At 38.4% G+C, this 51,320-nt stretch carries 44 protein-coding genes, 2 tRNA genes and 1 rRNA gene (1 of these 47 only partly in view); 14 read left to right on the plus strand and 33 right to left on the minus strand.

The window, feature by feature from the left end; all coding sequences use genetic code 11:
- Positions 1-752: the 3' portion of an SDR family oxidoreductase gene (locus BMW39_RS13625; RefSeq protein WP_034972791.1), read on the plus strand. It extends 316 nt beyond the left edge of the window; the window shows 752 of its 1,068 coding nt (coding positions 317-1,068); its start codon lies off the left edge, out of view; it ends in the stop codon at positions 750-752.
- A gap of 120 nt (positions 753-872) precedes the next feature.
- Here the strand turns inward: BMW39_RS13625 and BMW39_RS13630 are convergent, their stop codons facing one another.
- From BMW39_RS13630 to msrB, 4 genes are all read right to left on the minus strand, one after another.
- Positions 873-1,685, minus strand: coding sequence for a ferritin-like domain-containing protein (locus tag BMW39_RS13630; protein WP_034972793.1), 813 nt, complete (start codon positions 1,683-1,685; stop codon positions 873-875).
- A gap of 29 nt (positions 1,686-1,714) precedes the next feature.
- On the minus strand, positions 1,715-2,425 hold the full coding sequence (locus tag BMW39_RS13635; protein ID WP_034972795.1) for a ferritin-like domain-containing protein: 711 nt from the start codon (positions 2,423-2,425) through the stop codon (positions 1,715-1,717).
- A 73-nt stretch (positions 2,426-2,498) separates the two neighbouring features.
- Positions 2,499-3,071, minus strand: coding sequence for a fasciclin domain-containing protein (locus tag BMW39_RS13640; RefSeq protein ID WP_034972797.1), 573 nt, complete (start codon positions 3,069-3,071; stop codon positions 2,499-2,501).
- Between the two features lie 111 nt (positions 3,072-3,182).
- Positions 3,183-3,698, minus strand: coding sequence for a peptide-methionine (R)-S-oxide reductase MsrB (msrB, locus tag BMW39_RS13645; RefSeq protein WP_034972799.1), 516 nt, complete (start codon positions 3,696-3,698; stop codon positions 3,183-3,185).
- A gap of 304 nt (positions 3,699-4,002) precedes the next feature.
- Between msrB and BMW39_RS13655 the strand changes: the two genes are divergently transcribed.
- The 8 genes from BMW39_RS13655 (at position 4,003) to aroQ (ending at position 8,022) form a co-directional block, all read left to right on the plus strand.
- Positions 4,003-4,572, plus strand: coding sequence for an RNA polymerase sigma factor (locus BMW39_RS13655; RefSeq protein WP_245750489.1), 570 nt, complete (start codon positions 4,003-4,005; stop codon positions 4,570-4,572).
- A 1-nt stretch (position 4,573) separates the two neighbouring features.
- Positions 4,574-5,389, plus strand: coding sequence for an anti-sigma factor (locus BMW39_RS13660; protein WP_034972801.1), 816 nt, complete (start codon positions 4,574-4,576; stop codon positions 5,387-5,389).
- 234 nt (positions 5,390-5,623) lie between these two features.
- Positions 5,624-5,878, plus strand: a complete 255-nt coding sequence (gene rpsT, locus BMW39_RS13665) for a 30S ribosomal protein S20 (protein ID WP_034972803.1) — start codon at positions 5,624-5,626, stop codon at positions 5,876-5,878.
- 11 nt (positions 5,879-5,889) lie between these two features.
- Positions 5,890-5,961 (plus strand) — tRNA-Glu (locus BMW39_RS13670).
- Between the two features lie 107 nt (positions 5,962-6,068).
- A tRNA-Glu gene (locus BMW39_RS13675) sits at positions 6,069-6,140 on the plus strand.
- Positions 6,141-6,309: 169 nt separating this feature from the next.
- A complete protein-coding gene (locus tag BMW39_RS13680) occupies positions 6,310-6,930 on the plus strand; it encodes a hypothetical protein (protein WP_034972805.1) in 621 nt (206 codons plus the stop codon).
- Between the two features lie 4 nt (positions 6,931-6,934).
- Positions 6,935-7,534 (plus strand): hypothetical protein, encoded by a 600-nt coding sequence (locus BMW39_RS13685; protein WP_034972807.1) that lies wholly within the window; start codon positions 6,935-6,937, stop codon positions 7,532-7,534.
- An 80-nt stretch (positions 7,535-7,614) separates the two neighbouring features.
- Positions 7,615-8,022, plus strand: a complete 408-nt coding sequence (aroQ, locus tag BMW39_RS13690; RefSeq protein WP_034972809.1) for a type II 3-dehydroquinate dehydratase — start codon at positions 7,615-7,617, stop codon at positions 8,020-8,022.
- Between the two features lie 78 nt (positions 8,023-8,100).
- Here aroQ and BMW39_RS13695 read toward each other — a convergent pair whose 3' ends face one another.
- From BMW39_RS13695 to BMW39_RS13760, 14 genes are all read right to left on the minus strand, one after another.
- Positions 8,101-8,598 (minus strand): hypothetical protein, encoded by a 498-nt coding sequence (locus BMW39_RS13695; RefSeq protein ID WP_051880057.1) that lies wholly within the window; start codon positions 8,596-8,598, stop codon positions 8,101-8,103.
- Positions 8,561-9,955, minus strand: coding sequence for a DUF4153 domain-containing protein (locus BMW39_RS13700; protein ID WP_034972811.1), 1,395 nt, complete (start codon positions 9,953-9,955; stop codon positions 8,561-8,563). The genes BMW39_RS13695 and BMW39_RS13700 overlap by 38 nt, the downstream gene beginning before the upstream one ends.
- A 33-nt stretch (positions 9,956-9,988) precedes the next feature.
- Complete coding sequence (locus BMW39_RS13705; protein WP_034972812.1) at positions 9,989-10,474, minus strand: Coq4 family protein; 486 nt, start codon at positions 10,472-10,474, stop codon at positions 9,989-9,991.
- Positions 10,475-10,485: 11 nt separating this feature from the next.
- Positions 10,486-10,776, minus strand: coding sequence for a hypothetical protein (locus BMW39_RS13710; protein WP_034972814.1), 291 nt, complete (start codon positions 10,774-10,776; stop codon positions 10,486-10,488).
- A gap of 17 nt (positions 10,777-10,793) precedes the next feature.
- Positions 10,794-11,633, minus strand: a complete 840-nt coding sequence (locus tag BMW39_RS13715; RefSeq protein WP_034972815.1) for a metallophosphoesterase — start codon at positions 11,631-11,633, stop codon at positions 10,794-10,796.
- Between the two features lie 112 nt (positions 11,634-11,745).
- The gene (locus BMW39_RS13720; protein ID WP_034966172.1) at positions 11,746-12,036 is read right to left on the minus strand and encodes a winged helix-turn-helix domain-containing protein; all 291 of its coding nucleotides are present in this window, start codon (positions 12,034-12,036) and stop codon (positions 11,746-11,748) included.
- Positions 12,037-12,038: 2 nt separating this feature from the next.
- Positions 12,039-12,653, minus strand: coding sequence for a hypothetical protein (locus BMW39_RS13725; RefSeq protein ID WP_034972816.1), 615 nt, complete (start codon positions 12,651-12,653; stop codon positions 12,039-12,041).
- Between the two features lies 1 nt (position 12,654).
- Positions 12,655-13,272, minus strand: coding sequence for a membrane protein (locus BMW39_RS13730; protein WP_034972817.1), 618 nt, complete (start codon positions 13,270-13,272; stop codon positions 12,655-12,657).
- Positions 13,273-13,379: 107 nt separating this feature from the next.
- Positions 13,380-19,532 (minus strand): fibronectin type III domain-containing protein, encoded by a 6,153-nt coding sequence (locus BMW39_RS13735; RefSeq protein WP_051879776.1) that lies wholly within the window; start codon positions 19,530-19,532, stop codon positions 13,380-13,382.
- A 134-nt stretch (positions 19,533-19,666) separates the two neighbouring features.
- Positions 19,667-20,080 (minus strand): PaaI family thioesterase, encoded by a 414-nt coding sequence (locus BMW39_RS13740; RefSeq protein ID WP_034972818.1) that lies wholly within the window; start codon positions 20,078-20,080, stop codon positions 19,667-19,669.
- Positions 20,081-20,193: 113 nt separating this feature from the next.
- Positions 20,194-20,994 (minus strand): enoyl-CoA hydratase/isomerase family protein, encoded by an 801-nt coding sequence (locus BMW39_RS13745; protein ID WP_034972819.1) that lies wholly within the window; start codon positions 20,992-20,994, stop codon positions 20,194-20,196.
- Between the two features lie 126 nt (positions 20,995-21,120).
- Positions 21,121-23,790 (minus strand): reprolysin-like metallopeptidase, encoded by a 2,670-nt coding sequence (locus BMW39_RS13750; protein WP_083391924.1) that lies wholly within the window; start codon positions 23,788-23,790, stop codon positions 21,121-21,123.
- Between the two features lie 235 nt (positions 23,791-24,025).
- Entirely contained in the window at positions 24,026-24,967 is a 942-nt protein-coding gene (locus BMW39_RS13755) for a T9SS type A sorting domain-containing protein (RefSeq protein ID WP_034972820.1), read from the minus strand.
- A 178-nt stretch (positions 24,968-25,145) separates the two neighbouring features.
- A complete protein-coding gene (locus tag BMW39_RS13760) occupies positions 25,146-26,687 on the minus strand; it encodes a helix-turn-helix domain-containing protein (protein WP_083391925.1) in 1,542 nt (513 codons plus the stop codon).
- Positions 26,688-27,095: 408 nt separating this feature from the next.
- On the opposite strand from BMW39_RS13760, the gene clpB reads away from it, so the two are divergent.
- Positions 27,096-29,687: an ATP-dependent chaperone ClpB gene (gene clpB, locus BMW39_RS13765; protein WP_034972823.1), complete on the plus strand. Its 2,592-nt coding sequence runs from the start codon at positions 27,096-27,098 to the stop codon at positions 29,685-29,687.
- Positions 29,688-29,785: 98 nt separating this feature from the next.
- Here the strand turns inward: clpB and BMW39_RS13770 are convergent, their stop codons facing one another.
- From BMW39_RS13770 to BMW39_RS13780, 3 genes are all read right to left on the minus strand, one after another.
- On the minus strand, positions 29,786-30,493 hold the full coding sequence (locus BMW39_RS13770) for an FKBP-type peptidyl-prolyl cis-trans isomerase (protein WP_034972825.1): 708 nt from the start codon (positions 30,491-30,493) through the stop codon (positions 29,786-29,788).
- A 105-nt stretch (positions 30,494-30,598) separates the two neighbouring features.
- Positions 30,599-31,552, minus strand: coding sequence for a hypothetical protein (locus tag BMW39_RS13775; RefSeq protein WP_034972827.1), 954 nt, complete (start codon positions 31,550-31,552; stop codon positions 30,599-30,601).
- Positions 31,553-31,565: 13 nt separating this feature from the next.
- Entirely contained in the window at positions 31,566-33,428 is a 1,863-nt protein-coding gene (locus BMW39_RS13780) for a M1 family metallopeptidase (RefSeq protein WP_034972829.1), read from the minus strand.
- A 420-nt stretch (positions 33,429-33,848) separates the two neighbouring features.
- On the opposite strand from BMW39_RS13780, the gene bglX reads away from it, so the two are divergent.
- Positions 33,849-36,071: a beta-glucosidase BglX gene (gene bglX, locus BMW39_RS13785; protein ID WP_034972830.1), complete on the plus strand. Its 2,223-nt coding sequence runs from the start codon at positions 33,849-33,851 to the stop codon at positions 36,069-36,071.
- A 24-nt stretch (positions 36,072-36,095) separates the two neighbouring features.
- The gene (locus tag BMW39_RS13790; protein WP_034972832.1) at positions 36,096-36,560 is read left to right on the plus strand and encodes a DUF4265 domain-containing protein; all 465 of its coding nucleotides are present in this window, start codon (positions 36,096-36,098) and stop codon (positions 36,558-36,560) included.
- A 38-nt stretch (positions 36,561-36,598) separates the two neighbouring features.
- On the opposite strand, the gene BMW39_RS13795 is transcribed toward BMW39_RS13790, so the two are convergent.
- The 7 genes from BMW39_RS13795 to folK all read right to left on the minus strand — a co-directional run bounded on the left by BMW39_RS13795 (position 36,599) and on the right by folK (position 44,486).
- Complete coding sequence (locus BMW39_RS13795; RefSeq protein WP_034972834.1) at positions 36,599-37,429, minus strand: endonuclease/exonuclease/phosphatase family protein; 831 nt, start codon at positions 37,427-37,429, stop codon at positions 36,599-36,601.
- Between the two features lie 40 nt (positions 37,430-37,469).
- Positions 37,470-38,051, minus strand: coding sequence for a GDP-mannose pyrophosphatase NudK (gene nudK / locus BMW39_RS13800; RefSeq protein WP_034974138.1), 582 nt, complete (start codon positions 38,049-38,051; stop codon positions 37,470-37,472).
- Between the two features lie 10 nt (positions 38,052-38,061).
- On the minus strand, positions 38,062-39,009 hold the full coding sequence (gene fmt, locus BMW39_RS13805) for a methionyl-tRNA formyltransferase (RefSeq protein ID WP_034972836.1): 948 nt from the start codon (positions 39,007-39,009) through the stop codon (positions 38,062-38,064).
- 171 nt (positions 39,010-39,180) lie between these two features.
- Complete coding sequence (locus BMW39_RS13810; protein ID WP_034972838.1) at positions 39,181-41,082, minus strand: RecQ family ATP-dependent DNA helicase; 1,902 nt, start codon at positions 41,080-41,082, stop codon at positions 39,181-39,183.
- 82 nt (positions 41,083-41,164) lie between these two features.
- Positions 41,165-42,604: an OmpA family protein gene (locus BMW39_RS13815; RefSeq protein WP_034972839.1), complete on the minus strand. Its 1,440-nt coding sequence runs from the start codon at positions 42,602-42,604 to the stop codon at positions 41,165-41,167.
- Positions 42,605-42,628: 24 nt separating this feature from the next.
- Complete coding sequence (locus BMW39_RS13820) at positions 42,629-44,050, minus strand: OmpA family protein (protein ID WP_034972840.1); 1,422 nt, start codon at positions 44,048-44,050, stop codon at positions 42,629-42,631.
- Positions 44,051-44,069: 19 nt separating this feature from the next.
- Positions 44,070-44,486 (minus strand): 2-amino-4-hydroxy-6-hydroxymethyldihydropteridine diphosphokinase, encoded by a 417-nt coding sequence (gene folK / locus BMW39_RS13825; RefSeq protein WP_034972841.1) that lies wholly within the window; start codon positions 44,484-44,486, stop codon positions 44,070-44,072.
- A gap of 21 nt (positions 44,487-44,507) precedes the next feature.
- Between folK and sppA the strand changes: the two genes are divergently transcribed.
- Together sppA and BMW39_RS19335 are read left to right on the plus strand one after the other, a co-directional pair.
- On the plus strand, positions 44,508-46,253 hold the full coding sequence (gene sppA, locus BMW39_RS13830; RefSeq protein ID WP_034972842.1) for a signal peptide peptidase SppA: 1,746 nt from the start codon (positions 44,508-44,510) through the stop codon (positions 46,251-46,253).
- A 255-nt stretch (positions 46,254-46,508) separates the two neighbouring features.
- Positions 46,509-46,685: a hypothetical protein gene (locus BMW39_RS19335; RefSeq protein WP_165569329.1), complete on the plus strand. Its 177-nt coding sequence runs from the start codon at positions 46,509-46,511 to the stop codon at positions 46,683-46,685.
- On the opposite strand, the gene BMW39_RS13840 is transcribed toward BMW39_RS19335, so the two are convergent.
- From BMW39_RS13840 to rrf, 5 genes are all read right to left on the minus strand, one after another.
- Positions 46,682-47,350, minus strand: coding sequence for a DUF6048 family protein (locus BMW39_RS13840; protein WP_034972843.1), 669 nt, complete (start codon positions 47,348-47,350; stop codon positions 46,682-46,684). The genes BMW39_RS19335 and BMW39_RS13840 overlap by 4 nt on opposite strands.
- Positions 47,316-47,789, minus strand: coding sequence for a DUF6452 family protein (locus tag BMW39_RS13845; protein WP_034972846.1), 474 nt, complete (start codon positions 47,787-47,789; stop codon positions 47,316-47,318). The genes BMW39_RS13840 and BMW39_RS13845 overlap by 35 nt, the downstream gene beginning before the upstream one ends.
- 40 nt (positions 47,790-47,829) lie before the next feature.
- Positions 47,830-49,236 carry a 23S rRNA (uracil(1939)-C(5))-methyltransferase RlmD gene (gene rlmD, locus BMW39_RS13850; RefSeq protein WP_034972849.1) on the minus strand — a complete coding sequence of 469 codons (1,407 nt, stop codon included), beginning with the start codon at positions 49,234-49,236 and terminating at the stop codon, positions 47,830-47,832.
- 3 nt (positions 49,237-49,239) lie between these two features.
- Positions 49,240-50,733, minus strand: coding sequence for a TlpA family protein disulfide reductase (locus BMW39_RS13855; protein WP_034972851.1), 1,494 nt, complete (start codon positions 50,731-50,733; stop codon positions 49,240-49,242).
- 307 nt (positions 50,734-51,040) lie between these two features.
- Positions 51,041-51,148: ribosomal RNA gene (gene rrf, locus BMW39_RS13860) — 5S ribosomal RNA — on the minus strand.
- Positions 51,149-51,320: the final 172 nt, after the last annotated feature.

The following is a 51,320-nucleotide window of genomic DNA, read 5'->3' on the forward strand; positions in this document are numbered from 1 at the left end:
TCGCGCTGGTGACTGGATTGAAACATTACCTAGGACCTTTTGAAGCTTATGCAAAATCAGGAGCTTTGCCAGAAACACCTTTGCGTGAAGAGCAACCACGTTTGGAATATCCTAACTTCTATTACGCACAGGAAGACGCGGTCTATGAAGCTGCGGAGCGGGATGGTTTCAGTTGGAGCATTCACAGGCCTCATACTGTTATTGGATACGCAGTTGGTAATCTGATGAATATGGGAACTACTCTGGCAATCTATGCAAGCATTTGCAAAGAAACTGGTAGAAAATTCATTTTCCCCGGCTCATTTGCACAATGGAATGGTTTGTCTGATGTGACCGACGCCAGAATCTTAGCCAAACAATTACTTTGGGCATCGACCACAGAAGCTGCAAAGGATCAAGCTTTCAATATTACAAACGGCGATGTGTTCCGATGGAAATGGCTTTGGGAAAAAATTGCAAATCACTTCCAAATCGATTTTGAAGGTTTTGAAAATGAGATGCGACCACTTGAAAAAGAACTTCAAAATGATGAGGAACTTTGGAAGAATATTGCCGAAAAGTATAATCTTAAAGAAAATAAGCTATCTCGAATTGCTTCCGCTTGGCATACAGACCTGGACCTTGGAAGACCAATCGAGGTCATGACAGATATGGCCAAAAGTAGAAAGCTGGGCTTCACCAATTTCCAAAGTACATTGGATTCCTTCACTGATCTTTTTGAGAAATTAAAAGAAGAAAAAATAATCCCTTAAAAATTTGATCAAATAAAAAACCGAGTTCTATTGAATTGAGCTCGGTTTTTATGTAAATAAGAAATCCTTTCCCCACGCAAGGAAAAGGATCAATCAATTTCTCATCATTTTGTTTGATAATTATGGTTTAATAAAAAGTCCTGCAATTGCAGCGGCATCGCTACCACTAAGAACTTCATCATAAGCAGCCGAGCCAGCTTCAGCACCAAATGCCGTCGCTGTATTAAAACCAGCTTGTACAGTGACACCTTCCCCAGCATACACAGGATTGGTTGCGCTAGGCATGTTACCACCGTTTGCCAATTCTATCCAGCCTTTCTGAGCTCTCATTCTTCTTACCTGAGAAGCGTGTCTTGCTTCCACAGAATGAATCTGAAGTGCAGCTGTCAAAACATCTTTGTTGGACATCACGTTTCCAGCTTGTCCTTTGTAGGCTCTTACGCCGGTATCTTCAAAAGCCTGAGCCAAGATCATAAATGTTTGATAATCATCCATTGGCGCAAAACTTCCGCCTGCTGTAAAATCAAAATTTGGTTTCGCTCCAGGCGTTTCGCCCAAAGAGGTCAAGGCGGTTTTTAGGAATGCAACGTGTGCTGTCTCATGTTTCGAGATGGTCTGGAAAACCACTCTATCTGCAGCAGGGATCAACCCAGCTTTTGCCAGACCTTGTGCGTAGTAGTCGTCTTCTAAATATTCTAATGTCAAAGCCAATTGCAAAGCATCCGTCAAAGGACTTTTGAACATGGTGGCAGATGTACTTGTAGTTTCTGCTTTTGCAGTTGTTGACATCAAACCTGCTAATCCAAGTGGAACAGAGGCAACAGCCGCTTTTTTACCAAAATCAGCAATGCTGGATAAAGTTTGTAATCTTGTAGCTTCTCCTGTGAAGAATTTGTCGTTGGAGAGCTTATCTAATATTCTAAGAATGTTCATAATAGTAAATTTTTGAAATTAATAATGAATTAAATACCTCTCTCTTTCCAGGTAAATGGTGTTTTGAAGAAGCTGCCTGCTGCTGCCACGATGTCTTTCGGTTCTTTTGCCGCATCCAATCCCATGGCATTGATCACATCATCGCCTGAGAAATCCGCAGATTTTGGATTGATAAGGTCTCTGATGGCTGAGGCATGTCTTGCTTCTACGGAAACAATTTTTCCGGCAAGTACTAGATAGTCAGGGTTGGTGATATATTTACCTGCGCCGTTGTAAGCTGCTACACCAGTATCTTCCAAGGCTTTTGCTGTTGCAAGCACAGAAGCTCTATTTTTGAAGTCGACACCGTTATATTGAAATTCCAAAGTTGGCAATAGGCTATTAGGAGCGGCGCCGCCAATGGCTGCTTTGAAGAAATCCCTGTGGATCACTTCATGATGGTAAAGATCTGTGAAGACCTGTCTTTCAGCATCTGAGATCCCTGTATAGAAACTGTTGACTACTTTGCTGTAGAAATCTGCTTCCAATTGTTCCAAAGCGTAGGCGTAATTCAAAACACCTACATCGCCTGTTCCAAGGTCAAATACATTGTTGCCTGGATCGATGATCAGATCATCGTCATTACAACCTACGAGTGCAAGGCCTGCGATCGCTAGACCAACACCGCTTAGTTTCAAAAAGTTTCTTCTGTTGGTATCCAAGGTGGCTGCACCATTGGAGACGCTAATTGTTTTTTTCATAATATTATTTTTAAAGTTTGGTTTTAAAAAATTGAAAAACCAGCATAAGAGCTATGCTGGTTTCAGATAATTATTACGGCATCAGAACAGTATCGATCACGTGGATCACGCCATTGGACTGATTCACATCAGCGATGGTCACTTTCGCGCTTGTTCCTTTTGCATCTTTTACGTACAAGTCATTTCCTTTGGTCCAGAATGTCAATTCTTCACCTTCTACAGTTTTCATCGGTGCTTTTCCGTTGCCTGCTTTCACTGCTGCCCAGATCTGTTTTGCATTGTATTTCCCTGCTAAAACGTGATAGGTCAATATTTTGGTCAAAGTTTCTTTATTCTCTGGTTTCACAAGGCTTTCTACAGTTCCCGCAGGAAGTTTTGCAAAAGCTGCGTCTGTTGGTGCCAAAACAGTGAATGGCCCTTTTCCCTGTAAAGTTTCCACCAATCCTGCTGCTTTCACTGCGGCAACAAGTGTTGTGTGGTCTTTGGAGTTCATTGCGTTTTCAACAATATTTTTTGAAGGATACATAGCGGCACCGCCCACCATTACTGTTTTTTCTTTCATTGCCTGTGCAGCTACATTTCCACTGAATGCAAAAAATGATAATGCGATCATTCCGAAGGCTGCGATTTTAGTTCTTGAGTTCATTTTGTTTATTTTATATTAATATTTTGTGAGTGTTAATTGCAGTTACGAGGTTGGTTTGTCTTTGGATTGAAAAAATTAAAAATAAATCACAAACAACTGTAAATCAATCGATTATTTTTTAACAATCGGAACAAAGTCCAAACAGACCGAGTTCATACAGAATCGTTTTCCCGTTGGTGCAGGTCCATCATCGAAGATATGTCCCAAGTGAGAATCACATCTTCCGCAGAGCACTTCTGTTCTTACCATATTATGAGAATCATCTTTTTTGTAGATGACACTATTTTTGCGAATCGGTTCGTAGAATGATGGCCAGCCGCAAGTTGTCGCGAACTTGGAAGTCGAAAGGAACAAGGCATTTCCACAAACGGCGCAGTAATAAGTACCTTTTTCATCAAACTCATAGAACTTTCCGGTGAAGGCTGTTTCGGTTGCGGCCTCTCTTGCGACCTGATACAGTTCTGGTTTCAGGATCTTCTTCCATTCTGCATTGGAAACTTTCAGTTTTGCAGTTTCAGTCTTTGAGTAGTATGGATTTTTGGTCTTGAAGTTGGCTGACTGTGCCGCGATGTTCCCGTGCATCAAAGCGACGGAACTGACGAGGAATATTTTTTTAAGCTTTTTCATTGTCGTACTATTTTATAGTTACTTACGACAGATGTAGAAATTTGGTTTTAGTTTGAATGGACGAGTGTATCAATAAGAAGGGAAAAGCCTCTACTTTGCGAAGCGCGCCCCGGCTTGAGTGGAGCTCTTTTTGTCATTGCGATGGTACAAAATTTCTTTGAACGACCTTCCGTGGTTCGCAATGGCAAAAAAGCGGGAACGGAAGACGGATAAAGGCGCCCAAATCATCACATTAAATAAAATAAAATGCTGAAAATTCAACAAATTCAAAAAATAAATCATTATTGGTATAATTTTTCTATATTTGATCAGTAAATCACTAATTATTAAAACAACCTATTCCGAGGAAGAACTTTTGGAACTGCTCAGAAAGAAGAGCGAATCAGGTTTCAAATACTTATACAACCACTATTCCGGTGCGCTGTATGGTGTTATTTTTCGGATAGTGCAATCCAAAGAGTATACTGAGGAAATAATCCAAGATGTCTTTGTCAAGATATGGAACTCCATCCATCAATATGACGTTGTCAAAGGCCGATTCTACACCTGGATGATCAACATTGCGCGGAATACCGCCATTGATTATCTGAAATCCAAATCTTTCCAGAACGAACTTAAAAACCAATCCCTTCCAGATTTCGTATATAACAGTACGGAACTCTCAACGACGAATAAGTCGTCGGATTTCATTGGTTTTACAGATGTTTTGTGTAATTTGGAATCCGATAAGCGGGAAATGATAGATCTGGCCTATTATCAGGGTTATACCCAAAGTGAAATATCTGAAAAACTTAAAATCCCGTTGGGTACCATTAAGACCAAGATGCGAACTGCACTTGTGAAACTGAAAGATCTCTTAAAAGATTATAAATAAAGTGAACATAGAAGAATACATATCATCCGGAATCTTAGAATCTTATATTCTAGGTCTTGCTTCTCCCGAGGAGGCAGGCATTTTGGAGTGTGTCATGAAGAACAGTGCTGAGGTGAGATCAGCATATGAGGAAGCACAAAAAACTTTGGAAGATCTGGCCACAGCACAAGCTGTAACACCGCCTGAAGATCTGGAAACCAAAATTTGGGCCAAACTGAAACAGGAAGAAACTGTTGAAGAAGTAAAGCCCGTTGTTCTAGAAAAACCAGATCCTAAACTAGGAGAAATTACTCAGGAGATTTATCCGAACAAAGCAGTCAATTGGCAGAAATATGCGATTGCGGCTTCTGTTCTTTTCCTTGTGAGTATCATTGGAAATTTCTTTTGGATCAATGACATTTCTAAAAGCAAGAAGGAAATAGCACAGTTGCAAACCGAGAAGAAGTCACAAGATATGGCTTTGAAGAACTCTCAGGAGAAACTCGCGATCCTATCCAACCCAAATATTTTGACGGTTCCATTGAAAGGTGTTGAGAAATATCCAGATTCCAAAGCGATAGTCTATTGGGATAAGGACTCTAAAAACGTCTATTTGAATGCGGAAGACCTGCCAAAAGCACCGGAAGGAATGCAATATCAGCTTTGGGCACTTGTCGATGGCAAGCCTGTGAGTGCTGGAATGTACTCATCTGAGAAAAATACGAAAGCAATCCTGGCCAACATCCCGAAAGCACAAGCCTTCGCCATAACCCTTGAAAAACAAGGCGGTAGCATTGCTCCAACTATGGAAAATATGTTCGTGATTGGAAACATCTAAATTTGGATATCAAAAAAGTTGAAAAAAAATTTCAAAATATTTTGAAATTTAAAAAATATCCATACTTTTGCACCACTCTAAAGGAGAACAAGAAGATACTAATTCTTCATAATTAAAAATGATTTCAAATCATTCAATTAGCTCCGAATAGGGAAAATAAAAAATTTTAATTTTTAAAAAAAAGGTTTGCAAATTAAAAAATAGTTTTTATCTTTGCACCCACATTTGAAAGATATGGCAAATCATAAATCAGCACTTAAAAGAATCAGACAAAACGAAGTTAGAAGACTTCGTAATAAATACAACCACAAAACTGCTAGAACAGCTTTGAAGTCACTAAGAACTGAAGAGAACAAAGCAGTAGCAGTAGAGCAATTGCCAAGAGTAATCTCCTTACTTGACAAACTAGCTAAGAGAAACATTATTCACAAGAATAAAGCAGCTAACTTAAAAAGCAAATTAACTAAGCACGTAAACAGCTTAGCTTAATATAAGTCCTTGGCCCGTTCGTCTATCGGTTAGGACCTCAGGTTTTCATCCTGGTAAGAGGGGTTCGACTCCCCTACGGGCTACTTAAAATACCTTCACTAATTTTTCTGAAGGTATTTTTTATGAAACATTTAAAATCTGTCTATTTCAATAAGATTTTGCAGATAATAAATAAAAGAAAAATTAACTAGGCCCGTTCGTCTATCGGTTAGGACCTCAGGTTTTCATCCTGGTAAGAGGGGTTCGACTCCCCTACGGGCTACTTAAAAATCCTTAGAATTTTCTAAGGATTTTTTTTTGGTTTCATATGTAATATCTCTTGGATTCCTTCGTTGATATTGCTGGACGATTCGTCTACAAAAACTGCTCGTTCATCTATATTTTTTTCGAAGAATAGCAGACTTTAATATCTTTAATAAAAAAACACAATTATGTACATTATCATTGCAGTCATTCTGGTATTAGTTGTCATCTTCCTTATCAACTCTTCTAAACTGGAAGGTTTCCGAAGCAAGCGTGGCAGAACTTTGGAATTTTTCATCTCTCTCATCTCAACTTTCATCGGTTTCTTTTTTGCCTTGAGTCTAAACACTATGTTGGCAGACATCAATCAAAAAGAAAATCTGGTAAAACTCTTGGACGCTACCAACCTTTCTCTCGAAAACAGCGAAATGAAAACCAAAGGAATGTATCTGAATCCAGCAAAAAGCGGCGTGGATGTTTCAGAAATCATTCAGTATTCACCGTTGGAAATTCCTAAGCTTTACACGAATCTTGAAACCAATTCTTTGGTGAGCGATTATTTCTTATCAAATGCTTTTCAGGCATATATTTTGTGTAACGACAATCTGCAGACTTTCGTAAAAGGAGCCAATGCGGCCAACGCAAGTTCTGAGAAGAAAACTTTGATTTTAGAAAAATATTTAGCCTACCTCAGTTTGGCGAAACAAGTCAACACTTTGGAAATTAAAAGGCTGAATGGCGAAATCTCTGAGTCTGACGAGAACGCCGAATTACAAAAATTAACAAAACGGATTATTAACAATCAATAATAAAATGAAAAAAACACTTATGTCATTGGCTTTAGCAGGATTATTACTGACGGCCGCAAGTTGCAAAAAGAACGAAACCTCTGATGTGAAGATAGATTTCACACAGTCTTATGAAGATGCTGCATTGGCATTGGCCACAGCACAACAAAATTATCAGGAAGCGGTTGCCAGCAAAGACCCGGCAAGAATAGAAGCAGCCAAAATAGAATTGCAGAAAGCGCAGGACAAATATGTGGAGTCCAAAAAAGTGTATGTAGCGGAAGGCGGAACTGTGAAGACCGAATATGAAAACAATCTCGCGACTTCTACGCAAATCCTTGGAAACTCTTCAACCGGAATTGTAAGCAATGCAATCAAGAGAACCGACAGCCTAATCACAGGGAAAACCAATGCAGAAATAGACAATGCTGCGAAAGAAATCAAGGACAAGGTGAATACAGAGAAGGCAAAACTGGTGGAAGATGCCAATAAAAAAGTATCTGATGCTAAAGTAGAAGCTGAAAAAGTAAAAGCTGATTTCAAAAAATCGACTGAAGAAACGAAGAAAACAGCTAATGAAAAGATTGACAAGGCTCAAAAAGACCTAAATGACCTTTTTAAATAACGAATCCAAAATTCTTATTATAAATAAATCCTTAGAATTCTCTGGGGATTTTTTATTTTTACATTAATAATTTGAATCCTATGAAAATCCTCATCATCAACGGCCCAAATCTCAACTTGCTCGGAACGCGTGAACCAGAAATCTACGGTTCGGTCTCTATGGAAGATTATCTTTCCGATTTGAAGAATGAGTTCGAGTCTGATGATTTATTTTATTTCCAATCCAATATTGAAGGCGAACTCATCAACCGTTTGCAGGAAGACAACTTCGACGCTGTGGTCATCAATCCTGGCGCATTTACACATTATTCTTACGCGATTTCGGATTGTCTTAAGAATATCAACAAACCTAAAATTGAAGTTCATATCAGCAACATCTACAAGCGTGAGGAATTTCGCAAGAAATCTGTGACGGCGGAAAGTTGCGATGCTGTGATTTCTGGTTTTGGGATGAAAGGTTATCGATTGGCGATTCAAAGTCTTAGATAGAATTTAGATGTTAGAATCTAGAAATTAGATTTAGACCAATACTTGATAAAAAAAGAATCTCGATTGAGATTCTTTTTTTTATTCTATTTTGACAAAGAATTTTCCGACTGGTTCGCCGTCTGCCATATTATTCTTGGCAAATATCAGCCAATACTCACCTTTTTGTTTGGTGTCATATTCAATCGTTGGCCCGAAAGGTCCGTCAAAAGTATTGTCCGGCATTCTGATTTGGTTGATTCTGACATTCATCGGCGTTTCGGTTTTCACGTAGCCTTTGATTTTTGGTTGGTCCAGGTTTTCCAGTTTCAGAATAATCTGGTCGTTCGGATTTGTAATTTCGAGGTTCAGTCGGATTGGCATTTTGGATGCATCGACTGTAATGATTTTTTGGTTGGATTCTCTTTCCGTCTTCACAATGGTTGACAAAGAATCTACTGGTTTTTCGATGGTTGTGACAGTATCCACTTTTGTATCTTTCACTTCCGGTTCTTTTTTACAAGCGACCAGAAACAAGGGAACTAGAGCTAAATATTTTAAACTATTGACGGTTTGGTTTTTCGATGTTAATCGTTTCATAATATAAAATTTTTGAGAGGAAAGTTTCTTTTTGATAAGATTCGATTCTTTCTTTCAGTTGATTTTTCATTTCGGAGTTTCCGGTTTTCTCGGCGTAATCCAGCAATATTTTTTCATTATAACTGATGGAAACTAAGTGGTAATTGTCCGCAAAATCCTTTCTTTTAATGTTGTTGGACGTGATAATTCCGCCCCAATTGACGTAACTGCAAACCAAAATCAAGCCATACGACGCCCAGAACATCCTGTTGAAAAGGAAAGCATTGGTCTTTCTGTTTTGAATTTTGATGAAGGTAAAAATCAATCCAATCAAAGCCATTGTGAGGAAAGCATAAACACCCAAACGTTTGTAGGTCAATCCAAAATTGATGATGTATTCTGAGTTTTTAAGGGAAGCTGAGATTACCAGAACAGCATTCAGAACAATCCAAATCTTGGCAGAAATCTTCAAAGACTTGGCATTTTCATCAAAATTAAAACCTCTTTTAAAATAGAAAAGAATGACTAGAATTGCCATTACGATGGACATTATCACAGCGTTTACACGTTCGTGAGTTTCTGCACTTAATCCGTCAGCAGACTTCGTAACTTCGAAAAACTGTTCGTAGTTGTAAGTGGCGATGAAAACCAAAAGCAGAATATTAAGCGCAGAAAATGAAATCAATCCGCTGGTTCTTTCGGAATCGATATCAAGGAAAGAGAAAGTTGGTCTTTGAATTTTTATTAATCCAGAAAAATCGTCATTCAAAAATCTGTTTTGTTTGAAGATGAATCTTTCCACACCGAAATTCCAAAATATAAATCCAACATAAAATCCAATGACAGCCAAAATAATGATATCAAAAAAACTAAAATCCAATTTCATTTCACTGAAAAATTGGTCGAAATGTGAACTTCCTGCCGAATAGATGCAAAGGAAAATGGTAATCAAGATGCCGGGAATTAAGATAAACGTAATCAGTTTTTTGCCGAAACCGCCGCCTTCCTTTGGTTTTTCGAACCATTGTTCTGTGTAGAAAACCCTTCCCAGAAATGAGAAAAGATTGAATAATAAAACCTCGATGTAAAGAAATGGTTTGAGTTTCGGATAAGTCCCTTTGAACCTTAATAAAAATACAGAAACGAAAACGGAGACAAAAGAAATAGCATCACCAAACCAGGCAAACGCAAATGAGGAGAAAATCGAAGTGACAAAAAGTGTGAGAAATGATTTGGTCCGAAACTCAGATTTGGTTTGGGCAAAAGTCAGAATGCTCAGAAAAATCCCGAAAATTCCAAGATTGAGGGCGACATATTCTTTGTAGAAAAGGACGATAATCGCCAGAACTGTGATGAAAATCAAATGGTGCTTTTTCATAATATAAGGTTTTATTAATTTTAATAATGAAGTCTAATAGAAAACCGGCGTTTGCTTTTGATAGACAAAATCTCTGATGTTCTCAAAATTGTGAGTGAGTAACTTTTCGAAATCCCAATAGTGGAAAGGCCTCATACGCTTTCCCTTCTTGTAAGCCTGAATATAAATCTTGAAATACTCCGGCAGAATGAGACTTCCCAAAAAGATAGCAGCAAGAAGATGCGCATTCATCTTTCCGTTTCCCAGGAGCAAAAACTGCATTGCAACTTCCTCCTCGAACTTGGTTCCGCAATCCGTCAGCAGATGATGAACGTCGTGATTTTCCATTTTTGGAATCATTGTAAAACCGTGCTTTTTGTAGAATTCGCCGAGTTTTCTTCCCAAAGTATCTTCTTCAAAAGCCAGTAATTGCTGTTGGGAAAATGCCCATTGTGTTTTCTTTTTCTTAAAATATTTTCGATAAAGCTTTTGTGTATTGTCATAAACGAAAAGCAGAAATTGAATACGGATTTTTTTCATAACTTTTATTTTTAAATTGAGATTCCGATGTAGAAATAGAGAATGGCGATGGGAATATTGATGAGTAGAATCAATGCGGATTTGATGGCATCAGTCGTATATTTTGGAGCGAAAATTCCAAATAAAAGCAATCCGGCAAATGTGATTAGATTGATAACTGTTCCATAGGTCAGAAGCATAAATCCTATGATTTGAAACACGCCATTGCCCGAAATAATGTAACCGAAGAGCGCAATATTTCCCAAGATAAATGAAAGCCAGAAAAGGGATTTTCCGATGTTTAGAACTTTAAAATTTTCCATAAATATTGATTTAAGTATTAAATAGATTTCAATTTGAAAAGTGTAATCTCCGGCCTGCAATTGAACCTGACCTGGTAAGAATGTCCCAATGCACGGTTGATGTAGAGCATTCGTCCAGCTTCCAAATCGATGATTCCGGAAGTGTATTTTCTGTTTTTCACGGGTAAAATCAGAGGTGGAAGAAAAGGAGGTACTGCTTGTCCGCCGTGCGTGTGTCCAGAAAGAATCCAGCCTTGATAACAGTTCCAGACATCCAAATCGCAAACATCGGGATTATGGCAAAGGACGAGATTGGCTTCATCTGGATTGATGGTTTTCGTCAGATTTTCTGGGTGGAAATTCGTTCCCCATAATTCTTCAAAACCAAAAATATTCAGGCCGGAAACTTCAGTTTTCTCATCGCGGAGAACTTGTATTTTGGAATCGGTGAGGATTTTTGAAACCTCATCAGCGATGTATTCTTCTTTCCATTCTGCGCCGTAATCGTGGTTGCCGAGAATTGCGGCTGTTCCGAGAGTTCCGAGAACGGCTTCTTTCATTACGATTTTCAGTTGTTCGAATTGTTCCGGATTATTTTCCCAGCAAACAAAATCGCCGGTGTAAACCACGATGTCTGGCTTGTAAGCTTTTGCTTTCTTAAAAGAATCAATTAAGAAATTATAGTCGAAGCGATTGCCGACGTGTAAATCTGAGATTTGCATCAGGACTTTGTTATGAAGCTTTGAAGGCAGATTTTTGATTGGTAAATCTAGATGAACAAACTCCAGCCAAAATGGTTCTATTTGCCAGGAATAGAAACCCAGCGAAAGTCCAGCTGTCGCGAGTAATGATTTGGTAATAAATTTTCTTCGATTCATTTTTTCAATTGTAAAGTTCTTTGAATTACAAAGTTAACTTTCAAAAAAAATCGGGAGTTATCGTCCCAACAATTTTGTTTCCCCAACCCTAAAGGGAGCAAAATTCATTATGCTATCTTCCCAACAATTTTTCCAGGTTATTGATATGCTCTGTGAACGCATCTCTACCCTTTTGCGTCACGCGGTAAGAGGTTCTTGGTTTTTTGCCTACAAATTCTTTTTTCACCTCGATGTATTCTGCTTTTTCCAGCGCTGTGCTGTGGCTGGCTAGATTCCCATCGGTGGCGCTCAGAAGGTTTTTCATTTCGGTAAAATCAACCCAATCGTTGACCATAAGAACGGACATAATGCCCAATCTTACACGACTTTCGAATTCTTTGTTGAGTTGATTGATGTTTAACATTTTTATTTAAAGTTTTGAAAACACTGAGGTCCGACTGCTCCACCTCCATATTCTAATGCAAATTTGTTATCGACTAAAATATATTGACAATTATTATTAAAATTATTTCTATCCGTTAGCTTATTTTGAAAAACATCAAATGAATACATTCCCATTCCGCTCCTTTTAAAACCAATTTTAATAGGTTCTCCATCTTCTATTGAAATACAATCTGCATTATCTAATTTCTCTTTTAGAATTTCAATGGTTTCTAAATCCCAACCTAACATATTTTTTATATCTGGCGTGATTAATACATCTTTATTAAAATTCCAACTCTGAAAAAACTTTTTTCCTGCACCATTATTCTGAATTGCAAGTCCTCCAATAATTTCATCATTTTTAAACTCAATTGACACAATTTTATCTTTTGGTTTAATTGTGTTGAAATACAAAATCAATTCATCAATTTCTTTTTCATTCGAGTAATATTCTTCTTTCAACTCTGAAACTGAATAATTCTTATCAAAAGCTCCAAAAGCAGAAGCAATCATAATATTTAGAATGATAAATCCAAGAATGAAAATTCCTAATATACTGCCTAACCCGATTAAAATATATTTTAATGTTTTCGACATTCTAATCGTATTTCCTATACATCAAAATTCCATAAAAAATATGCAGAAACCCAAATCCAATCGCCCAAAATATCAATCCCCAACCAAGCCAGAATAAGGCAATCATTCCAAGGACGACTTCACAAATTCCAAGATATTTAACATCACTTAGTGTGTATCGTTCTGCATTAATCAAAGCCAATCCATAGAAAATAAGCATTGACGGCGCAATTAAAGGAAAAAAGTTATGATTCCAAAGCGCAATGCAAAAAATCCCGCCTGCTGCCAATGGAATTGCAAAATTGAACAGCAATTTCTTCGTAATTGAATCCCAAATCTTCAGATTCTTCTTTTTGCTTTTTCTGGCTGTGAAAATATAACCGCTGGAAATCGCTAAGACCAGAACGACCAACGCGACAAAGAATAATTCCTTCGCCAAAGCTGGTCCGTAGATATTACGTTCGCCATCAAAATAATCGATGCCTTCTCTCTGGAAAACGAAATATACGTAAACGGAACCCAGCAATGCCACGATTCCCGCAATGACGCCGGACAAACCACTCAATGAAATAAATCTCGAACTGCGTTCCATCATCTGACGGATGTGCGCCAACTCTTCCTGATAATTTTTCGATTCCATAAAAAGAACTTTGAATTACAAAGCTACAATTTATTTTAAAACTTCAAAACAAATTTTGAAGTTTTTTGAAATAAAAAAAGGGAACAGCGACGTTCCCTTTTTTTACTTTATTTTTTGATGATTTTGAAAGTATGAATTTTAGCATCTCGGTCTGTGATCCTCACGACATAACTGCCCGATACCAAATGACCAATATCTAATTTCAGGTCTTTCTCAGAAACACTTTTTTGTAATATCAATTTTGAACTCACATCAAAGATCTCATATTTCCGGATCTCTATTGGAGAAGAAATATTCAAGATTCCCATTGTCACAGGATTCGGGAATATCTTTATATTTTCCAACTCGTTGTAAGCTACGGAAAGATTTTCTTCACAATTGATAAGTGCATCCCAACCAGGATAAGTTGCACTAGAATCGGAAGTGAACTTAAACGTCAATGCTCCTGTAGGATTATTTGATTTGAAGGTCTGAGGCAAATTGTTCATAGTCCCTGACGAGAATAGTATTGGCGAAAGTATGTCCGGACCGTTGTAGATGGTCAATCTGTCACAACAACTTTCCAGGTTGAACATCGTGAACTTGGCACTCACTAATTTTCCGGCTGACATGGGATAGATCGTTTTCACCCAATTTTCGTTATCCGAATAATAGCCATTCTGTCCTCCTGAATCGTAGAAATGTGCATCGCCACAATAGTTTGGAAGGGTGCAGAATGGAACAGAAGATCTTGTCCATTCAGAATTTCCATTAGAACAAATAGACCTTACGTAGACATCATAACATGTATTTTCCAAAAGATCAGAAACCGTATATGACTTACTAGTGACTATAACACCATGACCAGTAGGTGAACTTCCTGTCGCTACCAGTTCAACTTCCCACTGTGTTGCACTTGAGTTTTCGGTCCAATTGAATTTCAATGTATTAAAGCTTGAACTTTCTAGAACTATCTGTGTTGGTTTGTTGGCGCAAGGCGGCATTGGTTCGCAAATGATCTGCGCATCCCAGCCAGCTTTAGGATTGTTGTTACTAGAATATGGATAGAAAACAAAAGTCAAAGCTCCTGTTGCCACATCTGTAGATGCCAATGTTCCCGGAGGTGTGGTATTGTTATAGCTGTTATACAAAATGGAATTGCTTGTGGCGTACGGTCCATTATAGACGATGAATTGGTCGTATTGGTACACATCAAACATTTCGAAAATAGCTTTTACTCTATTTCCTGACGCACCTGGATAGATCGTCTTTGTTATAGATTCATTGTTTGGATAGTTGCTCAATGCGCCGCCTAGATCATAGAAATGATCTCCAGCACAATAGTTGGCCTGCGTACAGAATAGTTTGGAAACACCCCACTCGGACTTGCCTCCTACGCATACAGACCTTACATAAATTTTGTAACAAGTGTTTCTTTGCAAACCTGCGATTGTGTATGGACGTGTGGATACTAGAGTTCCAACGCCAGTTGGTGAACTTCCATCTGGAACCGCCTCAATTTCCCATTGTGTTGCATTGGAATTATCTGTCCAGTTCAGGGTCAAGGAATTTAGTCCTGCGTTTTGGAGGTTTATTGAAGTTGGCGGATTAGGGCAAGCAGGCATAGGTTCGCAGATGATTTGTGCATCCCAGCCAGCACGGTTGTTGTTATTTCCTGATGAGTAGAATGAGAATGTCAAAGCTCCCGTCGCAACATCGGTTGATTGTAACGTTCCTGGAGGCGTAGAATTCCCTGAGCTATTATATAAAACAGAACCGCTGTAAGTATTAGGTCCATTGTAAACTGTAAACTGGTCATATTGATTGATATCGAACATTTCGAAAATAGCTTTTACCCTATTTCCATTTCCTGAAGGATAGATTGTCTTAACAAAATTTTCATAGTTGTTAGGATAACCACTTAATGCACCTCCAGAATCATAGAAATGATCACCTCCACAATAATCACCTTGAGTACAGAATAATTTGGAAACTGTCCAGCTGGAATTACCTCCTGAACAAACCGATCTGATATATATTCTATAACAAGTATTGCTTTGAAGACCAGTGATTGTGTAAGGACGTGTGGATATCAGCGTTCCACTTCCTGTAGGCGAGTTTCCGTCTTTTACAACCTCAATTTCCCATTGTGTCGCGTTGGAATTCTCAGGCCAAGTTACTGTCAAGGCATTTAGATTAGAACTTTGAAGCGTGATCTCTCCCGGCGCATTAGGACAAGGCGGCATTGGTTCGCATATTATTCTTGCATCCCATCCTGCTTTGTTATTTATATTTCCAGATGTATTGAAAGAAAATGTTAACGCTCCGGTCGCAATATCAGTTGACATCAACGTACTTGGTGGTACCGAATTTCCGTAGCTGCTATATAAAACTGAATTGTAGGAAGTATTTGTACCGTTATAAACCGTGAATTGATCATACTGATAGACATCGAACATATCGAAAATCGCTTTCACGCGATCTCCAGTATTAGATGGATATATAGTCTTTGTATATGATTCATAATTATTGGAATAGCCACCCGAAACACCGCCAGTGTCATAAAAATGATCGCCACTACAGTAATCTGCCAATGTTCCAAACGCTTTGGAAACACTCCATTCTGATGTCCCTGCAGAGCATAGTGATCTAATGTAAACCTTATAAAGTGCATTGGACTGCAATCCTGTGATCGTATAAGGTTTTGAACTGATGACAGTTCCGACACCAGTTGGCGAATTACCATCTTTGACAACTTCTAATTCCCACTGTGTTGCGTTGGAAGCGTCTGTCCAGTTGATTGTAAGGCTATTAAGTGCGGCACTTTGAAGCGTGATTGATTTTGGATATTCTGAACAAGCAGGAATTGTCTCACAGAAAATCTCAGCATCCCAGCCTGACCTCACAGAGCTACCGTCTGATCTGAAGGCAAAGGTCAATGCTCCAGAAGAATGAGTCGATCTAAAAGAAGAAGGCAATTCTGACATATATCCACTGCTGAATAAAACTGGAGAATTACTATCTGGTCCGTTATAGATTGTCAACTGATCACAGCAAGACTCCAAGGAAAACTCATTGAAAACAGCTCTCACTCTATTGCCAGAAACAGCTGGGTAAATGGTCTTGGTCCAATTTTCATAATCCTTATAATTTCCATTAGGACCTCCTGAGTCGTAGAAATGGTCACCGGCGCAATAGTCTGGCGAAGTACATAATCTTGCAGGAGCCGACCAATCTGAGTAGCCACCTGTACAAAGAGATCTTACATAAACATCATAACAAGTGTTCTTTGTAAGTCCAGACCTTGTGTAAGGTTTTTGTGACGTAACAATTCCTGTCCCCGTTGGCGTGGTTCCAGCAGGTACAATTTCAATCTCCCACTGTGAAGCATTGGACGTATCTTCCCAATTAAATGTCATAGAACTTGGTGTAGAAGCAGTCAATGCTATATTTTTCGGCATTGTAGGACAAGCTGGTTTTGGTTCACAAAGAATCGTCGCATCCCAACCTTCATCTCCCACTCCGTAAGAATAGAATCTAAAAGTCAAAGCACCTGTAGGATGAGTTGACCTGTAAGTGTAAGGCAATTGATTCATTGCTGAGCCACTAAACAATAAAGGTGAGCTTTCATTCGGTCCGTCATATATATAAAAATAAGAGCAGCAGCTTTCGACTTTGAATTTGTTGAACGCAGCCGTTATCCTGTCACCAGAGTTTTCTGGATAGATCGTTTTGATAAAATTTTCTGATGGTGCATAATTTCCGTTGGCTCCACCTGAATCATAGAAATGGTCACCATCACAATAGTCTGCATTGGTACAGAAATTATTACCTTTCACCCAAGAAGAATAACTGCCTTCCTCTGCACAAACAACTCTCACGTAGATATCATAGCAAGTATTCTTAGTAAGTCCTGTGATCGTGTAAGGATTGGTCATAGCAATGATTCCACTTCCAGTAGGCGTTTGTCCCGCAGGTACTGCTTCCACTTCCCATTTACCTGATAAATTACTTGTGTTCCAGCTAACCGTAAGATTGTTACTACCAGCTCTTATTAGTTGTACATAAGTTGGACCTGTACAAAAGGTATTGAAAGTGTTGGTTTCAGAAAAATCACTTTCTCCACATGTATTGATACCTTTCACTCTCCAGTAGTATTTTGTACCATTATCAAGCGTTTTACTAAACTTATTGATCTGTGTTGTGTAAGTTTCTTTGACTGAGAAGTCGGACAGATTCGAAATTTCAAAAATATAAGATTCTGTATTGGAGTCTGCTGTCCAGGTGAATTCTGTATTGATATAATTTACAGAAAGGTCGTTGTTCGCAGGCGTCATCAAAGTTGGAATAGCGATGACATTATCGTAAACAGTGATAGCAATTGGATATTCGAAAGAATCCGCACCATTTTCACCTTTGATGATAAAATTATATTTACCCTTTTGAATGGTTGAAATCCCTGTTAAATTAAGAATAAAATTACCCTCACTAGATAGCTCTGAAGGTGAAAAAGTAGCAGACAATCCGGCAGGCAAGTTCAAAACGGAAAGGTGAACTTGGTTTGAGAATCCATTTTTTACATGGAAATCAAAGTTCACTGCCAGATCATTACTAGTACTTTTACAAACCTTAAAATTATTGTCAGCCGTATTGAACCAAAAATCTGTTGTAACAATCCCAGAAGCGATCAAAGAATAATTCTGAGATTGATTGACAAGATTTCCTTTATGATTGATCTTCAAAAGATATGCTCCTGCCAATGGTGTATTAATCTCTATCTTCTCAACATTGTCAAGATTATTCACACCTTTGGTAGCGGCTGCATTGACGTTAGCAGGATTTAGTTTCCAAGGATAATAGTCAACGCCATCTCTCGAAACAAGGATATCCAGATCATTCACCAAATTTGGCGTTGGGTCATCTGTTGCATTAGAAGGTAAATTCCCAACAGGATCTGTCCAAGCAACCGTCACAACCAATGGGTCAACACCGTTGCTACTTAGTACAATCTCTTTTGTTTCACCATTGTTGATCGTATTTTCTTCAACTTTGGAGAACAGATTTTTATCTTTAATAATATTCGCTGCCTTCTCTGCGTTGATCAATCCCCAACCGAATTTGTAGTCAGGACCCGGCGCTGCTCCAGCTTCGTCTGCAGAATGAATCATCAATCCCTTAAGTGTAGAAGCCTTCATGTAGGAATTATTCAGCTGGTTGTAATATTGCTGTAATAGAAGCAATGTTCCGCCCACACTTGGTGATGCCATAGATGTCCCGTCGTAGTAGTCGTAAGATGAGTTAGAATTATTGACAGCCGAAAATGTATGAACACCTTTCGCGGAAATGTCTGGTTTTATTCTACCATCATCGGACGGTCCCCAACTGCTAAACTCCGACATCACTACTGATGAGGCGCCAGAATAGTTCAAGACTTCCTCTACAGCTGCAACCGTGATCACATTCTTTCCAAGCGCATGTCCGGTAATAAGGTCAAAACCATTTTTACCTGTGTTGACGCCATAGATCCTGGAATTACCTGCAGCACAGACCATCTGGAAATAAGGCGCATTGAAAAGTATCTCATCATAATCTTTCGACACCTGATCGTACTTTCCGAATTTATCAACTGATATATAATAAGGATTGTATCCATATGAGTGATTTGAGATCAAAAGTCCCGCAGCTGCAGCATTGGCCACCTCAGCAATATCATTATCCCAATCGTAGGCCTTCGCACTTCCTTTGAAAGCCATTCCTCTAGCATTTCCGTTTTGCACGGCGTCTGTCCCAATAATAGTTCCTGCTACGTGCGATGCATGTGGATGTTGATATGGAGAATTGTCCATCAAAGATATCCTGTTGGAGAAAAGCTCGTGGGTCAAGAGTGGACGTCCAGCATCCCAAACTCCTGCAAGCATTCCCTGTCCTTCTATCGAAAGTCCCAGGCTACCACCGCTGTACAGTCTGTCTGCACGGGAAGTGATTCCCGCATTCCTATTTTCTGTAATGTAATAGATGGGTTTTAGATCTTTGGTAACACCTACCAATCGAGAGTAAGTCGAATCTGTGACTATGATTTTCTGCCAATGGTTCTTTTCTGCCAGAGAATTGGCGAGATTGAAACTTAAGTCAAATTGTTTTCTTTGATTGTCTGAGAAGGTCCGTAAATAATCAACCTTTGTTGACTGTTGAATTCTCGTAAGACTCTTTTGATCTTGGGAATAGATGTTTAAATTTGAAAATATTAATATTAACAAACAACAACGGTAAAAATTTTTCATGGTAAAAGTTTCTCAAAAATATAAAAAAAATCGACATTCTTAAAAAAATGTTAAAATACTTTATAACAAAAATGATATCAATCATTTAGATCAACATCATTTTACTTTTGAATTATTTTTTCAGAAAATATCTTCTACAATTCCGTCACTTTCTTACCAATTTTGTAAACCGTTCCTCGGAAACCTGCAACAACCTCATCATTCTGATTCTTAATCGTAATGTCATAGACTGCAGTTTTTCTCGTGTCTGTGAGCAGAATACTTTCGGCAGTCAAAACGTCGCCATCCCGTACGGCTTTTGTAAAATTAATATAACAATTGAGCGCAACTGCCGCTTCGCCTGTATTATTGGAAGAAAAAGCCAACGCCGAATCTGCAAAAGCAAAGGTCACACCGCCGTGAACGGTTCCTAAACCATTGATCATTTCTGGTTTTACTGGCATTCTTATAAGACAATAGTTTTCTTTGATAGTAGTGAGTTCAATTCCCAACCATTGAGAAAACAAATCTTTTCCGAACAAATATTCGGCCGTCTCTTTTGGAGTCATAAGTGATAAATGATGATTGATAAATGATGATTGATAAATGATAAATTATGGATGATGGATGATGGAAGTTAGAAGAAAAACGCTCCAATTCTCCCACTCTCAAACGCTCCAACTTACTTTCCTTTGTAATTCGGTAAGCGTTTTTCGATAAAAGCAGTTACACCTTCTCGGAAATCCTCAGTTTCGGCCGCATCTTGCTGGATGATGGATTCGTAATCCAACTGTTCTTTCAATGTGAAATCATAGGATTTGTTAAAGGCTTTTTTGGTCAGATAAAGTGCTGTGGTTGCTGAATGCGCGAGTTGAGTCAGCACTTCCATCGATTTCTCCACAAATTCTGGATCTGGGAAAAAATCGGCTATCAGACCAATTTTCTTAGCTTCTGGTGCAGGCACTTTCTTTCCTGTGAATGAAAGATAACTTGCTAATTGTTTTCCGACCAATTTCGGTAAGAAATAAGTTCCAGCAGTATCTGGAATCAAACCAATATTAGCAAAAGCGAAAGAAAAATAGGAACTTTCCACTGCCAAAGTAAAATCACAGATTGAAGCTAACATCGCACCAGCGCCGACTGCAGGACCATTGACCAAAGCAATCACAGGTTTTCTGCATTTTACGATTTCCAAAACCAAAGGATTGTAATATTCGATGACAAAACGCTGGATCTCTCGGTCGTCGTCATCCTTACCAAAACTCAAAGCTTCTTTCAGGTTTTGACCAGCACAGAACGCTTTTCCTTTTCCTGCAATCGCAACGCAACGCACGTTTTCGTCTTCACTGAATTTGTGAACAGCATTTCGCAATTCGGAAAGCATTACTTTGGTCAAGCTGTTGTAACTTTCCGGTTGGTTGAGGTAGATCAATTGTAATTTTCCGTCGAATTGGGCGTCTATTTCTATTTGTGTGTAATTCATTTTGACATAATTATTGTTAACTGCAATTTAATATATTTTATTGAAAGCCCTGAAGAAAGTTCTATTCTGAAAATAACAAAAGCCGACCATTGCTGGTCGGCTTTGAAATTTATAAATAATTCGAAATTATTTGATCATCAATTTCTGAGTATAGTTAGCTTTTGGAGAAGTTACTTTTAGCAAGTAAACACCTTTTGTCAAGTTAACATTGAACTCATTGGTAGATTCTCCTGTCAAAACGTTGAAGCCAGAAGTGTGAACCAATCTTCCGTTCATATCGTAGATCGCTACTTTGGCATTTCCGCCAAGATCTTTTGATTTGATGAAGAAATTACCGTTTGATGGATTTGGATACACTTTGATATTGTTAGAATTGAAAGCACTTTCGTTCACCGCAAGTACTTGTGCATCTCTTGTACACAATTCCAGTGACCAGGTGGTTACTTTACCCGTTAGATTTCTAATGTTGTCCGAAACAAATAGATTCCAAACACCTTTCGTATCGTTTCCTTTGAAAATGGTCAGAGACTCATCAGGTTTTACTGTTCCAGCAATTGGCGAAGCACAAACATAAGTTGAACCTTCGTCACTGAATGTTGCAGTAATTCCTGAACTTGTACATTTTCTGTTCCACAACCAAGCACTTTGACCTAATGGACCTTGGATCCCTACAACCAATTGGCTGGTTCTTGGATGCTCAACTGTTGGTTTCACTCTTATTTTTGTGATCACACCAGAATCCTGAACATCAATCGGCACCATGATCTGAGGAGATGAGATTGGTCCATTTGTACTTCCAGTTCCATCATTGATATCCACCGCAGCACCTGTATAATTGTAAGTATTACAAACCTCACCATTTGCTGTGTAATCTATCACAAAACTAGGACTCACTGCAAAGTAAACGTTGTTGACCGCCTCAATCATAAAGTAAGCATTAGCAGCTTGTGAACCCGCAGGAATAGAGATAGATTCTTCTCCGTCGTTAGCTGTATTAGCCGCTACTGTTGTGAAAGTTTTACCACCATCCAATGATAATTTGATATTGACATTAGCTGTGTTCACCGGAGCAACATTTGTATTGGCAACATTCCATTTCACATTGTACGTTGCATTGGAAACCAAGCTTTCTCCAAAAGTTGGCGCTGTCACTACAAAAGGTCCAGCCGCTGCACTCACAGTCACTATCACTTCATCCGTATTGGTTTGAGCACCATTGGCAGAATTGTCTCTCGCTGTCAAAGTAAAATTCAAATTTCTTCCAACGCTTGAAAGTGCTTCCCAACGTGTTGCATTAACGCCTGCTAATACCTTTCCGAATTCTGGAAAATATCTTACAGGCTCAGATTTTGGAGGGAACATTTTGAAGTTTGGACCACCTGCCTTCGTAGGAGATGCGTAAGAACCTGTTGTAAATTGTGCCGATAAGGTTGCAGGATTATTCTGCTCCCAAACGTAAGATAACGTATCATTTTCAGCATCAGTCGCAGTTCCTCTCAATACAAATGGTGTACTGATCGGGATTGTAACGTCTGCCCCAGCATTTACAACCGGTGCCGTATTTGTAGTTGGTGTATTAACTGCGCAAGCTTTATTAGCTAAATTATTCTGAATTTGCAGAATATTTCTGTAAGTAAAGAAGTCATTTGAGTTAAACTGTGTATCGTAAGCACCTGTGATTCCCGTATAAGCCATGATCGTGTTACCACTACCCACTTCTACCTGAACACCTGAACCTTCGGATCCGCTGTAAGTATGTGTGTGATTTCCTCCTACTTGGTGGCCAATCTCGTGAGCCACATAATCGATATCAAAAATATCACTTACAGGAATGTAATGTGAGGTGAAGCCAGAACCTTTTGTAGCGTTTGTACAAATACAACCAATACAACCTGCATTACCATTTGGACTTGCATAGACCACCACGTGTCCGATATCGTAATTTGCAGCGCCAATGACAGAGTTCAACGTAGACTGCACCTGTGAGTTGTATGATCCAGTATAAGGGTCTGATGCTGCATCTAAGTAAATAATCGGTAGAATATCAATCAAGTTGAAGTGCACTGCCAGATCTTTCTCGTACAAAGCATTCACTCTTGTCACTGTGTTGTTGATCGCAGCTAGAACGACCGCTTTTTTCTCGTCATCAGTGGCATCCGTTGCACCAGCTCTTTGGATATGATATTGAGAGTATTCCGCTTGTGCAGACATTGCCAGCCTGAATGTTTTATAAACCTGATTATTAGACCTATTGGCGGAAGTTACATCCTGATTTCCTTCTATGATCTCATCCATAGTGGAACAGATGAATTCATCCTTCTGATCCAAAATTCTGGATGCTGATGAATACGCAGCATAGACGTCATTACCAGCAGTATAAGCTTCAACAAAACTAGATTCTCCTGTTCTAAATGTGGAAGACGAAAGTCCAAGATCAGAAATTGAAAATCTCAAATAAGCCGACTTATCCGTAATTCCAACGCCCATATAAGATCTGATGCCAGGAAACATAGCCTGTACCTCTGGCGTGAAGTTGGAATATTCCCAAACCTGGAATTTCTCCAAAACACCTTTTGCATTAGGCATCAAAATCTCCACGCCTTTTCGTCCGGAGAATTTTTGAGGTGCGCTTTGCAATTTTGATTGCATGAGACTCTTATCCAAAGAAAAAAGTTGCTTTTCCTTGAGGCTTGCAAATTCAGCTTTCACCTGCTTGCTCGTATTGCCCACTTTTGACCATTGGGCAAAACTCAACATTGGCAGAACCAATGCAGACATTAGTAAATACTTCTTCATATTAAAATTTTTGTGCAAATTAAGAATTTTTAACAGAATTTTCACAATATAAATTCAACAAAAATTATCAAATGCAATTTTTGTCATTATAATCCCATACTATAATTATGAATATAAAAATAAAAAACCACATATTTTAAAATATCAATAATTAATTAATCAGCCGAATAACCACATAAGAGAACCCGCTAGAATTAATTTTCAAGCGGGTTTTATTTTAATTTGGAGTATATGTTTACTTTCTGATGAGTTTATTCGTCAAAGTAATATTGGAAGATGTTTTTGTTTTAATGATATAAACGCCTTTAGCCAAATCCTGAACTTCCACTTTTGACCGATCACCGTTTAAAGTTTTTACTAGTTTACCACTCACATCGAAGATATTGACAGAGACAATTTTCATCGATCCCATATTCTGATATTCGAAATGATCTTGCGCTGGGTTTGGATAGATGTCAACTTTCGATTTTGGGTTGGCATCAGCAACATTCAGGAAGTCACATTCTGCCTCCAACTCGTACAAACACTCCTGATTGATCAGCTGAAACCAGTCAAAAGTATCACTTCCCATAGCCAGACTTTCTCCTACGACACCTTCGCCGGTATCATAATGCGCCGTTGAGGACCACGCGTTGGCATCAGATTTTGTGCTCATCCAGATTCTTCCGTCCGACATCGTTCCGTTCAAAACAATTGGTGTGTTTAGCTTAATTTTGATTTTCCTGATGACAAACTCGTGCAAAGGCTCGTAACCTACTTCCTCAAAGGATTCAATACTGCTGTCGGTCACAGATAGGATTTGTTGACCAGGAACATTTCTTCTTGGGTCTTCGGGATCTTCCGGCGTAGAAAGCGTGTTGTCATAGAACAAAAAATTCACAAACGTTGGCGGCAACTTACTCGCCAAGGTCACGACAATGCTATTGATTTTGATGGTTTGGTTCGCTGCGATCGGAATGTCCACTGCCGCTTTTTGTCCGCCAGCGCCGATGATGAAAACACCGTTCTCTTCCTCTGTATCATTTATGACCACGGTGTTGCACGTTTCCGCCTTCAAAGCTTTTTTAATCGGTGTGCTTCTAGGTGTAGAATCCGAGAAGGATCTCCCGTAACCCAAGCTTTGAGAATAGACCACCATCGAACCTAAAGCCGATAGAAAAAATACAATTTTCTTCATAATTAATTTTTTAAGATTTAATAAAATTTTTTGCGATAATCTTATCAATTAGAAATATTTTTTATTTCATTGATGAAGTAAATGTATATACTTTAAGAATCAAAAAACAGCTTTTGTCTTCCAAAATATCATATTTCAAAAGTAAAAAATGAATATTAAGATTCAGAAAATCAGAGAATTAAATATTTTGATGTTTCTTTTCTGCTTCACGGAGAAATGCGGACGGAGAGATCCCAGTGACATTCTTAAAGACAGTAGTAAAGGAACTGTGCGAAGAAAAACCGGCTGCTTCTGCCAGATAACTTATTTTATAATTAAGATATTCCGGACGTTCGAGAATCTGTTTGCAGATGTGATTGATGCGAAGCTCGTTCAGATAATTATTGAAGTTTTTCCCTTTATGTTTCTTGATGGTTTCCGAAAGATATGTTGGATTGGTTTTGAACATCACCGCCAGACTTGCAACTGTCAGCTTTTGATTTGTGAATTTCGCCGATGCTTCAAATTTTTCCAACTTTTCCAGAATCATTGTTTCCGCAGAACTTGGAACTGAAAATGGTATTTTTTCTTTCTCCTCAATTTCCGGCTGAGTGATTTCTTTACGCTTTGAAGTTTCCTCTTCTTTTTCAAGATTGGAAATAAAATTCTGGTAAAGCAGTTTCTCTTTTTTTCTCTTTTGATTAATGTAAAAAATAGAGATTCCACCCGTTAGAATTAAAAACCCACAACCAATTATCAACAGTTGATTATGCCCTTCTTTGTCAGAAATCTTATCCACAAGACTCTTCTGCTCGATTGTCACCGCCGTATTGATGGCTTTCATATTATTGTCTTTCACATCAGGCTCAAGTTCCAAAAGCTTTTCAGAATATTCAATATATTTTTCTTTGTCATTTAAAGTTTTGTAAGCAGCGATAAGCTTTTTGTACATATCTGCCTTCAATCGGTTATCTTTAAAAGCATCTTCTTTCAAAACCGTTTCCAAAGAATCAATTGCTCTTTGATTTTCATTTTTATCGATATAAACTTTTGCTAAAGTATTATAAATGAAATATTTAAATTCTTTATTTTCCGTATCACGAATCGCCAAGGCTTTATTAAGAAAATATTCTGCCGAATCATTTTTTTTGAGGTAAGCATATGAAACGCCCATATTGTAAAACGCTCTTCTGAATTGAAAAATGTTCTTTTTGTTTGGATTTCCAATGTTTCCTAAAAACTTCAAAGCTTTCTGATAATCCTTTTTCGCAACCAGAAAATTCTCTTTATCGGCCTCTAGATTTCCATATTCAATGTACAATCTGGCCGTGAGGAAATTCTTTTCGTAACCATTTGGTAATTTATCAACCTGCTGTTTCGATAAATCCAAGTAAGGTTTTATTTTATCCGGAAAATTCAAAAACGAATATTGATTGGCGATAGAGCCGTAGATTTTCGCTTTGAGTTTGGTGTCATCTAATTTTTCAGCAATTTCTTTCGCTTTGAAAAGCATTTCTGTTGACTTTGCAAAATCTGGTTTTTTGATTTTCAGATATGCATCCGCCATTTTCATCCGGACTTCATATTTGGCTTCGTCTGAGATTGGCTGTTTAAGCTTCTTGATGCTTTGTTCGATAATCGATTCAGGCGAAATTTTACTTATGTACAAAGTCTCGGAACCAGACAAGTCTTCCTGATTTTGATTCTGTGCAGAACAAAACAACATCAAACAAAAGATCATCAAAACAATTAGAAAACGAGCCAACTTCAGATTTTATACTCAAATTTATAAATAAAAAATACGATTTGAAATATTAAGAAATTGAGGTGATAGAAAAAACATTACCAAATTGACAATCATTTTAAAGCAAAAAATAAAATTATCGGAAATTTTGTCGGTCTCATTTTAACTAAAATTCAATTATTCGGAAATTTTGTCTGATAATTCTAAAAATTCAACAAAAGAATACTTTTTGCGATAAGCTATTCGAATTAAATGATTGATAAAGCATTAAGAAAGCTAACCTCAAAATTACTTTCTTAATGTTTTTTAAAAATAAAAATCATCTTTTCAAAACTCAAAATTGAACAAAATTTGATACCATTTTAAATCAATTATCATCTATCAACCATTAATTATACTAAAGATATGAACTTAAACCAATATACCGTAAAATCACAGGAAGCCATCCAGGCCGCACAACAGGTGGCAATGGAATTTGGTAACCAACAGATAGAACCACAACATTTACTGGAAGGAATCTTCCAAGTTGATGAAAATATATCGCCTTTTTTACTGAAGAAATCTGAAGCAGATGCCACTTTGGTAAGAGAGCGAAACAGAGAAAATTTAAAAAGACTTGCGAAAGTACAGGGAGGGAATATTTACCTTTCAAATTCAGCGAATAAAGTTTTGTTGGATGCACCGAATATTGCCAAAAAAATGGGTGATGAATTCGTGACCATCGAACATCTTTGGTTGTCGCTGTTGCAAACCAATTCAGAAGTTTCGAAAACGCTGAAAGATATGGGTGTGACCAAAAGTCTTCTGGAAGGCGGAATCAAAGAATTAAGAAAAGGTTCGAAAGCGACTTCGGCAAGTTCGGAAGAGACGTATCAATCTTTAAATAAATATGCTAAAAACTTCAACGAACTCGCTGCAGAAGGGAAACTTGACCCCGTAATTGGCCGTGATGAAGAAATCAGAAGAGTTTTGCAGATTCTTTCGAGAAGAACGAAAAACAATCCAATTTTAATCGGTGAACCAGGCGTAGGTAAAACGGCGATTGCAGAAGGAATTGCACACAGAATTATCAGCGGTGATATTCCTGAAAATTTGCAGGATAAAACTTTGTACTCTTTGGATATGGGCGCTTTGATTGCCGGAGCCAAATACAAAGGTGAGTTTGAGGAGCGTTTGAAATCTGTTGTGAATGAAGTGATTAAATCAGAAGGACAAATTATTCTTTTCATTGACGAAATCCACACTTTGGTTGGAGCCGGCGGTGGTGAAGGCGCGATGGATGCAGCAAATATCCTAAAACCAGCTTTGGCAAGAGGAGAATTGAGAGCCATCGGTGCGACCACTTTGAATGAATATCAGAAATATTTTGAAAAAGATAAAGCCTTAGAAAGACGTTTCCAGAAAGTGATGGTGGAAGAACCGGATACCGAATCTGCAATTTCTATTCTTCGAGGAATTAAAGATAAATACGAGGCGCACCACAAAGTAAGAATCAAAGATGAAGCGATTATTGCGGCGGTGGAAATGTCTCAACGATATATTTCAGACCGGTTTTTACCGGATAAAGCGATTGATTTGATTGATGAAGCTTCTGCTAAACTGAGAATGGAAATCAATTCTAAACCAGAAGAGCTGGATGTTCTCGACAGAAAACTGATGCAGATGGAAATCGAACTGGCGGCTATTTCGAGAGAAGGCAATCAGACGAAAATCGACCATTTGAAAGAAGATATTTCGAGAATTTCAGAAGAAAGAAACGAAATCAACGCCAAATGGCTTAAAGAAAAACAAAAATCTGAAGATTTAACTTCGATTAAAAAAGATATTGAGTCTCTGAAACTTGAGGCTGAAAGAGCTTCCAGAGCTGGAGATTATGCGAAAGTTGCAGAAATTCAGTACGGAAAAATAAAAGAGAAAGAAGATGCCTTGCAGAAACTCGAACTGGAAATGCAAAATCATCAGAATGAATTAATTAAGGAAGAAGTAACCGCAGATAACATCTCAGAAGTGATTGGAAAATGGACGGGAATTCCTGTGACCAAACTTCTTCAGTCTGAGAGAGAAAAATTATTGCATCTTGAAACGGAACTTCATCACAGAGTTGTGGGCCAGGAAGAAGCCATCGAAGCTGTTGCAGACGCCATCAGAAGAAACAGAGCTGGATTGAGCGATGAGAAAAAACCGATTGGAAGTTTCCTGTTTTTAGGAACAACCGGAGTTGGTAAAACTGAGCTGGCAAAGGCTTTGGCAGAATTTTTATTCGATGATGAAAATAATATGACGAGAATTGATATGAGTGAATATCAGGAAAGACATTCCGTTTCTCGTTTGGTTGGCGCGCCTCCTGGATATGTTGGATATGACGAAGGTGGACAATTGACTGAAGCGGTGAGGAGAAGACCTTACTCAGTGGTGCTTTTGGATGAAATTGAAAAAGCGCATCCGGATGTTTTCAACACCTTACTGCAGGTTTTGGATGACGGAAGACTGACCGATAATAAAGGCAGAGTCGTGAATTTTAAAAACTCGATTATCATTATGACTTCGAATCTCGGTTCGCATATTATTCAGGAGAATTTTGAAAATATTACCGAGGAAAATCAGGATGAAATTGTGGACAAAACAAAAATTCAGGTTTTTGATTTATTAAAACAAACCCTTCGTCCGGAATTTCTGAACAGGATTGATGAGACCGTGTTGTTCCAGCCTTTAAGAAAAAAAGAAATCGGAAAAATCGTTCAATATCAGTTGAGAGGTTTCAATGATTTGTTGCTGAAAAGAAACATCATTATGACCGCAACTCAGGATGCTTTAGATTACCTAACTAATAAAGGTTACGACCCGGTTTTCGGAGCAAGACCTTTGAAAAGAGTGATTCAGCAGGAAGTTTTGAATAAATTATCAAAAGAAATCCTCGCAGGAACCGTGAATGACGGTGACCGAATTACGCTGGATTATTTCGAGGAAACAGGTTTGGTTTTCAGACCGGTGGAATAAATTGAGTTAAATTTTTCTTCATATTAAATACTATTTTAAAACAAGAAAACCTCAGCTAAATTGGCTGAGGTTTTTTGTTTTTGTTGAGTTGAATGACATTACTTAATACTCACCAATTCCACATCAAAGATTATAGTAGCACCACCTGGAATCGCACCTCCAGCGCCTTGGTCTCCGTAAGCCAAATCGGACGGAATGTAAAATCTGTATTTGGAACCTTTGCTCATCAGCTGGATTCCTTCTGTCCACCCTTTGATGACACCACCAAGATTGATATCCATCGGCGCACCGCCATTTTTGTCAGTAGAATCGAAAACGGTTCCGTCCAAAAGTTTTCCAGTGTATTTTACTTGTACAACGTCTGATGCTTTTGGTTTTATTTTACCATCACCTTCTTGCAAAACTTCGTACTGCAAACCTGAGGCAGTGGTTTTCACTTTTGGGTTGGATTTATTTTTCGCAAGAAAATCCAGACCTTTTTTCTTATTGTCATTGGACTGTGCTCCCGCTTCAGACTGCTTTTTTTGCTGTTGCTTCATCATAAAATCCTGCATAAAGCTGTTCATTTCTTCAGCTGGTAACATCTTTTTCTTCGTGCTGTCGATTTCCTCTTTGATACCTTGAGCCAAAAGTTCTGCATCTACTTTGAAGCCCTCTTGTTTCATATTTTGAGCGATACTCATTCCTATGTAATAAGAAGCTTTTTGCTCATCTGTATATTTGCTGTCGTCTTTTTTGTCACCTTTGTCAGCACACGAAAAACTAAGTGCCGCTACGCAAAACAATGCAATAGTTTGTCTTTTCATTTTATAATTTTATGATTAGCGAATTAATGGTTGCAAATCTATTATTAATAATAGAAACTTTCCTGCTAGAATGAATTTTTCTACTGCTGATTTTTAAATTTCATTTCAAGATTCCGAAATCATCTTATCCAAATCCAACAGCAGATAATTAATATTTTGATTAATGGTCCTCGTCGCAGACTGCATCTGGTTCAACATCGAGGCTCGGTTCTGCAAATCCGAGGCTCGATAAAAACCACCAGTTCCAAAATTCACAGATTTGTTCGCTGCATCTTCATCATTATCAAATTGATACTGAATCCACCGTTGCTTCATATTCTGAATGATAGAATGCTCGCGATTCCCAGTAAATTTTTTCTCTGTGTACATATACCAAATGAATGGTGGGAAATTATGAGATTGTAATTTCTGCTCCCAAATATCTTTCAAGAGATTTCTTTCGTGAATGAACTCCACTTTTTTTCCTTTCGGATTGAAAGTCGCCAAACCAAGACCAGCTCCCAAAAGTCCACCACCAATACTGACGATATTTTCTGCATTGTCATTTTTAATAATCCCGCCGGCAACCGAAGTCACAGCACCCGTGATGATGGAAAACAGAATCAGTTTGTTATTCCTGTTATTATTCAGGTTATCTACGTAATTCGCCATCTGGTCAACACGCTCACCTTCGCAGTCAAATTCGGCAGCAACCGCATCTAACTCCGTAAGTGAAATACTGATTTTACTGTTGATTTTAGTTTTCAGCTGAAGGACTTTCACTTGTGCTTCCAGGCTGTTATTCTTTTTGAGGTCAATGATGTTTTCCACTTCATCCACACTTCCCAAAGCATTCAGAATCAAAATACTCTGGTCAGAAAAATAATCCTTCAATTGGCTGTTTGCCGAAATGATAGAATCGGAATTGTACGAAGGCAAACGCTGCGTATAGTTGTACTGCAAAGGCGCTTTACAATAGCTGTCTCTCAGCGTCAGGATGTTATTTTGTAACGTTTTCGTTTTATTGGAAACGCAGGAAACCAACAACATCAGAAAACTTAAGACATATATTTTTCTCATTTGCGTTTTAGGTTTAATTCATTGATTTCAAATTATCTCCTGGCGTGTAATCCATAAAAATCCCGCCATCCAGATTAATGGACTTTATTTTCTTCTTAACAGGAATATTCAGATTAGTTAGCTTCTGGTCTTTCTCCCAAACGGCCGGCGTGAAATGTCCTTTCTCCGTCGTCCCATCTTCATAAGTCAAAACCACATCAAACGGAATCGCAAATCCACCAACATTCTCAACCGTTAAAACCAACTGCTTGTCCTGCTCCATCACAGACGCAATCTTCAAATCAATATAATTATTCGTGTAAAACCAATTGTTGAAAAACCAGTTCAAATTCTTCCCCGAACCAGCATTCATCGAATTGAAATAATCCCACGGAATCGGATGTTTCCCATTCCAGTTGTCCATATAATGATGCAAAGCTTTCTTAAACAAATCATCTCCCAAATAATCCTTCAAAGCCAAATAAGATAGCGACGATTTCACATATGCATTATTCCCATATCCAGCGCCCGAAAGCTGAGAACTCATCGTAATAATCGGTTGGTCTTGCTCGGTGGAAGCATCATTAATCCAACGTTTTACACGGAAGTTCTTCATAAATTTATCCGCAGCTTCTTTCCCATTTTCATCAATTCCTATCAAATATTCCAAAGTTGTAGCCCAACCTTCATCCATATAAGCATATCTGGTTTCATTGATTCCCATATAGAAAGGGAAATAAGTATGCGCAATCTCGTGGTCCGCTGTCAATCTCGCATCTTGCAAATCGTATGGAATGCTCGTGTCGTTTATCATCATTGGATATTCCATATCGGCGTAACCTTGGACAGCCGTCATTGCTGGAAAAGGATATTCCACACCTGGCCAATTGTCCGTAAACCATTTCAAATTATAGCGCATCCATTCCGTATATTGTTCAAAATCTTTCGCGCCAACTTTATAGGCAGATTGCACGCTCGCTCTTTTCGTTTTCAACTGAACACTCGACGCATCCCAAACGTAATGATTGCTCAATGCAAAACAAAAATCTACAATATTATCTGCCTTGAATTTCCAAACATTCCACTCATTCTGCTTCGTCACTTTCCCGGATTTCATTTCAGATTCATTGGCAATGTGAATGATTTTATCGGATTTCAAAGATTCTCTAAAACGTTTCAAATATTCAGGTTGAAGAACTTCCTCAGGATTCAGGAAATCGCCCGTTGACCAAACCACAAAATTTTTAGGTGCAGAAATCGCAAAAGAATAATCATTAAAATCATTATAAAACTCCTGTCTGCCGTTGTGAGCCAACATATCCCAACCGTTGTAATCATCATAAACAGAAACTCGCGGGAAAGAATACGCCACATAAAAAGTCTCCGGGTCTATCTGCCCTTCTCTCCCACTTTCCTTTGCCAATGGATATTCCCAATCGATTTTGATTTCAGTTTTCGATTTTGAGGCAATTGCTTTCGTCAGTTTCACCGCTTCCACAGTTCCCCAATCGTCGCTGTTGATGTTGTATTTTTCACCATTGATGGAGAATGATGTGATTGTCAAACCCTCCGTCAAAGATTCCTTCGAAGCGTATCCGGCTCTCGGAGACTGCGGTTTGGTCATATTATTCACAAACCGAATCGCCAAAACCTTCAACTCATCCGGACTATTATTGGAATACTGGATGGTCTCAGAACCCGATACCACTTTCGTTTTCGCATCCACTTTCACATTCACATCATAAACACCTTTGTTCTGCCAGTAATTTTTTCCGGGTTTTCCAGAAACATCGCGAGTCCCTTTCGAATAAGCATTCTTGATATTCCTCGGCATATACAGTTCCTGCGCAGAAATCGCCGTTCCCATCAGCATCAATCCCAATAATAATTTTTTCATTTCCAAAATTTAAAACTCAAAAATAAAGAATTAAAACCAATTCCCTCGCTGGGCATCATTTATCCAATATCATAGAATTTGAATTATTATTTGGGCAGCTTTATCCGTCCTCCGTTCCCGCTATTTTTTTCATTGCGAACGACTTTTTGCCATCAATAGAAATTTTACCAACCGCAATGAAAAAAATGAGCTCCACTCAGGCCGGGCTGCGGATTCAGCATAGAACAAGAGTCAATATAAAAACGTTGCTTTGTCATTCCGTAGGAATCTAGACTGTTTAGATTGACAAACCATTTCGTTAGGTATCCTCCGGAATGACAAAAACTTAAATCATTAAAATCATATCAGATTTTAGTTTATTTACAAAAGAATGTTACTTTTACAATTATCAATTTCTCAAAAAGAGACAACAACATTACAATGAAAAAATATAGCCTTTCATTCCTATTATTAATCTTCGGAATCAGCATCTCCGCCCAGAAAAGCATCGACCAAAAAGTCACCGAACTCCTTTCCAAAATGACCTTGGAAGAAAAAGCCGGACAACTCGTTCAATACAGTGGCTTCGAATACGCCACAGGACCACAAAACTCCAATTCCAAAAAAGTCTTGGACGAAATAAAAAGCGGCAAAGTCGGCTCGATGTTGAACGTCACTGGCGCAGAAGAAACAAAAGCTTTCCAAAAATTAGCCTTAGAATCCCGACTCAAAATCCCGTTGATTTTTGGACAAGATGTGATTCACGGTTTCAGAACGACTTTCCCGATTAACCTTGGTCAGGCCGCCAGCTGGGATTTGGAAATGATAGAAAAATCCGAAAGAATCGCAGCGATTGAAGCATCGGCTTTCGGTGTTCATTGGACATTTGCGCCAATGGTGGACATCGCCAGAGACCCAAGATGGGGACGCGTGATGGAAGGCTCCGGCGAAGATACTTACCTCGGAACCAAAATCGGATTGGCAAGAATCAAAGGTTTCCAAGGCAAAGGCTTAGGCAACATCGATGCGATAATGGCGTGCGCGAAACATTTTGCCGCTTACGGTGCGGCAGTTGGCGGACGAGATTACAACTCGGTTGATATGAGTCTTCGTCAACTTCACGAGACCTATCTTCCACCTTTCAAAGCGGCTTCTGAAGCAGGCGTTGCTACCTTTATGAATTCCTTCAACGACATCAACGGAATTCCGGCAACCGCGAACAAATATATCTTGAGAGATTTACTGAAAGACCAATGGAAATTCCAAGGTTTTGTGGTTTCTGACTGGGGAAGCATCGGCGAAATGATAAAACACGGCTACGCAAAAGACAATGCCGAAGCGGGAGAAAAAGCCATCCTCGCAGGTTCCGATATGGATATGGAAAGCAGAATCTATATGGAGCAACTTCCTAAATTAGTCAAAGAAGGAAAAGTGGATATCAAATTTGTGGACGATGCTGTGAGAAGAATCTTAATCAAGAAATTCGAATTGGGATTGTTTGACGACCCATATAAATTTTCAAATTCCGAAAGACAAAAACAACAAACCAATAATCTCGAACACAGAAAATTCGGAAGAGAATTCGGGGCGAAAAGTGTAGTTCTTTTGAAAAACGAAAAGAAAACCCTTCCACTTTCCAAATCAACTAAAACTGTTGCATTGATTGGACCATTCGGAAAAGAAGCGGTTACGATGCACGGATTCTGGTCGGTTCCTTTCAAAGATGATGCGCAGAGAATCGTCACTCAATTTGACGGCATCAAAAATCAATTGGACAAAAACTCAACTTTGCTTTATGCGAAAGGCTGCAATGAAAACGACGACAACAAATCGATGTTTGCAGAAGCCATCGAAACAGCGAAAAAAGCAGACGTTGTGATAATGACTTTGGGCGAAGGTCACTCAATGAGTGGCGAAGCGAAAAGCCGAAGCAACCTACATTTCTCCGGTGTTCAAGAAGAATTATTGAAAGAAATCGCCAAAACAGGAAAACCAATTATTCTGATGATAAACGCCGGAAGACCTTTGGTTTTTGATTGGGCGGCGGACAATATTTCAACCATCGTTTACAGTTGGTGGCTGGGAACAGAAGCCGGAAATTCTATCGCCGATGTCCTCTTTGGAAATGTGAATCCTGGCGGGAAATTGCCAATGACATTCCCAAGAACAGAAGGTCAAATCCCAATCTATTACAACCATTACAACACCGGAAGACCAGCTGGAAAATCCACAGACAGAAATTACGTTTCCGCGTACATCGATTTGGACAACGACCCGAAATTCCCATTTGGATTTGGATTGAGCTATACTGATTTCAAATACTCCAACTTCAATTTGAGTTCTGAAAATCTGAAAGGCAACCAAACTTTGACCATCAATGTGAATGTTGCCAATACGGGGAAATTTGATGGTGAGGAAGTGATTCAGCTTTACATCCGCGACCTTTTCGGGAAAGTGGTTCGCCCTATCAAAGAACTGAAAGGTTTCCAGAAAATATTTTTGAAGAAAGGAGAAAATAAAAACGTCACTTTCAAACTGACTCTTGAAGATTTGAAATTCTACGATGACGCTTTGAATTATGATTGGGAAGCTGGCGAATTTGAAATAATGGTTGGGACTAATTCCAGTGATTTGATGACGAAGAAAATTGTTTGGAATAAGTAACTTTGTTTTCAAATAAAATTTCAAATGAGCGATAATTTAGAAAAAATATTAGTCCGATATTATAGTGATGTTCTTGAAGAAATTGTTGTTGAAACACTTTGGGCTGAGATTATAAATTCAGATGATGGCCTTTATAAGATTGACAACATTCCATTTTACGGTCCGGGTTTTTCTTCTGGAGATATTGTTTTTGCAGAATATGATGAAGACGAAGAACGCATCACTTACAGAAAAGTTGTAGAACATTCTGGAAACTCGACAATTCAAATCATTGTTCTTGATGAGAATATTGATGTAATGGAATTAAGAAAAGAATTTGAAAGTTTAGGATGCGAAAGTGAGGGAATGGGAAATAAATATTTTGTTATGGAAGTTCCATTCAACATCAGTTATTCAATCATATTCAAAAAACTATCAGAATTAAGTGACAATGAAAAAATAGGTTTTGCAGAACCAAATATTTCGCAAAAACATTCTTCTGAAAAATAAAAAAATCCTCTTTCAACAAGAGGATTTTACGTTTATAACTATTTCTTAAAACTAATCTCCGCCAAAATCGGGAAATGGTCTGATGGATAAAGCAGATTTTCCCGTCTGTCATTGATTGTTCGGTTCGATTGAACATCAAAGCCTTTTACAAAAATATAATCAATTCTTTCTTTCGGAACGGTGTTCACATCAAAAGCTGTGAATGTTCCCTTTGGTCCGTAATGCGGTTTCTTCGAATGGTAATAGACATTGTCCAATGATTGAGAAATGATTTTGATTGGTTCTGTGTCATCCGTCAAATTGAAATCGCCTGTCAAGGTCAAAGGCAGATTTTGTGGATTCAGTTCTTTGATTTTTTCAAGGATTAATTTGGAAGAATTGACTCTCGCCACATCGCCAACGTGGTCGAAGTGGAGATTCATAGCCAGAAATTTTTTACCGCTTTTCTTTATTTTGAAAAACGCATAAGTGCAAACTCTGTTGTAAGCCGCATCCCAACCTTTCGAAGGTTTTTCAGGCGTTTCGCTGAGCCAGAATGTTCCTGATTTCAGAACTTCTAATTTATTCTTGTCGTAGAAAATCGCCGAATATTCGCCTTGGTTTTTGCCATCGTCTCTTCCAACGCCGACATAATCGTAATCTTTCAAATTGGTTTTAATATCAACCATCTGCTGAGGAATCGCTTCCTGCACGCCGAAATAATCCGGATGATAATAGCTCATCAGCGCCAAAGCATCGTCCTTCCTTTTGTCCCAAGCGTTTTCTTTATCACTTTCCAATGACAATCGGATGTTGTAGGTCATCACTTTCAAATCCTGAGAAAAGAAGAGATTGGACGCGAACATTAAACCAAATAATATTTTTTTCATTTTAGATATTTAAGTTTTGATAATATCAGATTGAAGATTTTTATAATATATTTTTAAGCCTAAGATGCTGAATCAGCATAATCGTTTTAGCATCTTTGATTTCGCCATTATCAAGCATATCAAGCGCTTTATCAATATCCAATTCCAAAACTTCTATTTCTTCCTGTTCTTCTTCCAGTCCGCCACCGTCATTGATTTTCATCGATTTGGAATATTCCGCAATGAAAAAATAGAGAATCTCCGTCACAGAACCTGGCGACATATAAACTTCGAAAACTTTTTTGATATCCGAAATCTCATATCCCAATTCTTCTTCCGTTTCTCTTTTGATGCAATCCTCGGGATTATTTTTATCCAAAAGTCCGGCACAGGCTTCAATCATCATTCCGTCTTCATTGCCATTGATGTAAGTTGGTAGTCGAAATTGTTTTGTAAGAATGACGGTTTTCAATTCTTTGTTATATAGCAAAATCGTCGCACCATTTCCGCGGTCGTAAGCTTCTCTGCTTTGGGTTTCCAGCGTTCCGTCTTTCTTCTGATATTCGAAAGTCACTTTGTTCAAAGTGTACCAATTATTGGAAAGGATTTCTGTTTTTAGAATCTTGATTTTACTATTTTGCATATAGGTTTGGTTATTTTTTATAATCTTCAAAATTCTGGATTCCGTTCAAAAAATCTTTGACCGGCAATCTTTTCTTTCCTTGGATTTGAACATCTTCTGGATAATAGATTCCGTCTTTTGTATAAAACTTGAATTCGGTTTTTGAAATATCAAAATCACCAGCTTCACGGGAATGGGATTCAACTTCGAATTTTCCTTTGAAGATTTTCAAGGATTTTTCTTCGTCTCCAACTTTCAGAATAGTAAAAGCCGTTGGATAAGGCGACATTCCTCTCACAAAATTGTGAATGGTTTCGACACTTTGATTCCAATCTATTTTCAGGTTTTCTTTGAAAATTTTGTAGGCAGTTTTTGGATTTTCTTTGTCAGGTTGAGGTGTTTCTTCGATTGAATTATCCGCCAAACCATCCAAAGTTTTGATGATTAATTCCGAGCCGATGTTCATCAATTTATCGTGCAACGTTCCAGCATTGTCTTCTGGCAAAACTTCGGTTTCAGCTTGAAGAAGAATGCTTCCTTCGTCAATTTTTTCATTGATGAAAAACGTCGTCACGCCAGTTTTGGTTTCGCCGTTGATAACCGCGTAATTGATTGGCGCCGCGCCGCGATAATCCGGCAACAATGAAGCGTGGAGATTGAAAGTTCCCAACCTAGGAATCGAAAACAAGACCTGAGGCATCATCCTGAAAGCTACCACGACAAAAACATCGGCATTCAGATTTTGAATGGCTTCCAGAAATTCTGGGTTTCTCAATTTTTCGGGTTGAAAAAGATGGAGTCCGTTTTTTTCTGCAAAAACTTTGACTGGTGAAGGCGTAAGTTTCATTCCGCGTCCGCTGGCTTTGTCGGCAGCAGTTACAACGCCAACTACTTTATGATGAGATTTGAAGATGGCTTCCAGAGAAGCTTTGGCAAAATCGGGAGTTCCGAAAAAAACGACATTGAGGGATTTCGTCATTGATTTATAATTGATAAATGATAGTTGATAATTGATAATTGATTAATTTTTTATGGCAGCTATTCCGCCTTCCGCTCCCAATCTTTTTTGCTCACGTTTTCCATTAAGTTGAACTCGAGTTCACGCAAAAAAGGATTTCCGCTCAAGTCGGGCTGCGTAAGATTCTCTGCTTTATTGATTGAGCATATAGGTTTTGTAATTCAACATTTTGACTTTACCTATGTCCAAAAGGAAAATCAGCGTGTCGGAAATGGATTCTTTGGAGTGAAAATTGAGATTGGCGGCAACCTCTTCCAAAGCCATCGGTCGCTTGGCAAGTTGTTCGAAAATCTCTGTTGACAAAGTTCTCTTCGTATTTGTTTTCTTTCTGCAGACAGAACATTTGCCACAATTATCGGCATCGCGTTCTCCGAAATAACTGAGAATCAATTTCATTTTGCAGAAATCTGTGTCCTTGATGAAGAATTTATTTTCCTCCCATTTCTTTAATTTATTTTTCTGAATCTGATTGAAAAGCGACCAATATTCGCCCGAAAGATGTCGGTCGTTCCGAGGTTTCAGGAACTTGATAGAATGCTGACTTCCATCGAGATATTCCAAATGTCCGGCTTTCTGCATTTGCTTTAGTCTCTCTTTGAAACTCAAGATATCAAATCCATTTTTTTTGCAAAACGCCAAGTCGCTGAAATGTACTTTTTGAATCGCCAAACCTGGCAAATTGCGGAACAACAATTCCATAAAATAAGCATCTGACGGCGCCAACTGTTCCAAATCTTCGGAGTTGATGAAGCTTTGAAGCGTGGATGATGAGATTGAATTTTTGTAATAAATCAATTCCTGATTGTTCAGAAACGTCAGAATATTTTTGATTTTCGCATTGGAGCATTTGCTTAGATTTTTGATTCTGTTGATGTCCAATTGGAAAGTCCGTTCCGGCAAATCCGAATCTCCAATCTGAAAAATGGAATACAGATACATCAGGATTTTCTCGTACTCGGTTTTGTTGGGGATTTGGTTTTTGAAAATATCATCGATGTTCTTCAATTCCTGTTCATTCCAAAGTAGCAGGACAATCGCTTCTTGTCCGTTTCTTCCAGCTCGTCCGATTTCCTGATAGTAATTTTCCAAAGTTGATGACGGCGAAAAGTGAATCACGAACCGGACATTATCTTTGTCGATTCCCATCCCGAAAGCGTTGGTCGAAACCAAAACGTGGAATTGGCTGGTAATCCATTTTTTTTGAAGATTCTCTCTGTCACGGGCAGTCATCCCGGCGTGGAAAAAATCCACATTTTGGAATTTATTATTTTTGAGATAAAGCGTGAGTTCTTCCGCTTCCCTTCTGGTTCTGGTATAAATAATTCCGGAAGATGGATTTTGTCTAAGGAATTCTAAAATTCTATTATATTTATCGGCCGTATTTCCAACAATGATATTGAGATTTTCTCTTCGGAAACTTTTTTTGAAAACCTGAGGCTGGTGAAGACCCAACTTGATTGAAATCTCGTCAACAACTTGATTTGTCGCAGTCGCCGTCAATGCTAAGCACGGCACATTTTTAAAATCCTGACGGAACCTTTTGATGTTCTGATAACTCGGACGGAAATCCTGTCCCCATTCCGAAATACAATGCGCCTCGTCCACCGCGATAAACGAGATATGGATTTCCTGGATATTCCTCAAAAATAATTGGTTTTGCAATCTCTCCGGCGAGACGAATAGAACTTTGGTCAAACCCTCTTTACAGCGGTTGTACACAGTTTCTTCTTCGAATTCATCTAAGTCGGAACTTAGCAATTCGGCCTCGATTCCTAAGGCTTGTAATGATTGCAGTTGGTCTCTCATCAAGGCTAACAAAGGCGAAATTACAAGACAAGTTCCTTCGAGAATTATCGCTGGCAATTGGTAGCAAAGCGATTTTCCACCGCCTGTTGGTAATAATGCTAAAGTATCTTTACCATTGATGATGGATAGGATTATTTGTTCCTGAGAAGACCGAAACTCATCGAACCCCCAAAATTGTTTGAGCGTTTGATGAATTAAAATATTTTGTGATTCTTTGGAAGAAAGCATTTGTAAATTTAATCAATTCTTTAAAATAAAAAAACCGTCTCGTAATAAAACGAAACGGTTTTTGTTTATTTAGAAATATATCTTATTTAGCTTCAAAATATACTCTTCTGTTTGCTCTGTTTTTCCATTCTGGACATTTCTCAGCTGGATCACATTCTGGGTAAAGAAGGTCTTTTTCACCTCTTCCCATTGCTTGCAATTTATTTTTGTCAGCTCCATTTTGGATCAAATAATCTTTTACATTATTTGCTCTTCTTTCAGAAAGATTTTTGTTATAAACATCAGAAGCTCTTGTATCAGTACCACCAATTACATTGAACTTACTGTCTGATGAATTGATAAAATTAATCGCATTATTCAAGATCGGCGTATTTGAAGGAAGAACTTTATCAGAATCCAGATCAAATTCGATTCCTTTCATGATGGTCGATTCGTCTGTTACAACACCTGTATTAGAATTGTTCATTGTCAAAGGACAACCGTTATTCTCTACTGGTCCTGGAACTGTTACACATTTGTCATAAAGGTCAATCACACCGTCCAAGTCAACATCCAAGGCTACACCAGCACCATCAACTCTCGCTCCGGCAGGCGTATCAAGCTGTCTGTCCCAATCGTCGCAAACGCCGTCATTGTCAACATCTCCTTTTTTACAAACTTCAAGATCTTGAGTTTTGTCATTAAGAACATCTAATTTGTAGTAGATCTCCTGCAATGGATCGTGCCACATCAAGTGAGATTCGTGTTTTCCTAATTTGAAGGTCAGACCTAAAGTCGTGTTGAAGAAGTTATCAGAGATCTGATCTTCTGTCAAGTTGTAACCAGTTTGTCCAACACCTGCGCCATCGAATTCATCGTCACCTGTAACAACATACATTACTCTTCCTTCAAGATCCAATCTGTTATTGATCTTAAATTTAAGACCAGCTCCAGCTTGTCCGAAAAGCGAACCTAATTTGAAAGGTTTCACTTCATAGTTCAATGTTTGATTTGCAGGTCCAGGATCTTGTCTATAAGATTTATAAGACATTGTTCCAATACCAGCGTATCCATGCAGCGCCCATCTGAAAGGAGATTTGTTATCTACTCTTCTTAAAAGATTAGAAAAATTAAGATCTCCCAAGATTGAAATTGCGTTATATTGCGTTCTTCCAGCTATTTGATTGCCAGTAAGATTAACATGATCTTTTGTGTTTGCATAACCTTGTCTGGTCTCTCCTCTGTCGTATTGCAAATTAAGACCGAAGGCATGCGTAATAGCTTTATCGACACTGATGTAAGCAGAATACCCAAAAAGGTTTTTACCATTTCCATTTTTAATGGATGCCATATCCGCAGATTGAATCAATGGTACACCAGCACCAGCTGATATCGACCAATCATTGAATCTTTTGGAAGACTGTGTGAATGGGGAAACATTTTGAGATCCAGAGTTAGCATCTGTAGATGTAGTCTCTTGTCCTGCTAGAGTCATAGGCAACAATAGACCTATTGCTACTAATGATAATAAATTTTGTTTCATATTTGAATGTTTTTTTCTAATTAATTATTTTGCGATAAAATATACTCTTCTATTGGCTTCATTTTTCCATTCCGGACATTTTGTTGCCGGATCACATTCTGTATATTTCAAATCTTCCTTTCCTCTACCTTCCGCAGATATAGTAGATGAAGATACACCTTTGCTAACCAAATAAGTAAGAACCGCATTGGCTCTTGCTTGAGATAATTTTTTGTTGTGAGCAGCAGAACCTCTGCTATCTGTAGCGCCCACTACCACGAAACTTTCACCAGCTCCCAATGTTTTGATAATGTCGGCAGCCTGATCTAGATCTTGAAAAGATTTTGGTCTGATGACATCTTTGTTCAATTCAAATTCTATTCCGTTAAAAAATTTGTTGATTTCTTCAATAGCTGCCTGCGAAGAAGCAGCCGCTGTTGTCTTTCCTGTTGGGCAACCTTCATTTTCAACAGGTCCAGGAACTGTCACACATTTATCATTGAGATCGATCACACCATCGAGATCGGCATCCAAAGCAACTCCTGCTCCGTCTACTCTTGCACCAGCTGGCGTATCCAATTGTCTGTCCCAATCGTCACAAACGCCATCGTTGTCCACATCACCTTTTTCACAAACTTTGAAATCTGCAAATTGTTGTTCCAAAGCTGCTGTCTTAGCATAAGCGTCTTGTAGTGGATCTACCCAACGAAGGTGATTTTGATGTTTCCCCAACTTGAAAGAAATTCCTAAGTTGACAAGCCAAGCATTATCTGTGTAAGAATCATTGATCAAGTTATAACCTGGAGCGGCTTCTCTTGTCCATCCGCCACCGTCGAACTCCTCATCACCACTGATGATGTATAATGTTCTTAGCTCAACGTCAATTAGTTTTGAAACATTATATTTCAATCCCAAACCTCCAATATAATTGAATGTATTGATACCCAGCTTTTGTTCTATATAAAGTGGATATTTAGAAAGAACCGCATTATCCTGTAAATAAGTTTTATAACCTATAAATCCAATTCCTAAATAACCATGTAGTGCCCACTTAAAAGAAGATCTGTTATCAACTCTTCTCATGATATTTGAAAAATTGACATCTCCTAATAATGCGATCTGATCGAATTTGGTGTATCCATGTCCAACACCAGCTTGATCATTGAGCTTAGCCTTTTGTTTTGTTTCGCCTCTCATGTAGAGTAGTGATGCTCCAAAGGTGTGGGTAATTTGTTTGTCCAAACTTACATAGCCGTTCCAACCCCAATTGACCTTACCACCGTAAAAAGATGTAAGATCGGCATTTGCCATAAAAGCGCCACCACCACCAACAGAGATAGACCAATCTTTGAAAAGTCGGCTTTCGTTATTAAATGGTTTGGTTTTGGAATCTGCGCTAGAGTTTTCGTTGGTTTGAGTGTAACCCAAAAAAGGCAGTAGGAAAAAGAATAATAGTTTTTTCTTCATAATCATTTGTGTTGTAAATTTATTTTACTTCATTAATCAAGTCCCTGGCAAAATCTCTTTCATAAAGATTTTTGTGATGAGGGATAATTAATTTCTTCGAGATAAACTTTATACTGTTATATAATATTATATCAATATCTATAATTCTGTCCTGATAAGCGCCAAAATAAGAGGAATCTTTGAGACGACCCATCTCTCTTTCAATCTTTTTTAGCTTACCTAAAAGTATTATAGGCGAAAATTGTGTTTTTATTTTAACTGCAATATTACAAAAATTATTGTAACTGTCAAATTCTACAGGTTCAGAAGTTATTAATTCAGAATTTTTTAATATTGTACCTATCTCACTTTCGATTTTTTTCAAAGCAATTTGGATATTATTTTCTGGATCATTAATATTACTTCCCAGTAACAAAACCACTATGTTGTACGACATATCAAGCAAATTAATTTTATAATGAAAAGTTTTTTCAAACTAGTTCTCGCAAATTTAACTGCAATTTTTATTGTAATCGCAGGTTTTTTTGCATTTTTCATCGTCTTGGTCGCTTTATCTTCGATATCAGAAACTTCGGATGTCAAATCTAATTCTGTCCTGACCTTAGACCTTAAGACCAAAATAATCGATAGTCCTTCCGAAGATCAAGAAGATCTGTTCTCTATTAATAATGAGGAAAAAGCTGTTTTGCTGTTTGACGTTCTACAGGCGATCAACAAAGCAAAGACCGATGACAAGATCAAAGGAATAAGCATCGAGGCAGATAATATGAATGCTGGGATCACACAATTGGATGATATCCGAAATGCATTGATAGATTTCAAAAAAAGCGGGAAGTTTGTTTATGCTTATGGGAACACGGTTTCTCAAGGTGCTTATTACCTAGGTTCAGTTGCAGATAAATATTATCTGAATCCTGCTGGCGGCATAGAACTAAAAGGATTGTCCGCAGAAGTGACCTTCTTCAAAAGCTTTGCTGAGAAATATGGGATCGGGATCCAAGTGATCCGCCATGGTAAATTCAAAGCGGCGGTGGAGCCTTTCCTGAAGGATGAGATCTCTCCGGAAAACAAAGAGCAGCTTTCGACTTTGCTGAATGATATTTGGTTGAACACTTCCAAAAAGATCGCAACATCTAGAAAAATCTCTGAGTCGGAATTCAAAACGATTACAGACAGTCTTTATGGTTATTTGCCTAATTTGAGTCTTCAATATAAATTGGCCGATCAACTGATCCAAAAAAGTGAGTACGATAATATTATCAAGAAAAAACTGAAGATCGATGCTGATAAGAAACTCAACAAGATCTCTTTTGCCAAATATGCAGATTCCAAAGATTCTGAAGGTGGCAAAAACAAAGTTGCAATCCTTTATGCTTCCGGATCCATCAATGGTGGTAAAGGTTATGATGGCATCTACTCCGACAACTTCAGAAAAGAGATCAAAAAACTAAGTGAGGATGACAAAGTGAAAGCTGTGGTTTTCCGTATCAATTCGCCTGGTGGAAGTGCCAATGCATCGGACGAGATCTTATTCGAAATGCAGCAGCTGAAGCGTAAAAAACCAGTTGTCGTTTCTTTCGGAGATTATGCAGCGTCTGGCGGCTATTACATTGCGATGGGTGCAGACAAGATCTTCTCGGAACCGAATACTTTGACCGGATCAATTGGTGTTTTCGGTGTCATCCCTTACTTCAAAGACCTTGCGGCAAAAAATGGGATCAGAAGTGATGCCGTGACCACGAATGCCAATTCCAACATGATCTCCGCAATCAATGGACTAAGTCCAGGAGCATTGACGATCATGACGAGAAGTGTAGAATCTACCTACCAGCGTTTCGTACATTTTGTAACGGTGAATAGAAAAAAATCTTTCGAGGAAATTGATGCTGTGGGTGGTGGTAGAATTTGGTCTGGCGTGAGAGCAAAACAGATCGGCCTTGTGGACGAGTTGGGCTCATTGCAAGATGCAATCAACTATGCGGCGAAGTCTGCCAATCTGAAAGATTACGGCGTATCGACCTATCCGGCGAAGATGTCAAAATTTGAGCAGATCTTTTCTTCTGAGACCGATGAGGATTTCTCTAGCAGAGTGATCAAAAACAAAATCGGGAAAGAGAACTTCAAGATCTTCCAGCAATTCACGGATCCAAATGCGAAAGCTTCTGTGATGATGGAAACGCCATTCAGTATCAAATTGAATTAAAAGAATATTAGATATTTTAAAAATCAAAAAGCACAAAACTGGTCATCTGGTTTTGTGCTTTTTTGTTTGATGAAATCTTACTTCTATTTTTGAATTCTATTGATCGTGGCGAAACATGCGCTTCTTTTACCTAAGAGTATGCGTACTCTTGATCAATAGTAAGCTTACTTTTGCTTGATAGTAAGCTTACTTTATCACGATGAGAAGCTACTCAGTTTGTATTGGCAAACTTGTTCCTCCTATCAATATGTCATTTTGAAGACCAAAACGTGGATAGAAGCTCTGCTGCAGCCCGGCCTGAGTGGAGCTCTTTTTCTTTTTGGTAGAATTGGCAAAGCGGTGGCACCGAAAAGAAAAAAGCGGGAACGGAGGACGGAAAAAGCTGCCCTAATAAAACAAAAAAGCCTGCAACTTGCAGACTTTATATTTTAAAACTTGTAAGCGATGCTCCAACTGAAGCCCATATTGAAACTTCCGGAACTCTTGCCAAAACCGGGAACGATCATGGGTTTGATCTCTTCCTGCTTGGTGGTGTAGGCCAGGTATCTGGGTTGCGCATTGACATCGATGAAGAAATTGCTGTTGAAGACCTGAACTCTGGCTCCCAAAGAAGCCTCGATCCAATAGCTGCTCTGCGTAGAAGGATCGAATGAGAGGAAAATACCCTCGTTGTTGAGACCTTTCACTGGCACAGCCATGTACTCCTGATTGTAGAAACTTCCTGCGAGTTTTGCGCCGGTATAAAAACCATTCATATCGTTCTCAGGATCCATGGATAACATGTAAACGGCGCCTATCTTGGCAAACAGTCCGTCTGCTTTTGCATCGTAGCCATTTTTCTGATAGATATTATTGTCGTATCCCAAATCGATGACGGCATGTACCTTTTTGCTGATCCTGCTGGAAATGAAACCTTGGATCATCTGTCGGTCACTAAAAAATCCAGTTCCCAAATTCAAGACATCTACGCCGACAAGAAAGTTGGGTGTGTACTTCCACTTCACCGAATCCTGTTTTTTCTCCTCAGGTTTGGTCTGGGAAAACAGGGAAACGGATAAAAGACTAAAAGCGCAGATAAAAATTGATGTTATTCTCATCAGTCAATGTTGTTATGTTGGATTGGATGCTTTGTACGGGATTTGCTTGCTGAAGTTCCGCATTCAGATTGTCGTAGTTGACCTTGAAACCGCAAGCTGGTGAAACATAGATCGCTTTTTGATCATAGTTGATCCTGATCTTGCTGCTAGGTCCTACTCGTCTTTGTTTGATGTAGATATCGGTGTACGGACTGCCATCGATCCTCATAGGAACCATCACAGAATCCTGTCTCACTGCAGCGGTGATAATCTGCTTCAGCGAGTCTCTTCCATAGTCTACATCTACGTACAGCGTGTCCAAAGCCACGATTTGATTATTGATATTTCTGAACTGAAGTTTGAGTCTGGGTGTAGATTCTTCGCCCAAACAGATGTCATCTTCGCTCCCACAACTTGTGAGAAGCAACAAGACTCCGAAGATCCATAATAAATTTTTCATTTCTAGAAGTGAGGCTTTAAATCATTAACTAAATTAAACCTTATTTTCTTATAAGTAAAGCGATATTCTCCACGTGATGGGTTTGCGGGAACATGTCTACTGGTAAGATCTTCACCAATTCGTAATCGTCTTTCATCAATGCGATATCTCTTGCCTGTGTGGCAGAGTTACAACTTACATAGACAATTCTTTCTGGCGCCAACTTCAGGATCTGTTCCACTACTTTCTGGTGCATCCCATCTCTTGGTGGATCGGTGATCAAAACGTCGGCTTTTGGATGATTAGCTAAAAACTCGTCGTTGAAGACGCTTTTCATATCACCGCAGTAGAAAGTTGTATTCTTGAGACCATTCAGTTCTGCGTGCTCGATGGCTGCATCGATGGCTTCCTGAACGGCTTCTATGCCGATGACGTGTTTTGCATTTCTTGCAACGTATTGTGCAATCGTTCCTGTTCCAGTGTAAAGGTCATAAACCACCTGATCACCAGTAAGGTCAGCAAATTCCAATGTCTTTCTGTACAACTCTAAAGCTTGCTTGTAATTCGTTTGAAAGAAAGATTTAGGTCCGATTTTGAATTGAAGACCATCCATTTCTTCGTAGATGAAACCTTCACCATAATAATTCTGAATATCCAGATCGTAGATGCTATCATTTCCTTTAGGATTGATCGCATAAACGAGCGTTGTGATCTGTGGGAATTGGCTTAATAAGAAATCAAATAATTTGATTCTCTCCACTTTATTATCCTTGTACAATTGGAAAAGAACCATCCAATCACCTTTGGAGTTCTGACGAAGCATCAAAGTTCTAAGGAAACCCTTTTGTTCTTTTACATCGTAAAATTCCAAACCATTTTCAACTGCATATTTCTTGACAGCCAATCTGATCTGGTTTGATGGATCTTCTTGCAGCCAGCATTCTTTCAGATCTAGGATCTTGCTCCACATGCCTGGAATGTGAAACCCTAAAGCATCTCTATTCCCAAAGTTTTCTTCGGAGCTGATCTCGTATTGTGTCAGCCAACGGGCATTGGAAAAGGAGAACTCCATTTTGTTTCGATAAAAGTATGGATCCGGTGCTCCTAAGATCGGAACTTCCTCGAACTCTGCAAAGCCACCAATTCTTCTGATGTTGTTCACCACTTCGCTGTGTTTGAAATCCAGTTGTTTCTCGTAAGCGATATTCTGCCATTTGCAACCACCACAAGTTCCGAAATGAATACATTTGGCATCCACCCGATATTCCGAATATTCTAATATCTCAGTAGCTTCGCCTTCTACATAATTGCTTTTTGACTTCTTGACCCTTACGTTGACAAGATCTCCGGGAACTGCACCTTTTACTAGAACAGTTTTGCCATCTTCTGTCTTACCAACAGAAACTCCTTTCGCACCGGCGGAAAGGAGTCTGATATTTTCAAGAATTTTGTTTCTTCTTTGTTTCATCTATTATTTTGTTTGTACAGAATCTGCATTAGGATTTTGTAACAATTCATTTTGTAATTGTGCCTGTGGATTCACAGTTGGCGCCTGAAGACCTGAAACTTTGTTCATCGCCTCCACAAATTTTGCATCACCTAAGTTGTAGAAAGTCTGACTTGCTACTTTTCCATCTTTGTCTATCAAAAAGAATCCAGGGATCTTGAATCCGTAGATGAAGAATTTCTTAGCATAATCGGATTGCAATCCGCCATCAGCATAGTAATTGGTTCCAGGAATACCTTTCAACATTGCATTAGCTGTTTTTGTGAATTGCTCTTTCGTATCATCTAGATTAACGAATGCGAAGTTAACTTTGGACTTGTAGAAGTTAACCACTTCTTTCAATACTGGGACTGTGGATTGTCCAATGTAAGGATTCCAAGAAGCGTAGCTCATGACCAAAGTTGGTTTACCATTCAATTCAAGATTTCCAGATTTTCCATCCAATTTGTTGAAGTTTACTTTCGGCGCTTCCTCTCCTACTTTCAATCCAAATACAGCATTGATCGCAGAGTTAAGATCTTTTTTAACTTCAGAATCTTTGATATATTCATCACTGATTTTCTTAACCTTTTCAACTTCGCTTGTGTAAGGATTCAAATCAAACTTAGCAATGACGAAAGCTAATAAATAGTCTTTTGTTTTTTGAGACATTTCTTTATTCGTAGCCAAGAATCTTGCGAAGATGGTTGACATACTAACGTTGTCCTTGTCTTTTTGTTTTACCGCAAAGTTTTGGAAATCTTGTCCAACTTTGTTCAAAAGATAATTTCTGTAAACTGGCAGATTCTCTACCATTCTATCATTATTTTCGGTCAACGTTTTTTCATAATCTTTGAAGTTCTTAGAAACCTTGAAAGTTGGATCTCCAGCTGCTTGGCCGTGCGCCGACTCATATTGAACTAGGAATGTCAAGATGTTGGTTGTCAACTCGTCTTTTTTAAGTTTCACAACTTCGCTATCCGCACCTAATTTGTCCGCAGTCTCATCAAGATTCTTTTCAAGGTCGGAATGAATTTTTTTGATATCAACCAAAAAGTCAGATTCCTTTTTCTGCAACATTTGCATGTTCAATTTAGAGCTGTAAGATTCTAAATATTTTTGAGTTGCAGTGATGAAATCATTGTTTTTCTTAGCATCACCTTCTATTTTAAAGACTTCCGGGAAAGTTGCAGAATCACCAGAAACATTCAAAGTCTGACCTTTCTTAAGATAAATGAAATTCATTTTCCCTGCGTAGGTCATGGCGTACATTCCGTTCTTAGGCGCTTTGAAGTCACCTTTGAAATTACCCTTTTCATCAAGCCCAAGATTGACCAAAGGCAGTGTTGCCACGCCAGAAGCTTCTATAAATTCTATTCTTTCCAGAGGAGAACCTCCTTTTACATTTCCTTCAACTTTAACTTTGGAGCAAGAAACTACTAGCAAAGTGAGCAAAAGAAGAAATAAGTACTTTTTCATTATTAAAAATTAATTTGTGCAAAAATAACTTAATTAAGATTTGAAAAAAAATGAAATCGATATTTTTATTATAAGATTAACAGATTTTAAGTATCATTAGTGAGGTTCTGGAAAATAAAGTAGACTCATTGCATATAATGCGATGCTAATAACTAAATCTTGCAAATAGAAAGAAGTCCTAAATCATAAATTATTCTTTAAATTTTTCTGTATGATTGAGGTTTCTTGAGAATACATTCGGTTGACATACCTTTGGGTATATATCAAAAAAAACGCCCATCAAGTGAATGATGAGCGTTTTGAAAAAAACTGGCGGCGACCTACTCTCCCGCTTTCGCAGTACCATCGGCGCTAGAGGGCTTAACTTCTGTGTTCGGAATGGGAACAGGTGAGCCCCTCTGCTAGAACCACCCTAAAGGCTGTTCGTACAAAAGGATGTACGCTATGTTTATATTATCAGATTTTGATTAATAGACATTTAGATTCAGGACCATTAAGGTCTATCATCTATCAGTCCATTATCCTATGGTCTAATAATTATCGATAAAAACGTTCACAAAGAGAGAACCTTGTCGTGCGATCGTGCA

The organism is Epilithonimonas lactis (assembly GCF_900110605.1).
Taxonomy (GTDB): domain Bacteria; phylum Bacteroidota; class Bacteroidia; order Flavobacteriales; family Weeksellaceae; genus Epilithonimonas; species Epilithonimonas lactis.

Excerpts from the sequence above, each read along its gene's own strand:
- BMW39_RS13820 (WP_034972840.1), bottom strand. The coding sequence starts at position 44,050 with ATGAAGAAAAAACTATTATTCTTTTTCCTACTGCCTTTTTTGGGTTAC.
- BMW39_RS13720 (WP_034966172.1), bottom strand. The coding sequence starts at position 12,036 with ATGTTAAACATCAATCAACTCAACAAAGAATTCGAAAGTCGTGTAAGA.
- BMW39_RS13740 (WP_034972818.1), bottom strand. The coding sequence starts at position 20,080 with ATGACTCCAAAAGAGACGGCCGAATATTTGTTCGGAAAAGATTTGTTT.
- BMW39_RS13735 (WP_051879776.1), bottom strand. The coding sequence starts at position 19,532 with ATGAAAAATTTTTACCGTTGTTGTTTGTTAATATTAATATTTTCAAAT.
- BMW39_RS13775 (WP_034972827.1), bottom strand. The coding sequence starts at position 31,552 with ATGAGAAAAATATATGTCTTAAGTTTTCTGATGTTGTTGGTTTCCTGC.
- BMW39_RS13730 (WP_034972817.1), bottom strand. The coding sequence starts at position 13,272 with ATGGAATCGAAAAATTATCAGGAAGAGTTGGCGCACATCCGTCAGATG.
- BMW39_RS13745 (WP_034972819.1), bottom strand. The coding sequence starts at position 20,994 with ATGAATTACACACAAATAGAAATAGACGCCCAATTCGACGGAAAATTA.
- BMW39_RS13705 (WP_034972812.1), bottom strand. The coding sequence starts at position 10,474 with ATGAAAAAAATCCGTATTCAATTTCTGCTTTTCGTTTATGACAATACA.
- BMW39_RS13750 (WP_083391924.1), bottom strand. The coding sequence starts at position 23,790 with ATGAAGAAGTATTTACTAATGTCTGCATTGGTTCTGCCAATGTTGAGT.
- BMW39_RS13725 (WP_034972816.1), bottom strand. The coding sequence starts at position 12,653 with ATGTCGAAAACATTAAAATATATTTTAATCGGGTTAGGCAGTATATTA.
- folK (WP_034972841.1), bottom strand. The coding sequence starts at position 44,486 with ATGTCGTACAACATAGTGGTTTTGTTACTGGGAAGTAATATTAATGAT.
- bglX (WP_034972830.1), top strand. The coding sequence starts at position 33,849 with ATGAAAAAATATAGCCTTTCATTCCTATTATTAATCTTCGGAATCAGC.
- clpB (WP_034972823.1), top strand. The coding sequence starts at position 27,096 with ATGAACTTAAACCAATATACCGTAAAATCACAGGAAGCCATCCAGGCC.
- msrB (WP_034972799.1), bottom strand. The coding sequence starts at position 3,698 with ATGAAAAAGCTTAAAAAAATATTCCTCGTCAGTTCCGTCGCTTTGATG.
- BMW39_RS13760 (WP_083391925.1), bottom strand. The coding sequence starts at position 26,687 with ATGATCTTTTGTTTGATGTTGTTTTGTTCTGCACAGAATCAAAATCAG.
- BMW39_RS13685 (WP_034972807.1), top strand. The coding sequence starts at position 6,935 with ATGAAAAAAACACTTATGTCATTGGCTTTAGCAGGATTATTACTGACG.
- BMW39_RS13795 (WP_034972834.1), bottom strand. The coding sequence starts at position 37,429 with ATGAAAAAAATATTATTTGGTTTAATGTTCGCGTCCAATCTCTTCTTT.
- BMW39_RS13695 (WP_051880057.1), bottom strand. The coding sequence starts at position 8,598 with ATGAAACGATTAACATCGAAAAACCAAACCGTCAATAGTTTAAAATAT.
- nudK (WP_034974138.1), bottom strand. The coding sequence starts at position 38,051 with ATGCAAAATAGTAAAATCAAGATTCTAAAAACAGAAATCCTTTCCAAT.
- BMW39_RS13755 (WP_034972820.1), bottom strand. The coding sequence starts at position 24,967 with ATGAAGAAAATTGTATTTTTTCTATCGGCTTTAGGTTCGATGGTGGTC.
- BMW39_RS13790 (WP_034972832.1), top strand. The coding sequence starts at position 36,096 with ATGAGCGATAATTTAGAAAAAATATTAGTCCGATATTATAGTGATGTT.
- BMW39_RS13630 (WP_034972793.1), bottom strand. The coding sequence starts at position 1,685 with ATGAACATTCTTAGAATATTAGATAAGCTCTCCAACGACAAATTCTTC.
- BMW39_RS13680 (WP_034972805.1), top strand. The coding sequence starts at position 6,310 with ATGTACATTATCATTGCAGTCATTCTGGTATTAGTTGTCATCTTCCTT.
- BMW39_RS13770 (WP_034972825.1), bottom strand. The coding sequence starts at position 30,493 with ATGAAAAGACAAACTATTGCATTGTTTTGCGTAGCGGCACTTAGTTTT.
- BMW39_RS13855 (WP_034972851.1), bottom strand. The coding sequence starts at position 50,733 with ATGAAAAAGTACTTATTTCTTCTTTTGCTCACTTTGCTAGTAGTTTCT.
- BMW39_RS13640 (WP_034972797.1), bottom strand. The coding sequence starts at position 3,071 with ATGAACTCAAGAACTAAAATCGCAGCCTTCGGAATGATCGCATTATCA.
- rlmD (WP_034972849.1), bottom strand. The coding sequence starts at position 49,236 with ATGAAACAAAGAAGAAACAAAATTCTTGAAAATATCAGACTCCTTTCC.
- BMW39_RS13780 (WP_034972829.1), bottom strand. The coding sequence starts at position 33,428 with ATGAAAAAATTATTATTGGGATTGATGCTGATGGGAACGGCGATTTCT.
- BMW39_RS13635 (WP_034972795.1), bottom strand. The coding sequence starts at position 2,425 with ATGAAAAAAACAATTAGCGTCTCCAATGGTGCAGCCACCTTGGATACC.
- BMW39_RS13700 (WP_034972811.1), bottom strand. The coding sequence starts at position 9,955 with ATGAAAAAGCACCATTTGATTTTCATCACAGTTCTGGCGATTATCGTC.
- BMW39_RS13710 (WP_034972814.1), bottom strand. The coding sequence starts at position 10,776 with ATGGAAAATTTTAAAGTTCTAAACATCGGAAAATCCCTTTTCTGGCTT.
- fmt (WP_034972836.1), bottom strand. The coding sequence starts at position 39,009 with ATGACGAAATCCCTCAATGTCGTTTTTTTCGGAACTCCCGATTTTGCC.
- BMW39_RS13840 (WP_034972843.1), bottom strand. The coding sequence starts at position 47,350 with ATGAGAATAACATCAATTTTTATCTGCGCTTTTAGTCTTTTATCCGTT.
- sppA (WP_034972842.1), top strand. The coding sequence starts at position 44,508 with ATGAAAAGTTTTTTCAAACTAGTTCTCGCAAATTTAACTGCAATTTTT.
- BMW39_RS13845 (WP_034972846.1), bottom strand. The coding sequence starts at position 47,789 with ATGAAAAATTTATTATGGATCTTCGGAGTCTTGTTGCTTCTCACAAGT.
- BMW39_RS13715 (WP_034972815.1), bottom strand. The coding sequence starts at position 11,633 with ATGAATCGAAGAAAATTTATTACCAAATCATTACTCGCGACAGCTGGA.
- aroQ (WP_034972809.1), top strand. The coding sequence starts at position 7,615 with ATGAAAATCCTCATCATCAACGGCCCAAATCTCAACTTGCTCGGAACG.
- BMW39_RS13815 (WP_034972839.1), bottom strand. The coding sequence starts at position 42,604 with ATGAAACAAAATTTATTATCATTAGTAGCAATAGGTCTATTGTTGCCT.
- rpsT (WP_034972803.1), top strand. The coding sequence starts at position 5,624 with ATGGCAAATCATAAATCAGCACTTAAAAGAATCAGACAAAACGAAGTT.
- BMW39_RS13810 (WP_034972838.1), bottom strand. The coding sequence starts at position 41,082 with ATGCTTTCTTCCAAAGAATCACAAAATATTTTAATTCATCAAACGCTC.